The organism is Actinobacillus arthritidis (assembly GCF_029774155.1).
Lineage (GTDB): Bacteria > Pseudomonadota > Gammaproteobacteria > Enterobacterales > Pasteurellaceae > Actinobacillus > Actinobacillus arthritidis.
In genome coordinates, this window is record NZ_CP103833.1 from 807,402 (window position 1) to 865,072 (window position 57,671).

The window sequence follows — 57,671 nt, forward strand, 5'->3', positions numbered from 1 at the left end:
ATTAAAATACAAATACTTATTATGAATCAATTTACCCATATAAACACCAACGGCGAAGCCAATATGGTTGATGTTTCGATGAAACAAGAAACTGTCCGAGTGGCTCGTGCCGAAGCATTCGTTTCAATGAATAGCGAAACCTTACAAATGATCATTTCCGGTAATCATCACAAAGGCGATGTATTCGCAACCGCTCGAATTGCCGGTATTCAAGCGGCAAAAAGAACGTGGGAACTTATTCCGCTTTGCCATCCGTTGCTTCTCTCAAAAGTTGAAGTGCAACTTGAAGCCCTACCGGAAACCAACCAAGTACGCATCGAATCACTATGCAAACTAACCGGTAAAACCGGCGTAGAAATGGAAGCACTAACCGCGCCAGTGTGGTCGCCCTAACCATTTACGATATGTGCAAAGCGGTACAAAAAGATATGGTGATCGAAAATGTTCGTTTACTACACAAAAGTGGCGGTAAATCGGGCGAATTTAATGCGGAATAGGAATTAAATTTAGGGATAAATATGATTAACGTTTTATTTTTTGCACAGGTACGCGAATTGGTTGGCGTGGATGCTTTAACCGTTCCTGCTGAGTTTGAAACTGCCGAACAGCTACGTGAACATTTAAGCCAACAAGGTAAAAAATGGCAATTAGCGTTAGAAAAAGGCAAATTATTGGTAGCAATCAACCAAAGTATTTCCCCGTTGGAAAGCACAATCAAAGACGGCGATGAAGTAGCATTCTTCCCACCGGTAACAGGAGGCTAAATGCACGCTACGTTAATCAAAGTTCAACAAGAAACGTTTGATCAAAATGCGATTTACCACTGGCTAAGCGAACAGCATAGCGTGGGAGCAACCACGCTTTTTGTCGGCAAAGTACGAGAAATGAATTTAGGCGATAATGTATCCGGTTTATATTTGGAACATTACCCTGCAATGACCAAAAAAGCACTCCAAGAAATTGTAGATGAGGCACGTAGCCGTTGGGATTTACAACGTGTGGCAGTGATTCATCGTATTGGGCAACTTCATACTGGTGATGAAATTGTGTTGGTTGGGGTAAGTTCCGCTCACCGAGGCGATGCTTATCATTCTAACGAATTTATCATGGATTACCTTAAAACCCGTGCGCCGTTTTGGAAACGTGAAACCACACAAGACGGCGATCGCTGGATAGAAGGCAGAGAAAGCGACCAACTTGAAGCGGATAAATGGCAATAAATCACGCCCTTAGATTCACGGAATGTGTCGGAAGGTTTATAATATCTGACAACATTCCGTTTTTTATATATTGAGAATTTATGACAACACCAATTATTGATTTACAAATCGCTACTGAAAACAACGAAAATCTGCCGTCTTTAGACCAATTTACCCAATGGGTACAACGTGCGTTATCACACGAGGCACAAACTGAAGATTTTCCTGAAACGGAAATCACGATTCGTATCGTGGATGAAGCGGAAAGCCACGAATTAAACTTAACTTATCGTGGTAAAGACAAACCGACCAATGTGCTTTCATTTCCGTTTGAAGTACCGGAAGGCATTGAATTACCACTATTAGGTGATTTGATTATTTGCCGTCAAGTAGTGGAACAAGAAGCGCAAGAGCAACAAATCGCCTTAGAATCACATTGGGCGCACTTAGCGATTCACGGCACGTTACACTTACTCGGTTACGACCATATTGAAGATGCGGAAGCGGAAGAAATGGAAGGCTTAGAAACCGAGATTATGCAAAGTTTAGGTTTTGAAGATCCGTATATATCAGAAAAAGTGATTGAAGAATAATGCGTAAACTGGTGATTTTAGCTGAAATGCCTCCGCTTGACGGGGGCATTGTTATTCATAGTGGCAATATCTCCCAAGCTAAACAATATTTGGGGCAAGAACACCCCTATGCCATTTATGATATGCGCGCCGAAGACGGTGTATGTCTTAACTTAGATGCCTTAGCGATTATTGCCGGTACGATTCAGGCACAAGGCACGCTCTATCTCATTTGCCCGAATTGGGATTCACTGGAACAACAACTTGATTTTGACTCGCAACGTTGGAATAGTGGTAAGGCGATTGCTACACCGAATTTCTATCGCTACTTTAAAGTATTGGCACAAAAATTCGGCTTTCACTTTCAAACATTGGAAGAAACGGATTTTAGTTTGCCAACATCACAAAATCAAAGTTCAGTCACAGAACCTCTTACACCACAGCAACAAGAAATCTTTGAAAAATTACCGCTTGATACCTCCGCTATTCATTTGATCACCGCACCTCGCGGACGAGGCAAATCAACCCTCGCCGGGAAATTAGCCCAGCAGTTAGCCCAAACGGAATCGGTACTGATTACTGCAAGAAGTCACTCGGTCTTACCTAGTTTTTGGAAGTCTCTTGCGCAGAATATTCCTTTTTTTGCACCCGATCATCTATTACAAAAAATCGCGGCAAACCAAATTGCGGCAAATAGTTGGTTATTTATTGATGAATCGGCAAGTTTGCCGTTACCAATGTTACATCAACTCTGTGCTTACTTCGATAAAGTGGTGTTAACCACTACCACACATAATTATGAAGGCACTGGGAGAGGCTTCAGCCTGAAATTCCCCCAACAGCTCTCCAAGCCGTATCGAGAGTGGCAACTAGCCAAACCGCTACGTTGGGATGAAAATGATCCGTTGGAGCAATTTATTGATGAATTATTGATTATGTCGCCACCAAGCGAAACCAATCAATATGCTGAATTTTATCATTTACTGGCGGAAGCGCATTACAAAACGACACCGAGCGATTTACGCCGATTATTTGATGCACAAGATCAGTTACTACATTCTTTCTCCGAGCATCAGCGTTTAGTCGGCGGCATTTGGGCTGTACCTGAAGGTGGTTTAGTGTCTGAGTTAGCTGAAGCGATTTGGCGAGGGGAACGCCGTCCTCAAGGCAATTTAGTCGCACAATATCTTTGCTTCCAAGGCAACTTACTCGAAGCCTGTCAGCTACGTTCGATACGAATCTCACGTATTGCGGTACAACCTGAATTGCAACAGCAAGGGATTGGCAAGCGGTTAATTTCTGACTTTATTTTGCAAAAAATTCAGCAAAATCTACCGCTTGTAGACTATGTTTCGGTCAGCTTTGGGCTAACGGAACATCTGTTGAGTTTTTGGCAACAATGCGGTTTTCAGTTAGTGCAAATTACCCCGACTAAAGAAGCCAGTAGCGGCTATCACAGTGCGATGATGCTCTACCCGATTTCGGAGCAAGGTCAGCGATTTGTACAACAAGCTACCGCCCAATTTGAGCGAGATTTGGCACTACAGCCGTTTTATGCAGAATTGCAAAATATTTTGCTAATTCGACCGCTTGTGCAACTGCAAATGAACGAACAAGATTGGCGTAATATAGAAGGGTTTGCATTAGCGCGCGTTCGCTGGCGACAAGTTATGTCAGCCTAACACGCCTTTACTGGAAAGATCCTCGCAATCATGGTGTGTTAGCTAATCTCTGGCAACAATTTGAGCGTATTCAAGGTAAAAAAGAATGGTTGGATAACTTGCGTAGCCTAGTTTCCAACTACTTGCAATATGCACGCTAATTGGTTGCAAATCGCTATAAAAAAACCACCGCTTATTTGCGGTGGTTTTTCATTTACGAACCCATTATTTTTTACGTTCTAGCCATTTACCGTTAAGGTAATCGACAATCCATTTAGTCGCCTTGCCGTCTTTTTCAGAGGTCACATATTGACGTTTTTCTTTACGGCTAAAGCGAATAATCGCTTCATTCCCTTCCGGATCTTGCTGAGGTGCATCGGCAAGATATTGCAATTTCTCCGGTAAACGATCACGGTATTGTGCTAATTCGGCAACTTTTGGCGCACGTGTTTCACGTGATTTCGGGAAATTGTGTGCAGACATAAACACACCGCTTGCTCCATCACGTAATACGAAATACGCATCCGATTTTTCACATTTGAGTTCCGGGAAATGCGTCGGCTCTTCACGAGGTGGAGCTACTTCACCGTTTTTCAGAATCTTACGGGTATTATCGCAAGCGGTACAGCCCATATATTTACCGAAACGACCAAGTTTTAAGTGCATATCCGCACCGCATTTATCACACTCAACAATCGGGCCATCATAGCCTTTAATTTTGAATGTACCTTGTTCTAACACATATCCGTCACAATTCGGATTATTACCACAAATATGTAATTTACGTTGCGGATCAATCACATAGCTATCCATTGCCGAATCACATTTCGGACAACGCTTACGAGCTAACAAAGCTTTTGCTTCCGACTCTTCATCCAACACGTTGAGTAATTCCGCTTCCGGAATCAGATTCATTGTGGTTTTACAACGCTCTTTCGGTGGTAACGCATAACCGGTACAGCCTAAGAATACACCGGTAGAAGCGGTGCGAATTGCCATTTTTCTTGCGCAAGTCGGACAATCAATTTCCGTTGGCACAAGACTATTCGGCTTCATTCCGCCTTCCAGATCGTCTAATTCGGCTTTGGTGAGTCGCTCAGAGAAATCCTTGAAGAAATTATTGAGCGCCTCTTTCCAATTTTTATTACCTTCCGCAATTTGGTCGAGCGTTTCTTCCATATTGGCGGTAAAGTCGTAATTCATTAAATCGCTAAATGATTCATCTAAACGATCGGTGACGATTTCACCCATTTTTTCTGCATAGAAACGGCGATTTTCAGTACGCACGTAACCACGCTCTTGAATCGTTGAAATAATCGCCGCGTAAGTGGACGGACGGCCGATACCACGTTTTTCCAATTCTTTAACCAGTGCGGCCTCAGAGAAACGTGCTGGCGGTTTAGTAAAGTGCTGGCTAGGTAGCACTTCTTCTAACATTAATTTTTCATTGAGTGCGACTTCCGGTAACACTTGGTCTTCAGCGGTTTTGCCTTGTACCGGTAATGCTTTCGTCCAACCGTCAAAACGTAATACACGTCCTTTCGCTTTTAATTCATAATCGCCTGCTGTTACGGTAAGACTGGTTGAATCATAACGAGCCGGTGTCATCTGGCAAGCTAAGAAACGACGCCAGATAAGGTCGTACAGACGCTCGGCATCTTTTTCCATACCTTTTAAATCAGACATTTTTACGTTCACGTCTGACGGACGAATCGCTTCATGCGCTTCTTGCGCACCTTCTTTACTTGAATAGAAATTCGGTTTAGCCGGTAAATACTCGCTACCGAATTGCTCTTCAATATAACCACGCGCCATCGCTAATGCGTCTTGGCTTAAATTGGTTGAATCGGTACGCATATAAGTAATATAACCCGCTTCATATAAGCGCCGCGCCAACATCATGGTTTTTTTCACGCCAAAGCCCAAACGGGTACTCGCCGTTTGTTGCAATGTTGATGTAATAAATGGCGGGCTTGCTTTCGAAGAAGTCGGCTTTTTATCAATCTCCGAAACGATAAATTCACTACCTTGTAATGCTTTTACCGCTTCATCTGCTTGTTTTTGATTTTTTGCCGAGAATTTTTTACCTTTATAGCCGATTAAATCTAGCGGTAATTTCCCTTTAGTCGCTAGCGTATTGGCTAAGATCTCCCAATATTCTTCCGGTTGGAACGCTTTAATTTCTCGTTCACGTTCAACTAAAAGTTTAACCGCAACCGACTGTACACGCCCTGCAGATAAGCCTCGAGCCACTTTTTTCCACAGTAAAGGCGATACCATAAAGCCAACCACACGGTCTAAAAAGCGACGTGTTTGTTGCGCATTTACACGGTCTAAATTTAAATGATCCGGCTTCTCAAACGCTTTTTGAATAGCATTTTTGGTAATTTCATTGAACACCACTCGGCTAAAACGATCGTCATCACCACCGATAACTTCTCGCAAATGCCAAGCGATCGCTTCCCCTTCTCTATCCAAGTCGGTTGCGAGATAAATATGATCCGCTTTTTTAGCTAAAGATTTTAATTCGGATACAACTTTTTCTTTATCCGGTAGTACTTGATAATTCGCTTTCCAATCATGGTAAGGATCGATCCCCATACGTTTGACTAATGCGGCACGATCTTTTTCTGCTTTTAGTTTTGCTTTTTGTTCCGCAGTCATGCCTTTGGTGGAAATCGGTTTGGCTTTCTCGTTTTTTTCGCTTTCACTACCGCTTTTAGGTAAATCACGAATATGACCGACACTCGATTTAACAACATAATCGCTACCTAGATATTTATTGATTGTCTTAGCTTTCGCCGGCGACTCCACAATAACCAATGATTTTCCCATTAATAACTACCTAAAATGTAAATAATTCAAGAAATATATTATAGTTTATTTCTTTCTGGTTGATATTTGATACTAATTGACCCAAAATATGTCGACAATAGCAAGCCTAGTAATAAAAGACAATATCTAGAGAAAGAAATTATGGACAAACTCAACGCAATTAATCTTTTTTGCCGAGTGATTGAAACACAAAGTTTCACTCAAGCCGCTCAGCTTGAACAAATTTCGTTGGCAATGGCAAGTAAACTTATTGCTCAGCTTGAAGAACATCTTAATGTAAGATTACTTCACCGTACAACTCGTAAGATCACTCCGACAGAAGCGGGATTACTTTATTACCAGCGATGCCTGCCAATTCTTAACGAGTTAAAAGATGCGGAGAATAGTGTAAGCAATATTACCTCAACATTACAAGGGAAAATCACGATTTCTCTACCAATGGATTTTGGTTCGCGTTTTGTTGCACCTTATTTAGGCAATTTTATGGCTACTTATCCAAATATTCAGCTTAATATTGAATTTAGCGATCGCCGTGTTGATGTAGTGGCGGAAGGATATGATTTAGTCTTACGTATCGGTGCATTGCCGGATAGTTCTATTGTTGCAAAACGTATTGCACAATCCGAACTGGTTATGCTTGCATCACCGGATTATTTAGCTAAACACGGTACGCCTGAAAACCTCGACCAACTCAGTCAACATACTTGCCTACTGTATGAAAATCATCAGCAATGGCAATTTATGGAGGGCGATCAAAAGATAAAGTTGAAGCCAAATGCCCACGTCATTACCAATAACGGTTATGCGTTATTACAAATGACGAAAGCCGGACAAGGCATCGTCAATTTACCGCTCTTTTTAGCCAAAGAAGAAATGAGTGCCGGTAAGTTAGTTGAAATTTTGCCTCAATATACACAACATTCGATAGATATTAGCGTTCTGTATCCGCATCGCCGCTATTTATCGCCTAAAGTAAAAGTATTGATTGAGTTTTTGAGCAAACTTATGCAAGAAAAACAACAATATTTAATCAAGTAATCAGCGGTCAAATTTTATTTTTGATAAAACAGGAAGGGTACGAGAGAAAACTCTCGCACCTTCTATTAATGATAGATTCAAGCTCTTATGGATTAAGATCCAAAATCAAAATCTTCGACATTCGCTGATAATTGTAATGTTCCCGTTTCTCTTTCGGTAAATCTTCCGTACCGGATATCACAAAGCCACGTTCTTGGAACCATTGTGTTGTGCGAGTGGTTAATACAAATAATTTCTCGATCTGTAATTTATAAGCTCTACGTTTAATCGCTTCCAATAACACATCGCCTCGTGATGAATCTCGATAATCAGGATGCACCGCCACACACGCCATTTCCGCCATTTTTTCTTCCGGATAATGATTCAGTGCCGCACAGGCAATCACAATACCGTCACGTTCAATAATCGTATAATGACTAATCTCCATTTCCAGCTGTTCACGTGAACGTTTTACTAAAATACCCTGCTCTTCAAGCGGTCGAATCAGATTTAATAAACCGGGAATATCAAACGAAGTAGCCAAACGAATATTTTCCGAACTCTCTTCCGATAACTGCGTACCGATACCGTCACGAGAGAACAACTCTTGAAGTAATGAGCCGTCTTCTTTATAACTCAGCAAATGCGAACGTTTAATGCCGGCATGGCAAGCTTCAATGGTCGCCTGTAAAAAGCGTGCGACGGAATTGTGGTATTGCCCGGATTCAATAAATTGTGTTAAATAACGTTTTGCCTCACGAGGATGAAGATCTGATAACACATTACCGCTTTGATCCAAGATCCCTTGTTGATCACAAAAGCCAATTAACTTATCTGCTTTGAGTTTTATCGCAATTTGTGTTGCGATTTCCTCAAATGGCAAATTAAACATTTCACCAGTGACCGAAGGTGCGATCGGACCAATCACCACGATCGCATCCTGTGCTAATTGTTGCTGAATCCCTTCAATATTAATCCGGCGAATCTTACCGCTTAAGCCATAATCTACACCATCAATCACACCAAGCGGCTGTGCTAATACCGCATTGTCGCTAACCACATTCAGTACAGGCGAGTTCGGCAAACGCGCGACAAACGAGAAAAAATATCATAATGCAATCCACCCACCGCTTGCTTTACCACTTCCAGCGTTTTGCTATCGGTAATACGAATATTATTATGATAGTCAGAACTCATCTGATTTTTTGCCAATAGCTCATCAATTTGGCAACGAGCCCCAAATACGATGACTAACTTGATGCCTAAACTGTGTAGCAATCCAATATCGTTGGTAATATTAATAAAATTCGGATGAGCAATCGCATTACCGTCTAACATAATCACAAAGGTTTTCTCTCTGTGCATATTAACGTAAGGCGTGGATTGTCTAAACCACTGGACTAATTCTGTGTTACGCATAACTTCCTCATTATTCTTTGTTTTGGGTAAATGTATATCAAAATGAATATTTATGCAATTTAATTGAATTAAAATTTATATCTACCTATAAAAAAGCGGTTAAGTTTGCAAATTTTTTTACAAATTTAACCGCTTATTATTGCGCTATACTCTTTCCGACAACTTCTCAAATTCAGTGAAATAGGTCGGGAAGGTTTTTGCCGTGCATTTCGGATCTAAAATCGTCACTGGTGTATCGGACAATGCAATCAACGAGAAACACATCGCCATACGGTGATCATTATAAGTAGCAATGTCTGCGTGTTGGAATTGACTTAATGGCAAAGGTTGAATACGAATAAAATCTTCGCCTTCCTCAACTGTTGCACCTACTTTACGCAATTCAGTCGCCATCGCCGTTAGACGATCCGTTTCTTTGACACGCCAGTTATAAATATTGCGAATCACGGTTTCTCCTTCAGCGAATAATGCGGTAGTCGCAATCGTCATCGCGGCATCCGGAATATGATTCATATCCATATCCACACCTTTCAGTTCGCCCTGCTCTGCTTGGATAAAATCCTCACCCCAAGTAATTTTAGCCCCCATTGCTTCTAGCACATTGGCAAACAAGCGGTCGCCTTGGATCGAGTTTTTACCAATACCGGTCACTTTCACTTTACCTTTAATCGCACCGGCGCCTAAGAAATAAGAAGCGGATGAGGCATCGCCTTCCACCAAATATTTCTCCGGTGAAATGTAGCTTTGGTTACCTTTTACCACAAAGGTCTGATAATTTTGGTTCTCAACATTTACCCCAAAATCTTTCATCATTGCTAAGGTAATATCAATATAAGGTTTTGATACCAGTTCACCGATAATTTCAATTTCCATATTGCCTTCAGCAAGCGGTGCCGCCATTAGTAAAGCGGTTAAAAATTGACTAGAAATTGATCCGTCAATTTGTACTTTTCCGCCTTTTAGACCGCTATTGCGGATAGCTACCGGCGGATAACCTTCATTTTCCAAATATTGAACGCTTGCACCCGCTTGGCGAAGGGCATCAACCAAGTGTTTGATCGGGCGTTCTTTCATACGAGGCTCGCCGGTTAGAATCACTTCCGCTTCAGTTGCTCCTTTTAAACACAACGCGCGGTTAACGGACGCATTGCCGTACCTGCATTACCTAAAAATAACGATAACCCATTTTGCCAGTTAAATGCACCGCCAATACCTTCAACAGTACAAACGGTCTTATCTTCCGATAATGAATAATTCACGCCTAATGCTTTTAACGCATTGAGCATATGACGAATATCATCACTATCTAATAAATTGGTAACTTTAGTTGTCCCTTTCGCTAAAGCGACTAATAATAACGCTCGATTTGAAAGGCTTTTTGAGCCGGGTAAATTAATCTCGCCTTCAACACGGCTGATCGGTGCTAATGTAATTTTTTCCATCGGTATTCTCTTAAATTAGCCTAATACTTTTACTAATGCGACAAACAAGCGGTCATTTTCTTGCGGTAAACCGATACTGATCCGTAAATGATTCGGCATACCATAACCTGCAATCGGACGAACAATTACACCTTCACGTAATAAGGCTTCATAAATCGGTGTCGCCGGACGTTTGAAATCAATCGTAATAAAGTTACCTTTGGACGGAATATAGTCCAACCCTTGTGCTTGGCAGAATGCTTCATAACGTTGCATTTCTTGGCGATTATTCTCCGCGACTTTTTCTACAAAAGCATCGTCATTCATCACCGCAATCGCTGAAGCCAATGCAAGGCTATTACAGTTAAACGGCTGACGCACACGGTTGAGTAAATCGGCAATTTCTGCGTTAGATACGGCATAACCGATTCGTAATCCGGCAAGTCCATAGGCTTTTGAAAGTGAACGAGAAACAATTAAATTCGGATATTTTGCCAATAAACCAAATGAATCAACACGTTCGGAAGCCTCTGTAAATTCGGTATATGCTTCATCTAATACTACAATCACATTTGCCGGTACTTTCGCTAAGAAAGCATCAATTTCCGCTTCAGTTAAGAAATTACCAGTCGGATTATTCGGATTGGCAATAAAAATTAGTTTGGTTTTTTCATTGATAGCCGCAAGAAACGCCTCTAAATCATGTCCCCAATTTTTTGCCGGAATTTCACGTGCCACCGCATTAATTGCTTTAGTCACTAACGGATATACGATAAAGGCATATTGCGAATAGATGATTTCATCTTGTTCGCTGGCAAAAGTATGTGCAAATAACTCCAATAAATCATTTGAACCGTTACCTAAGGTAATTTGATTAGCTTGTACGCCGAATTTTTTTGAAATCGCTTCTTTTAATTCAAAGCCGTTTGCATCCGGATAACGAGTGAGATCATTTAATTGACTAATAATCGCTTGTTTGGCACTTTCCGGGAACCCGAACGGGTTTTCATTAGAAGCCAATTTAATGATATTGCTGATACCAAGTTCACGCTCTAACTCTTCAATCGGTTTGCCTGCTTGGTAAGGAGAAAGAGATTTCACGCCCTGATTGGCGATGTTGATAAATTGCATGTTTACCTCTGTAACATTATTTTTATTGAGTTATTGGATTGTATTAGAGAATTTTAATCTTTACCAGTAAAAAATACGTTACAACTGGAAAGAAATCAATACATGATTAATTGTTCAACTAGCTGGCGTAAAATCATATCCATATAAAAAAGGCTATCCCACTGGATAGCCTCAGTAATTTTTTTAAAGATTATGCATTTTCTTGTGCAAATTTATCCATAAATCGAATTAACGCTTCCACGCCTTCAATCGGCATTGCGTTATAAATTGAGGCACGCATACCCCCTAACACTTTGTGTCCTTTTAAGGCGTGTAACCCACAAGCGGTCGCTTCTGCCACAAATTTTGCATTTAATTCGTCATTATCGGTGGTAAACGTCACATTCATTACTGAACGATTTGCTTCCGCAATATAATTGCGATAGAAAGAACTGTTGTCCAAGTAGTTATAAAGCAATTCCGCTTTTGCCGCATTACGTTGTTCAACTGTCGCTAAACCGCCTTCTTTAATTAAATGCTTAAAGACTAATGAACATAAATACCAAGCAAATGTAGGCGGTGTATTGATCATTGAATCCGCATTCACTTGCGTTGCATAGTTCCAAATCGAAGGAGTTGCCGTGCGAGCTTTACCAATCAGATCTTCACGCACAATCACAATGGTAATGCCAGCTGGCCCTAGATTTTTTTGCGCACCTGCATAAATTAAGCCAAATTTACTGATATCTAATTTACGAGCAAGAATATTAGACGACATATCCGCGACTAATACCGCATTACCGACATTTGGAATCTCGTGGATTTCCACCCCGCTAATCGTTTCATTCGGGCAATAATGGACATAATCATATTGATCAGCAATATCACTAAAATCGGTACGCGTCACCGAAATAATACCGCTTTGATCTTTTTCAACGATATTAATCTCGTCAATCTCACAGAAGTTACGAGCCTCTTTTGCCGCTGTCGCAGACCAATGACCACTATTTAGATATAACGCTTTACCTTTTTCGCCTATTAGATTCATAGGAATTGCGGCAAATTGTCCTCTTGCTCCGCCTTGTAAGAACAAAATCTTATAGTTATCCGGAATATTATATACTTGACGTAAATCTTGCTCCGATTGAGTCGCCAATTCCATAAAGAATTTACCACGGTGGCTGACTTCCATCACCGAAGTCCCCTGATCTTGCCAATTCAATAATTCTTGTTGAGCTTGTTCCAAGACGGCTTTAGGCATCATTGCCGGGCCTGCACTGAAATTATAAACTTGTGTCATTGTGTTTGCCTCTTATGTGTTTTTAAAACAGATTTGACCATTCTAGCGAAAACATTCACTACTTTGAAAGCACTTTTTGCTAGAAAAAAATAAAGCGGTTAAATTTGCAAAAAATGTTACAAATTTAACCGCTTATAAGACTCAAATTATCGGCCGTGAACACGTTGTTCCAAAATCACATCCAACGTTTTTTGTTTTTGTTGAATAGATTTTTCCGGCTCTGCTTTCACTAACAACGCATAAATCAAATCAAGCACAAACAATTGTGCCATTTTAGTACCAATAGAATCGCCTTGCATATGCCCTTGGCGGTTACCATTGATTAATACATAATCAGCAACATTGGTAATCGGAGAACGTATATGATGGGTAATTGCCACCGTTTTTGCGTTGTTTTTACGTGCAATACGTAATGAACTAATCACTTCTTCGGAGTAACCTGAATGACTAATGCCAATCACTACATCGCCCTCACGCAATAATGAAGCTTGCATATACATAAAGTGGTTATTAGTGACCGCATCAGTTTGTAATCCAATCCGCATCAACTTATGCTTTGCATCTTCTGCCGTAAGACCGGAAGAACCCACCCCAAATAAAAAGATTCGTTCCGCTTTTTGTAATGTTTTTACTACTTTCTCAAGTTCTTGAAAATCAAGTAAATTTATGGTTTCAGCAATCACATTATTCAGACTACTTTGTAACTTGACTGCAATCTCTTTAGGTGTATCCGCTTCAGATACATCCGTATCAAATATTGAATTGCTATGTTTTTCCTGTGTTGCTAATTCGATTGCCAAATCCAGTTTAAAATCTGTGTACCCCTTAAATCCTAAGGTTCGACAAAATCGAATAAACGTGGCTTCTCCTACATCTAGCTGTTTAGCAACTTCGGAAAGTGAATTTTGGCTTAAAATTTCAGGTTGAGCCAAAATCGCTGAGGCAATTTTCTTTTCTGTTTTGGTTAAACTGGTTTGCAAAGCACCAATGGTATCTAAGATTTTTCCTCGAGCAGACATATTGCCTCCTATAGATAACTAACCGGCACTTTTACCACTAATTTTTTGAGCAATTTATTTTGACCTGCAACAGAATTGCCCGGTTTATGCGGTTCATACGGAAGGAAAATCGCAAACATATTAGGTTGTAACACTAACTCATTTTTATGCTCAATTTCTTTAGTTAATTGATAGTCATCTTCATCACGATATTCGTCAAATAGTGCTAAATTAGGCTGACTTAATCCGTATTCAATCATCTCCTCGCCAGCAATTAATAATTGAATATCAATAAACTTACGGTGCATTTCCGCTTGTTTTTCTTCCGCCGGACTGGTTTCAAATGCCATCACATTCATTCGTACCCCTTCCTCTAAATCTTGCCAACCTAAAGGAAGATTTGCTAGATCTAAAGACTTTAATTTCTCACATAAACGGGCAAAAACCGGAGGTAATGATTGTGCGTAATCAGCACGAGATAAGTCGCCTAATAACATAATAAAATCCTCATCTGAAATAATGATATAAATATAGATTGTTGCATCTGTTCAGCCAACGCTCCATAAATGAAGATATACTCCAATAAGAGTAGGTTAAAGATTTATGGAATAAATAACAAGCTGGAAAAGGAAAAAATGAGAACTAGATCAAATTTTTAGAAAAGAATAGGTATAAATTTCTACTTTATACCTATCTCGTTGAAATTACTTAATTTTTAATTGTAAGCCTAATGCGGATAAATATTTTTTTTCCTCTTCTAAATCAGCTAACACGAGCGGATTATGCGTAAGAAAATCTGCTTCAAACGTTAAGTACCAATCATTATTTTCTATTTCAAGAGATAATTTCTGAGGCATTACCGTCGCCTGACGAGAACGATTAAGTAATACAGACAATCGAAACACACGTAATAAAGTTAATAAGTCCCGATGTTGGTAGCGATTGGTACTACGAATATCACTGCGTTTAAAGCCTTTTAAATGATAACGCATCAGCATTGCCAATAAATTCTGTTGTTCTGAATCAAATCCCGGTAAATCACGGTGAGCAATGATATAAGCGGAATGTTTATGCACACCGTTATGATTAATCACGATACCGATTTCGTGCAACAAACTCGCCCATTTCAACATACTTGATAATTCACTCGTTTGGCGGCGGTTACGCCAATACTTCACTTGCTCAAATAATGCCAAGGCAGTTCGCTCTACTCGGTGTGCCTGTTGCTGATCAATATTGAACTGCTCTGCTAAAGCCTCAGCGGTACGTTGACGAATATCGCCGACTTGGAAACTTTTTTCCAATCCATACATTACGCCTTCTCGTAAAGCACCGTCTGAATAACGCATTGATTCGATACGGAAATTATGGAATAACGCTAACAAAATCGCCAAACCCGGGACTAATACGTCCGCTCGTTCTTCTAACAAGCCTTTCATTTGAATAGCATTGAGAGAATCAAAACGTAAGCACTCATCAATTAAGGTTTGTAAACGTTCTTCGGTAATTAATCCATCTCGATAACCATTGGCAATCAGCACTTTTTGGACGGTTTTAATCGTACCAGACGAACCTAAAACGTGTTGCCAACCTAACTGACGATATTCCCAAGCTAAATCCTCAATTTTTTCCATCGCTAATTGGTAAGCACTGTCAAATCGTTCAATCGTCAATTCGCCTTTTGCAAAAAAACGGTTGGCAAAACTGACGCATCCCATATGACGACTTTCCGCTCTTAACGGCGTAAAGTCATCACCAATCGTCATTTCGGTAGAACCGCCGCCAATATCAACTACGAATTTTCGTCCACTTTCCGGTTGAGTATGACTAACACCCGAATAAATTAAACGGGCTTCATCCGGTCCAGAAATAATTTGAATCGGAAATGGAAAGACTTCTGCGACCTGTTTTAGAAACTCATCATTGTTAATTGCTCGGCGTAAGGTATAAGTACCGACCACCTTTACATTTTCTACTGAGAAGCCTTGCAAACGATCCGCAAATAATGCCAAGCAATCTACACCTCTTTGAATTGCTTCTTGGCTTAAAATACGATGTTCATCTAAACCGTCCGCTAAACGTACTCGGCGTTTCAAGCGAGAAAGCACTTGAATCGAGCCATTCACAATTCTTGCTACAATCATATGAAAACTGTTCGATCCCAAATCGATCGCGACAAATTCTCTAGGTACTAATTGTTTAGGCTGTGTCATACAAAATAATCCTTTTAACCGAGCAATAAAATAACAAGATTTTATCACTTATCTTACGAATCAATCGAATAAATTTAATAAATTTGTTGGTTATTTCAACAAATAAACCGCTCTTAGCAAAACATTTTGACGAATAGAATGAAAAGGTCTAGGATTCATATTATTTTGACTTTCAATTTACTAACAGGGGTTTAAAATGGCTGATGTTAAAAAACAATCTTTCCAAGATATGTTGGATTATGTTCATCTTTACCGTTTAAAAAATAAATTACACCGTGAAACGGCGGATAACGATCGTAAAATCCGTGACAATCAAAAACGTGTTTTGTTATTGGATAACTTAAACCAATATATCAATGATTCAATGAGTGTAGAGGAAATCCGTGCGATCATTGCCAATATGCGTGATGACTACGAAAACCGTGTTGACGATTATATGATCCGTAATGCGGAACTTTCAAAACAACGTCGTGAAATTCGCCAAAAAATGGCAACTCATAAATCCGCAACACCGGCAAAAGACGATAAATAATTTCTTCGATTCTATTTCCCAAAACGACAAGATTTCATTAGATCCTGTCGTTTTTTTCTAATTATGTCCATTCCTTAATCACTTTCTTTGATTACAATAAATATTATTTGACACAACCATAATAAAAAGGTATTTCTATACTCGCTTTCCGTACTAGATATATGGAAAGAAGTAATGATTTTATCATTGCGGGAGAGGAGCAACACTCAGGCAGTTTAATCCGAGGCAACTAGGGCCGTTTGAGGATTAAATGATGGGAGTGATTGCCGAGGTGTGAATTCACTAGACTGGAATGAACATCGGCTGAGTCAGGTTGAATCCTATCAGCTGTCATTTAACACATGTTTAAATGGAGTGCTCTGATTAATTGGTTCTTAAATCAAACCGCCTAATCTACTCAAATTTCCTTTCGAATATCCACTACACAACATCATCTATTATTCTTTGATTTAGAGGAAATTCTTATTATGTCTCATCTTTCGGTTGCAAAATTCGGTGGAACCAGTGTAGCAAATTTTGATGCAATGACGTCTTGTGCCAATATCGTGACAACAGATGCAAACACACGTGTTGTGGTACTTTCTGCATCAGCTGGCGTAACTAATTATTTAGTAGAATTGGCAAACGGTTGCGAAAAAGAACGCCGTGACGAAATTTTAAATGCAGTGCGTACAATTCAATATAACATTATTGAAAAATTACAAAATCAAAGCGAAATTTCTGCTGAAATTGATGAATTATTACAACATATCAGCGCATTAGCCGAATCAGCAAGCCTTGCGACATCTAACGCATTAACCGATGAATTAATCTGTCACGGTGAAATGATGTCTACCAAAATTTTCACTCAACTTTTAAAAGAACGTAATTTTCCGGCAGTATGGGTGGATGTGCGTGACGTTGTAGCGACAAATAGCAATTATGGTAAAGCGGCACCAAATGATGAGAAAACACAACAACAATCGGATGCAGTAATCAAGCCGTTAATTGCGACAGGCAATGTCGTGATTACCCAAGGTTTTATCGGTAGAGATGATGAAGGCAAAACAACCACATTAGGGCGTGGCGGTTCAGACTACTCTGCCGCACTATTAGCCGAAGTATTAAATGCGAATGACGTATTAATTTGGACGGATGTACCGGGTATCTACACAACCGACCCGCGTGTTGTGCCGAACGCACAACGCATTGATACGATGGCATTTAACGAAGCGGCTGAAATGGCAACTTTCGGCGCTAAAGTATTACACCCTGCAACCTTATTACCGGCTGTACGTAGCAATATTCCTGTGTATGTAGGTTCAAGCAAAGCACCGGAACAAGGTGGCACTTGGGTAACTCGCGATCCACAACCGCGCCCGACTTTCCGTGCTATTGCGTTACGTCGTAACCAAACTTTATTAACGCTTTCCAGCCTTTCAATGCTACACGCACAAGGCTTTTTAGCTAACGTGTTTGCAATTCTTGCAAAACACAAAATTTCAGTAGACGTGATTACCACATCGGAAGTCAGCGTTGCATTAACCTTAGATAAAACCGGTTCGGCATCGTCAGGCGCAGATATGTTATCCAAAGAGCTACTGGATGAATTAAACGCTTATTGCCACGTACAAGTGGAAAACGATCTCGCGCTTGTTGCGATTATCGGTAACAACTTACATACCCAAGCTGGTGTGGCAAAACAGTTATTCCATACACTTGAAGGCTTCAATATTCGCTTAATTAGCTATGGTGCAAGTACAAACAACGTGTGTACCTTAGTGAAAAACGAAGAAGCAGATGAAGTGGTTCGCTCACTGCACGCAGGTTTATTCGAGTAATTACATCCGTAAATAAGCGGTCGAATTTGCAAAATTTTTTACAAATTCGACCGCATAATCACCTTATAAAAGGCTTGAATACTTATACTATTCAAGCCTATTTTTTAACTTAAAATTCGCCCATCTTTTAAAACTAAAGTACGATCGCAAAGATATTCCAAAGTTGCCAAATGATGTGTAATAAATAAAAAACTCATTTTAAACTCAGTCTGTAACTGTTTTAATAAACGTAAAATCTGCATTTGGTTAATGGTATCAAGGTTACTCAGTACCTCATCCAATATAATTAATGATGGCTGAGTAATTAATGCTCGACATAGACAGACACGTTGAGCTTGTCCACCAGAAAGCTGATGTGGAAGCGCATCTAATAAATCTAGCGATAACCCGACTTTGGGCAACCATCGCTTTGCTTCCGCTCTTAAATATTGTTGTTTACTGAGAATAACCAATGGCTCCGTAACCGCTTTCCAAACTGGAAAATAAGGATTCAATGAGGATAAATAATCCTGAAACACAACGCTAATATGTTGCTGGCGTACTTTGGTTTGTGCTATCGGTTGACCATTCAATAAAATACGTCCTTGATCCGCCTTTTCGACCCCACAAATAAGCCGTGCAAGCGTACTTTTGCCCGAACCGCTACCACCAATCAATCCTACACTTTCGCCCGGATAAAGTTTAAAACTGATATGCTGTAAAATCGCAGTATATTCTCTGGCAAATAAGCGGTGGGATTTGGGGTAAGATTTACAAATATCAGTAAGTTCTAAAAGCGGAACCGTTGTACTTATTACTTGATCCGTATGTCTGGTTACTTGTGTCAAACTTTCTGCATAATGCAATAATTCTTGGCTAATATGATGAGTTAAAACGGGTGTCTGCTCCGCTATATTCCGCCATTGTTCAACAATTTTCCCTTGCTCCAATACAGCAATTTCATCCGCTAATAAATGCACTAAATGCAAATCGTGACTGATAAAGAGCAATGATGATCGTTGTTTGAGCTTCAGAAAGAGTGGTATCAATGCTTGCTGTGTCGCAAAATCTAAAGAAGACGTTGGCTCATCTGCAATGATTAATTCCGGAGATAATGCCATCGTTAATGCAATAACCATACGCTGTAATTGACCACCGCTTAATTGGTTCGGATAACGGTAAAGTAATGTTTTCGGTAGTTCGACTTGCTCAACCATTTGTTCCGCTAACCGCATTCCACTCTCTTTATCCATTTGTAGGTGAAAATGAAAAGTTTCCTGAAACTGATGAATAAGTAGCATAAGCGGATCAAATGCTTGCATTGGATTTTGTACAATTAACCCGATTTTACGTCCCCGTAATTGCTTTAATATTTCAGGCGTTATTTCGCAATTTTTAAACGAAATTCGACCGCTTATTTGTAAGTTCTCCGGTAAAAGTCCTAAAATCGCTTTACTCAATAAACTTTTCCCTGCCCCACTAGGTCCTACTAGTGCTAAGCAATGTTGTTCTTGCAGAGAAAGACAAATATTCATAAGTAAGGGCTTACCGTTTACAGTATGGAGATTGAGATTATCGATCTGCAAAATACTCATCATCACCCTCGTTATTACGTCCAAAATAATCTCGTAAGAAATCACCAAAACTATTAAACGCCATTACTACGACAACAATCGATAACCCTGCCGGCGACATTTGTTCCGGATGCAATACCATAATATTTTTTGCATCCGCTAGCATATTTCCCCACTCAGGAATTGGCGGTTGAACACCCAAACCTAAAAATGACAAGGCTGAAATCATTAAAATTACACTACCGATATCCGCTGTACCTAAAATAACCAATTCAGCCAAAGTGACTGGTAAAAGATGCCGGATCAATAAATGTAAATAGGAAGATCCGACCGTTTTCGCAAATAACACATAATTCTTATGTGTATGCTGAAGTACGATCCCTCGGATCATCCTGGCATACCAAGCCCATTTCACACAGACTATTGCTAATAAAATATGATCAATACCTGCTCCTAATATGCCAACTAAGGCAAGAATCATCACTTCTGCCGGAAATGACAACATGATGTCACAAAGTCGCATCAAAACATTATCTACTTTCTGTCCTAATAACCCAGCAGACATTCCAACTACCGCACCAATAAGTAATGTCACAACCATCGCTATAACCGCATAAAAGACGGTTGTTCTGATACCAAATATCAACCTTGAAAATATATCACGTCCAAGGTTATCCGTACCTAACCAATGAAGCTGGCTTATTGCTTGATATTTTTCCCGTATATTAGTAACGGTAGGATCAAAAGCTGTAATCTGCTCTGCTAATAAGCCCATCATTCCGATTAGGCATAAAATAACGAAGCAACAAAATGCAAATTTATCTTGGTATAACCGCATTAGAAAACGCATTATTTCCATCCTCTCAAGCGAGGATCTAACCATTGGTATAACAGATCAATCAGAAAATTAAAGCTCAAAAATAATATTGCCATTAATAAAATATAGCCTTGAATTATCGGATAATCTCGGGAAAAGATCGCTTGAATACATAACCGCCCGACACCGTTAAGAGCAAAAATATTTTCAATAACGACAGATCCCGCCAATAATTTTGGAATCGACATACCCATTCCAGTCAATATGTTATGAAGTGAATTAGGTAAAATATGACGAAAAATCAACCGCTTGTAGGACAATCCTCTCGCTTTAATATAGTGAGCATACGGCTGTTTTAATTGATAAAGCATTGCACCCTGCATCAAACGGAAATAAGTCCCGATATAACCTAATGCAAGCGTAAATGCTGGTAAAATAATTCCGTTTGTTTGCTGTAAACCACTGACTGGAAACCATTTTAATTGTACTGCAAATCCCCAAATCAATAATAATGCCAACCAATAATTTGGTACAGCTGTGAATACGAATAACACGCCACGAATGAGCTTATCTTTCCATCTATGTAACATAAACATTGAAAGACAAGCCAAGCTGGTAGCCATAAAGATCACAATCATTAATGCAGTAACGGCTAAATAAAGTGTTGTTGGCAATGCATTACATATTTCCTCAATGACCGGCTGATGCGTAATAAACGAATTTCCCAAATCTAAATGTAAAATTCGCCAAAGCCACAGTATATAACGGTATAAAAAAGGCTGATCCAAGCCCAACTCGCTACGTGTTAATGCAATAACCTCTGGTGTTAATTCAATATCATTTATACGTAACACAACCACAGTTGGATCGCTTGGTGCTAAATGGAGTAAACAAAATGCCACAAACGTGATCAATAAGATAAGCGGTGGCATCCATAATAAACGGCGTAAAATCATTTTGAATTAAGGTTGAAAAGACATTTTCTCAAATGGAATTTCGTATTGGGATTGATTAAAAACGACACCCTGTAACCGTTTATTGAATAATGCTTTTGTACGCGAATAAGTTAACGGAATATAAACCGCCTGTTCCGCTAAAGTCGTATAGAGCCGCTGGTACAACGATTGGCGTTTACTTTCATCCGGTGTAATCAATAATTCCGAAATCATACGGTCGATGTCAGCCTTATTAGCTAAACCTTTCTGACCTTGATAATCTGCGTGAGCCGGAATCCGAAACGAAGATACGAATGAAGCCGGATCATAAGGCTTGCCCCATGAAAGTGAATATTGAATATCAAACTCTCCTGATTTTTGGCGATCTAAAAATGCTTGTTTTTCCTCGCCTAAAATCTGTAATTCCACACCGATTCGTTTAAAATCTGATTGGAGTAATTCAGCAATTTCTTTTTCAGCAACATTATTAATATTGTAAGACAACAGCAAAGATAAAGACTTGCCTGCTTTAGTTCGTATCGCCCCAGCTGTTGATTGTATCCAACCCGCTTCATCCAGTAATTGTTGTGCTTTCTGTAAATTGTATGGATAAGTCATCACATTAACATCGCTGTATGGTACATCTTTTGCCATTAATGTATCCGCCACCACTTCACTACCGTTAAAAATGCCTTCGGCAATCGCCGTTTTATCTACTGCATAAGAAAGTGCTTGGCGAACTTTTACATCTTTGGTGATTGCTCGACTTGAATTTAATACTAAAGTACGTGAAGCGATCGGATCACTCAGTAAATGCGTAAAATCTTGAGCGGATGCCAATGTTTGAAAACTTTCCATATCTAACATATCGCCGTCTGCACCAAAAATCAGCTGAACATCACCTTTTTGCAAGGCAAGTAACATCGTCTGGCGGTCCGGAATTACCTGCCATTGCACCGCCGATAAGCGAGGCTGTTCACCCCAGTAATGCGGATTATGCTCAAAACGAGCAAACTCATTTTTGCTATGTGTCTTTAAGATCCAAGGTCCAGTACCAACGTAACTGTTTACCCCATTCTTTGTTTTACCGTTCACAAAAGATTTAGGCGAAATAAAACGAAACGGACGTGTTAAGCCGAGTTCAATAAGCGTTGGGTAATAAGCATTTTTTAGTTTTAGTTCTAAAGTATATTCATCTAAAGCGGTCACTTTTTCGATTTCTTTTACCAATTCTAGCCAAGCATGACGCTGATAATTGTCCAATACCGCTTCAATATTTAATTTTGCCGCTTGTGCATTGAATGATTCGCCGTCACTAAACTTCACATTTTGACGTAACCTAAACGTATAAGTTTTACCGTCCGGTGAAATCTGCCAACTTTCCGCCAACCAAGGCTTTATCCCCTGTTCGGTATTTAGCACTAATGGTTCAAATACCATATTTTGTGCCGCCATTTCGCCGCTATATAGATGTGGATTTATATCTCTAATATCTTTGGTACTGGCATAATCCAAAGTATTATTTACTTGATTTGCCTGACCTAGAAGTGATACACACAACCCCAATCCTAAAAATAGCCCTTTTATTTTTTTCATTTTGTCTCCTTTTCTTATAAAAAATGATAAAAATCAGACCGCTTGTTATTTTTGTGCAACGATCATAAACATTGGTGTAGAAGCACCATTAATTTTTTCTTCTAAATTCCATACAATTTCACTAATCTGTGTATCGATCATTAATTGTCGAAAACCGAGATTTAGTAGTGTTTGAGCATCCCATTGTGGGCGGATAATTTGGCTTAATGGTAATTGACGAGCAATTTCATCCATTTTTTTAGTATTCGGATCAGCATAATGATCAACTACGGCATTTTTTACCGTATTTACTCGATCCTGCTCAAATCCCTTTTGAAATGCCTCATCAAATAAATGTAGATACCAATTAGCATCGAAATTAATTAATCTACCACCTGTTTTTAGTACCCGATACCAATCTTGATATGCTTGCTCCGGTGCATTTAAATTCCAAGTCACATTACGAGTGACAATCAGATCAAATTGCTCATTATCAAACGGAAGTTGATGAACATCGCCTTGTACAAAAGTAATCTCTACATTTGCTTGCTCAGCATTTGCTTGTGCTTTTTGTAACATATTGACTGTCGCATCAATCGCTGTAACTTGATGACCAGCTTGAGCCATTAAAATTGCGAAAAATCCGGGGCCTGTACCAATATCGAGTATTTTGAGGGGGGTATTCGTTTGCGGTGCGTGTGATAGAATCAGTTGTTGCCAAATTTGACTTTTAGAACTATTGAGTTCCGCCAAGTTTTCTTGGCTGTATGTTTCGGCACGATAATTCCAATAGTGTGTAATATCTTGAAGAAGGTGATGATTAAGAGAAAAATCCATTATAAAGTTAAACATTAGCTAAACAGTATGGATTATTATAAAATCTGAAGTTACTTTAGAGTCAAGATAGAATTTTGAGGGTAATAGTGCAAATACACAAGATAACAATGAAAATTGGCGAACTCGCTAAAGTGGTCGGATGTTCTGTTGAAGCAATTCGTTTTTATGAAAAGCAGGGATTAATTACCTCTCCGGCTCGTACGCAAGGCGGCTTTCGCCTCTACACGGAGAATCATTTACAGCAACTTTCTTTTATCTGTTACTGTCGCTCGTTGGATATGTCGCTAAAGGAAATCAAAATGTTATTAAATATTGATAAGCTTGAAGGAGAACAAACAATCGAAGTCCACGATCTTTTAGATCGCCATATCAAAGAAGTCGTAAAACGGATTCACGAACTCGATCATTTACGTTTACGTTTACTCTCACTTAAAAACGAGTTAAATCGCCACACAACTAATGAACATAACTTAATCAGTATGTTATTAGCTCACCGTAACCTACATTTTGTACCGATGAAATAAGACAAAAATGCCGCAAACATTATTGTGGCATTAGTATCATTCTCTAAGTTTTTCAATTTCTCGGCTAAATTCCTCAATATCATCGAAGCTAAGATACACCGAGGCAAAGCGAATATAAGCGACTTTATCTAACTGCTTCAACGCATCCATTGCAAGATTTCCGACTAGTTTACTCGGAACTTCTCGCTCGCCGGTGGATTGAAGCTGAATAATAATTTTACTGATAGCTTTTTCAACATCATCAGCACTCACCGGACGCTTTTCTAAAGCTCGATTTAAACTGATTCGCAATTTATTTGCATCAAACGGTACTCGATTACCGTTATTTTTCACAATATAAGGTACAACTAATTCAGCCGATTCAAAAGTCGTAAAACGCTCTTTACAGCTAGTACATTCACGGCGGCGACGAATTTGGTAACCGTCCGCCGCTAAACGTGAATCAACAACTTTTGTATCCTCTGTCGCACAAAACGGACAACGCATTACGCTTCTCCTTTCTTTTGTTCAAGAAATGTTTTTAATAAATTTTCTGGTGGCGGTGGCATTTGTAAAAAAAAGCCTTGTGTTTGAATCGCTTGCAAAACTTCTTCGTTTTTTGACCGCTTGAGTTGCTTTTCACCATTTAAATTAAATAGCATAACAAATTGCGGCTTACCAAACATTTGGCGTAATACCTCCGGAACGCTATCAAATTGATCTCGTTTTGCTACATAAAGAAACATTCCTTCTCTTTTTGGACTTTTATAAATTGCACAAAGATTAGTACTCATCGTCATAGGCTCCGCCTGTATAGTTATCAAATCTTGAATATTGACCTTGGAAAGTTAAACGCACACGACCAATCGGACCGTTACGCTGTTTACCGATAATAATTTCGGCAATCCCTTTTAAATCGGAATTATCGTTATACACTTCATCACGATAAATAAACATAATTAAGTCAGCATCTTGCTCAATAGAACCCGACTCACGTAAATCCGAGTTTACCGGACGTTTATCGGCACGTTGTTCAAGACTTCGGTTTAACTGAGAAAGAGCGACAACCGGGACCTCTAATTCTTTCGCCAACGCTTTAAGTGAACGGGAAATCTCAGCGATCTCAAGCGTTCGGTTATCAGAAAATGCAGGTGCACGCATTAACTGCAAATAATCCACCATAATCATACTTAATCCACCATTCTCACGATATACCCGTCTAGCTCGGGAGCGTAATTCGGTTGGCGTTAAACCTGAACTGTCATCAATATAAATATTGTTACGCTCTTGCAAAATCGCCATCGTACTAGATATTTTCGCCCAATCTTCATCATCGTGAATCTGACCAGTTCGAATCTTGGTTTGATCCACACGAGAAAGCGAAGCTAACATACGCATCATAATTTGATCCGCTGGCATTTCAAGACTGAAAATTAGCACCGGTTTAGCCGGTTTCTTACGAGGGTTACCGTATTCATCCAGATCATTCGGATCTTCCACATCAACCAGCGAGGCATTTTCGCATAAGTTCATCGCAAAAGTGGTTTTCCCCATTGACGGACGAGCCGCCACAATCACTAGATCTGATGGCTGTAACCCCGCCGTTTTCTTATTCAAATCAATAAAACCAGTTGAAACACCCGTTACGCCACCGTTATTACGGTTTTTTGACAACATTTCAATACGAGCAAGTGTCGTCATTAAAATATCGTCAATTTTTTGTGGTCCTTCATTACCCGCGTTACGCTTTTCCGCAATTTCAAAGACAATACGCTCTGCTTCATCTAAAACTTCTTTTGCATTTCGGCCTTTCGTATGATATGCCATTTCTGTAATTTGATTACCGGCAGTAATCACGCCACGTAAATCCGAACGATCACGTACAATATCCGCATACGCAAGAATATTCGCGGCACTTGGAGTATTTTTAGAAAGCTCGGCTAAATAAGCAAATCCCCCAACATCTTGTAATACGCCTTTATCTTTTAACGCCTGATCGAGTGTAATAATATCAATCGGCTGATTCTGTCGTACCAATTCCACCATTTGTTCGAAAATAGTACGGTGTGCATAGTTATAAAAATCACTTGCCTGAATACGTTCCGCAACATTATCCCAATGATCATTGCTTAACATAATCCCACCCAAAACTGCTTGTTCCGCCTCAATCGAGTGAGGAGAAACAGCAATTTGTTCCACTTGTTTATCTCTCGTGTTTTCTTTATTTGTTGAGTTGTATTCAGGCATATCCATACTCTTTTTTATTCGCTATAACAAGCGGTTAGTTTAACGGAATTTTTTACAAATTGAAATTTGCAAATTTTAAGCAAAAACCAACCGCCTAAATTTTTCTTTACATTATTAAAAATCTGAATAAAATTATTGGGAATCATTTTCATTACATATAAATCTAAAGGAATGAATATTATGTTAAAAAAAGCATTATTCAGCTTAACGCTTGCGGCGGCGCTCACAACTTCCGTATTGGCGAAAGAAGTGACGATTCCAACCGTTCGTGGTGATGTAACCTTTACCCAAACACCGACAAAATTAGCGGTATTTGATGCTGTTGCGATTGATATTTTATCCCACTTAAATGTACCCGTCGCAGGTAGCCCGGATGTAGCAAAAACATTACCTTATTTAAAACCTGCTGTTGAAAAAGCCACAAATATCGGCACGCTATTCGAACCGAATTTAGAAGCATTAAATATGTTAAAGCCGGATTTGATTATTGTTGCAACCCGTTCGGCGACGAAATTAGATGATGTCAAGACTGTGGCAAATGCTATTGATTTAAGTATTCCTACCGATTTAAATACATTACAAGCCGGTTTACGAGAAATTGACTACTTAGGTAAACTATTTGATAAAGAAACGGAAGCCACTAAATTAAAAACTGAAATCGAAGCCTTAATTAAAGAAACCAAAGCGGCAGTAAAAGATAAAGGCAACGGTTTAATTATTATCGTCAATGGTGGCAAAATGTCTGCCTTTGGTAATAAAGGTCGTTTAGGCTGGATTCACTCAGAACTTGAAATTCCAATGGCAATTACTGATGTCGGTAAAAAAGGTACAAGCCACGGTCAACCGGTTTCATTTGAGTTATTACAGAAAGTTAATCCAGATTGGCTATTTGTCGTAGACCGTACAGCAAAGCAATCGGTGAAGAAGGCAAAACGGCAAAAGAAGTATTGGATAATGCCCTTGTTCACCAAACTAAAGCATGGAAAAACAATCAAATTATCTATTTAAGTAGTTCTGCTTATTTAGGCGCCGGTGGTATAACACAAATGCGTGAAGATCTTTCAAATATCAAAAAAGCATTTTCAAAATAATTTATCCTTGTAATTTTAGCTCTTATAAAATGGCACATATTCCATAATATGTGCCATCGTTAATTCAAAACGCCTGCAAAAATAATGCAAAAACTAACCGCTTTAAATTTCACTTTCCTGATTATTCTTTCTCTACTGAGCATTTCAGTAGGTATTGCTGATTTTAATTGGCTGGATATTTTTACACACGCCGATCAAACACAGCTACTTTTTATTAGCCGTTTGCCTAGAACTTTGGCGGTTATTTTAGTGGGAGCAACGCTTGGAATTGCTGGAATGGTACTTCAAATTGTATTGAAAAACCGCTTCATTGAGCCAAGTATGATTGGTGCAAGCCAAAGTGCGGCGGTCGGTATTTTGATCGCCAGCCTTGTTTTTCCTTCGATACCACTTATCGCCAAAATGTCATTAGCAACCGTGAGTGCTTTAATCGGTATGAGCATTTTTATGTTATTGCTACGTAACTTACCGCCACATCAAAAATTAATGGTACCGCTGATTGGTATTGTATTTGGTAATATTATTGAAGCAATAACCACTTTTATTGCCTACGAAACGGAATCACTTCAACTACTTTCTGTTTGGTTTTCCGGTGACTTTTCCGGTGTATTAGCAGGACGTTACGAATTATTATGGCTAACCGCAGGATTAGCTGTACTCATTTATATTATGGCGGATAAACTGAGTATTGCAGGGCTTGGGCAAAATATTAGCACCGGATTAGGCATTAACTACCGCCAAATGACATGGTTTGCTTTAATTGTGGTCGCAATGATTACTGCGGTCGTCGTTGTCACTATCGGACAAATTCCTTTTATCGGCTTAGTCGTCCCAAACATTATTTCTCGCCTTGCCGGCGATAGATTACGTCAAAATTTACCTTCTGTTGCCTTATTGGGGGCTAATTTAGTGTTACTTTGCGATATTATCGGACGCACAATAAATATACCTTATGAAGTGCCGATTTCTACTATTTTCGGTATCTGTGGTACGGTTGTATTTCTTTATTTACTCTTTAGAGGAAAAAATTAATGCGTACCGCTAAAATTTTAATAATATTGGCTCTACTCTTATGTGTAAGCGGTCTGTTTTTTATGACTTTTAACGCTAATGGGAATTGGGATTTTGTATTACCCTTCAGAGGAAAAAAACTGGCATTATTACTAACCATTGCCTATACAATCGGGATATCAACCTTACTCTTTCAAACATTAACGAATAATCCAATTCTAACACCCAGTATTTTAGGTTTTGATTCTTTATATTTATTAACGCAAACTATCTTAGTATTTGTTTTAGGTGGTGTCGGATTTACACAACTGGATACGACCAGTAAATTTAGCATTGAAACTTTACTTATGCTAATCGGTTCTTTGCTACTATTCCGAACGATAAATAAAAACCACAATGATCTCGCTAAAATGATTTTAACTGGTGTGATCTTCGGCGTATTATTTAGAAGTTTAAATAATCTTTTGCAACGAATGATCGATCCTGAAGAATTTGCTGTTGCCCAAAGTGCTTCATTTGCAAGTTTTAATACCGTTAAGCCGACGTTACTGTGGATCAGTATTGTGATCACACTTCTCAGTGCTGTTTGGATTTGGCAACAACGACATAAACTTGACGTACTATTACTCGGTAAAGATCGTGCTATTAGTTTAGGATTAAACTATGTTCAATTTACTCGCCAACTGCTAATTTGTTGTGCATTGCTAGTCGCAATTTCTACTGCTCTAGTCGGTCCGATCTTATTCCTCGGGTTATTAGTTTGTGCGTTGGCAAATGCAATCAGTCCAGTAATAGGACACCATATTCGTATTCCAATAACCTTCTTACTGGCGGCTATTACATTAATTTTAGGACAAGCTATTTTTGAACAATTACTTGGAATGCAAGGTGTACTCAGTGTCGTTATTGAGTTTGTCGGCGGTATTGCGTTTATTTACTTAATCTTAAAACAGAAAAAATAAAATGATCGAAATTCAAAATGTTTCTCATAAAATTGGTTCAGCAACTATTTTAAATAATATTAATTTACATATCCCAAACGGCGGAATTACCGCATTAGTTGGGGCAAATGGTGCTGGAAAATCAACATTACTCTCGCTGATAGCACGCTTACAAACCATTCAAAGCGGTCAAATTTTGGTAAATAATCACAATGTTACCCATACTGATTCTCGAATCATTGCACAAAACCTAGCAATCTTGACTCAAGATAATGTGATTCACAGCCGAATTACAGTCAACGATCTGCTGATGTTTGGACGTTATCCTCATCACCAAGGTAAAATTCGAGCAGAAGATAGAAATATTGTTGAAGAAGCGTTACAACGTTTCGAACTTGAAGATTTAAAACATCGTTTTTTAAATGAATTGTCTGGTGGACAACGCCAACGCGCATTAATTGCCATGACCTTTTGTCAACAAACTAAATATGTTTTATTAGACGAACCGTTAAATAATTTAGATATGTTCCATGCTCGTGAACTAATGCGTCTTTTACGTAAATTAACCGATGAACTGCAATTAACAACAGTCATGGTTGTACACGATATTAATATGGCGGCGTCTTATGCTGATACAATAATCGCTATGAAAAACGGTAGTATCGTGATGAGTGGAACACCAACAGACATTATTACTCAAGAAAATTTAAAAAGTATCTTTAATCTTGATGCTGAAGTTCTCACATTGCATGGAAAACCTCTCGTTATTCATCATATCTAAATCCTCCCCTTTATAAAAAATAATAGCGGTTTCTTTTGACAATTTTTTAGCAAATGGGCCGCTTATTTTTACAATTTTTCATTGCCCATAGTGATATTTCTATTCATATAAAGTAAAATAGATAGGATTTTGTCTGATAGATAAAATCGAGTAAATTTTATTCACAACGGAGATATTTTATGGCAATGAATAACATTTTTGGTTTATTCGCACAATCGCCACTCACTCCACTACAAAAACTTGCTTTTAAAGTAACTGAATGTAGTGAATTACTTGAACCGTTCTTCGAAGCGACTTTTGATAATGATTGGGATAAAGCCGCGGATGTAAGAACACAGATTATTGATTTAGAACGCCGGGCGGATACTTTAAAACGAGAAATTCGTTTAAAACTTCCACGCGGTTTATTTTTACCGGTTGAACGTGGTGATTTATTAGAAATTGTAACTCAACTGGACAAATTAGCTAACTATTCTCGCGATATTTCTGGACGTATTATTGGTCGTCAGTTAGTGATTCCCGAAATAATGCAACCAGCTTTCCGCCAATTCCTTTTCCGTAGTCTTGACTCAACTCGTCAAGTGAGAAAAGTTTTAGATGAAATGGATGAATTACTTGAAACTGGTTTCCGTGGTCGTGAACGCCATTTTGTTAACGATATGATCCTAGAATTAGATCAAATTGAAGATGATACTGATCAACTTCAAGTCAGTTTACGCCGTACATTATTAGGTTTAGAAAAAGAACTTGATCCGATCGATGTTATGTTCTTATATAAATGTATTGAGCGTATTAGTATTTTAGCTGACCAAGCACAACGTGTCGGCTCACGTATTGAACTTATGTTGGCTAGAGCATAAGAAGTAGGAGAATTAACTTAATGGAAATCATTCAACAGCATGGTTCATTATTAATCATTATTACTGCCATATTTGGATTCTTTATGGCTTTTGGTATTGGTGCCAACGATGTATCAAATGCTATGGGAACATCTGTTGGTTCAAGAACAATAACAGCTAAACAAGCGATTTTAATTGCTATGGTATTTGAATTTGCTGGTGCTTATCTAGCAGGAGGAGAAGTAACCGAAACAATTAAGAGCGGAATTATTGATGTATCTCTCTTCAAAGATAAACCGGATTTACTTGTATTAGGTATGATGTCAGCACTTTTTGTCGCTGGCGTATGGTTACTCGTAGCATCTAAAATGGGATGGCCGGTATCAACTACTCATGCGATTATTGGTGCGATTATTGGCTTTGGCTGTCTCACTGTAGGTTCAGAAGCCGTTCACTGGGAAGAATTAGCTGGCATTGTAGGCAGTTGGTTTATTACTCCTGTTATTGCAGGCTTTGTTGCATATTGGATTTTCATCAGCACACAAAAACTTATTTTTGATACCGCTGAACCAATGAAAAATGCCCAAAGATTCGGACCTTTTTATATGGCATTAACTACATTTATTTTAAGTGTAGTGACTATGACTAAAGGTTTGAAACATGTTGGCTTAGATTTAACGACAAATCAAGTGATGTCTATCGCTTGTGGGATTTCTGCCGTAGCAGTAATTAGTTGCTATTTTTATTTCCGTAGTGAAGCATTCGCTAAACGTGCTCAGGGAGCGGCATTTGGTGGTGTTGAAAAAGTATTTAGTATTCTAATGCTTCTTACTGCCTGCTCGATGGCTTTCGCCCATGGTTCAAATGACGTAGCCAATGCGGTTGGTCCTTTATCTGCTGTAGTATCAGTTATTGAAAGTGGTGGATTAATTCAAGAAAAAGCGACTTTAGCACCTTGGATTCTTCCTCTTGGAGCCGCAGGTATTGCGGCGGGTATGCTTATTATGGGTTATAAAGTAATGGGTACTATGGGTACAGGCATTACAGACTTAACACCAAGCCGAGGCTTCTCTGCAGAATTTGCTTGTGCAACTACAGTAGTAATTGCGTCAGGTACAGGATTACCTATTTCAACCACTCAAACTATCGTGGGTGCGATTTTGGGCGTAGGCTTTGCTCGTGGCATTGCGGCATTAAATTTAGGTATTATTCGTAATATTATAGCTTCTTGGGTTATTACTCTACCTGCAGGTGCATTTATCTCTATCATTATTTACGAAATTTTATTAATGATTTTTTATTAATTTTTGAGGAAAAGTATGACTATTCAGCATACTTTTCTTTTATTTTTAGAAAGGACACTACTTATGCTAAAACGAAAGTCAGCTCTATTCGTTTGTTTATTACTTGGCTCAAGTTTACCTGCATTTTCTGCAGACTATATTACCGAAAACCTTAGTACTTATATGCGTAAAGGAGCAGGCGATCAATATAAAATTTCCGGTGCAATTCAAGCCGGAGAAAAAATTACGGTGCTTGATCGTAAAGATCGCTTCGTACTTATTCGTGATAGCAGAAATCGTGAGGGTTGGGTTCTCGCAACAGAAGTTTCTCAAACCGCTAGTCCTAAAGATCTTATTCCTCAATTACAGCAACAAGTTCAAGATTTAAGTACAAAATTAGGCAAAATTGATGCCGATTGGCAACAACGTACTGTTGAAATGCAACGCCGTAGCCAACAGGCAGAACAGCAAAGTAGCCAATTACTTGATCAAAACGCTCAATTAAAGCGTGAACTTGAAATCCTAAAGAATAAAAACCGTGATTTAGAAACAATGCATGATTCAGAAAAACGTGAAATTGTGATTCAGTGGTTTATTTACGGTGGTTCCGTACTGGCGACAGGCTTAATTCTTGGCTTACTGATTCCTTTTATTCTTCCTCGCCGTAAAAGAAGTAGCGGTTGGTCTTAAGCTAATAATAAAGCGGTCACTTTTGCTAGATTTTCAACAAATTTGACCGCTTATATATCTATCCTCCAGCTAATTTTACTTTATAGCCTTTTTGTTCCAAAATTTGTTTCAGTAATTCTCGATTGTCTCCTTGAATTTCAATCATCCCATCTTTTATTGAACCGCCTACTCCACTACGTTTCTTTAATTCAGTCGCCAGTAATTTTAATTCGGTATCATCTAGATCTAAGCCACCAATTACACAAACACCTTTCCCTTTTCTACCACTTGTTTGGCGTTGTATTCTGACAATACCATCCCCCTTCGGGCGCTCTGTCTTTACTTTCTCCGGAACAATTCTGCCCGTTTCTGTTGAATATACTAATGTCATTACAAAAAACCTTAAAAATTAACCGCTTAAATGAAAAAGGTGGGATAACTACCCACCTTATATATTTCTTATTTAATTAACGAATAGAGTCATTAATTGATTTTAACACTGCTAGCGGATCTTGAGCCTGAGTAATCGGACGACCAATTACTAAGAAATCAGATCCTGTTGTAATCGCTTGTTTTGGTGTCATTACACGGCGTTGATCACCAAAATCCGAACCTTCCGGACGAATACCCGGTGTGACTAATTTAAAGTCTTTACCACAATGCGTACGAAGCACTTCCACTTCCTGTGGTGAGCATACTACACCATCTAAACCAGCTCGTTGAGCTAAATGAGCTAAACGAATAACCTGTTCCATCGGTGACGCATTAATTCCAATTTGTAGTAAATCCAAATCTTCCATACTCGTTAGTACGGTCACTGCAATCAATAAAGGAGCATCTTTGCCATATGGCTCAAGAATTTTTTTCGCCGCTTCCATCATTGTTAAACCACCAGAAGCATGAAGATCTACCATCCATACACCTAAATCTGTTGCTGAACGGACTGCTCGTGCTACAGTATTCGGAATATCGTGATATTTTAAATCAAGGAAAACATCAAATTTACGTTCATGCAATTGTTTAACAAAATTTGTGCCTAATGTTGTAAACATCTCTTTGCCCACTTTTACTCGACAAAGTGACGGATCAACTTGATCTACAAAACTTAGTGCTTCATATTCCGTTTCGTAGTCTAAAGCAACAATAACTTTATTATCCATAAGGACTCCTCAATTTTAGTTTATTAATTAATCGATGCTGTGTATCGGCTTAATCTGTTCCCAGTGACGGCATGATGGACAATACCAATTTAATCGGTAGCTTTGATAACCACAATTTAAGCAACGATACTGAAAACCTTTCTTCAAACGAGAACCGACCATATTGTACAATAATACTAAGCTGTCTTTGCCTCGACCTTCTTCTGCCTCATCCACCTGATATTGAATAAAACGATGAAATGTTATCATACTCGGATATTGACTAAGCTGTTGATATAGCTTCGTATGAGTCGCCACCTTCCCGTCTTTCTGCTCAATATATTCGGTTAGTGCTAAATCAATACTACTATTATGCTTAATCTGATTAGCCTTTATAAGAAATAACTCATAATTTACCGGGTCATCTAAGGCTATATAACAGGCTTTTATTTTATATATAACTTCACCAATAAAATCCGGATCTTGCTGTAAAACATTCTCAAAATGAGTTAACGCATTTTGGAATTGATATTGTTCTAAATAATAATCGCCTAATAAAATAGACGCTCTAGCACATAAAGGAGAATATTCTAATGCCTTATGCAAAGCCTCCAAATGCCCACTAATATCGTCATTCTTTATCATTTGGGCATATTCACAATAACAATGCGAAAGCGGAATCCTATCCGTAGCTGGTTCTATCCGTAGTAATTTTTCTGCCACATTAATCGCTTTTTTCCACTCTTTAGTCTTTTGATAAATAATCATCAACTGAGTTAACGAATTAACTGCAAATTCAGGCTCATCAAGTAATAAAATGTAATAATTTTCTGCACGATCATAAAAACCTGCCGCCATAAAATCTTTAGCAAGTTGTTGTTTAGCTAATAATTTTTGTTCTATAGAATAATGAGGACTAATATCTAAAGCCTGATGAATACGTAATGCTCTATCAACCTCACCTCGAGAACGAAATAAGTTACCTAAGGTTAACTCTGCTTCAAATTGAGATTCTGTCGCTATTTGATTCTCAGACTCTTGTTTCTGTAGCATAGACAGAAAAAGATCGACTGCTTTTTCTTGTTGATTGGATAAAAGGAAATTTAGTCCCGTGACATAATCACGGGAAAATTTATTATTGATTGTGTCTTGATCCTTTTTAGCACTACGTTGCCCCATATACCAACCATAGAGGGTCGCAATTGGTAGCAAAAGGAACAGTAATTCTAACATTACTCAGCCTTTGGCGATGACGTAGTCGTTAACTCAGAAATTTGCTGAGCTTGGCGTTTCACACGGCGATTTAGAGCAATGTTTTGCCATTTAAGGCGTAAATAAAATATACCTGTAATTAACCAGCCTAAAATGAGACCGAATCCGAATAAAATAGCAACGAGTGTGGATAAACGCAGTTCGCTTTGTGCAATGACATAATTGAATGTTATTAATTGATCGTTATTTGCACCAATAGTAATTGCAACAATCACCACTGCAATAGTAATTAAGATACCAAAAATATATTTCATCGCTATTCTCCCGAGTTAATAAAAAACGACACAATGTGTCGCTTTATTAAATTCTATACTAAGTCAACACGCTCTTTTAAATCTTTTCCGGCTTTAAAATGCGGAACATATTTTGCGTCCAACTTTACACTCTCACCTGTCTTAGGATTACGCCCAACTCGAGGCTGACGATAATGCAAAGAAAAGCTACCGAATCCTCTTACTTCTACACGATCACCTTGTTCTAAAGACAACATAATTTGTTCTAACAGTTCTTTAACACCATCTTCTACTGATTTAATCTGCAAAGACGGATTAAGTGATACTAAATTGTCAATAAGCTCAGATTTAGTCATAATTTCCTCCATTATCAATTAAAGCGGATATGCTCTTGCATACCCGCTTAATAAGAAGACTCTAATTATTCGCCTTTAGTCGCTTTGAAAGCTTCTGCCATAGCGTTTGGAATTGCAACATCTTCTTTGTTTACTTGTGCGATTGCTTGCTGATTCTTCAGCTTCATCTTTTGCACGCACAGATAAGTTTACAATACGTGCTTTACGATCTACACCTGTATATTTTGCTTCGATTGCATCACCAACAGAAATAACAGATGTAATATCTTCAACACGATCACGAGTTGCTTCGTTAGCACGGATAAACGCTTCAACGCCACCTTCTAACTCAACTTTAACGCCTTTAGCATCAACTTCTACAACTTTACCCGTTAAGATTGCACCTTTTTTAGTGCTTTCTACGAAGTTAGTAAACGGATCAGATTCTAATTGTTTGATACCTAAAGAAATACGCTCTTTAACTGCATCAACTTGCAATACAACAGCTTCTACTTCGTCACCTTTTTTGTAGTTACGAACAGCTTCTTCACCTGTCACATTCCAAGAAATGTCAGATAAGTGAACTAAACCATCGATACCACCTTCAAGACCGATGAAGATACCGAAATCAGTGATAGATTTGATTTTACCTGTCACTTTATCGTTTTTATTGTGAGTTGTTGCGAAGTGTTCCCAAGGATTTGCTTTACATTGTTTTAAACCTAATGAGATACGACGACGTTCTTCATCAACTTCAAGCACCATTACTTCAACTACATCACCTACGCTAACAACTTTAGATGGATGAATGTTTTTGTTTGTCCAATCCATTTCTGAAACGTGAACTAAACCTTCAACACCGTCTAAAATTTCAACGAAACAACCGTAGTCTGTTAAGTTAGTTACTTTACCGGTTAATTTGCTATTTACAGGGTGGTTTTGAGCAATTGCGACCCATGGATCTTGACCTAATTGTTTTAAGCCTAATGATACACGAGTTTTCTCTTTATCAAATTTAAGGACTTTAACAGTTACTTCTTGACCTACAGCAACTACTTCACTTGGATGTTTAACACGTTTCCATGCCATATCTGTGATATGTAATAAACCGTCAACACCACCTAAATCAACGAATGCACCGTAATCAGTTAAGTTTTTAACCGTACCAGTTACAACTGAACCTTCAACTAAGTTCGCTAATACTTCATCACGATCTTGGTTGCTTTCAGATTCAATTACCGCACGACGAGAAACAACTACGTTATTACGTTTTTGGTCAAGTTTGATAACTTTAAATTCTAATTCTTTACCTTCTAGGTTTAACGAATCGCGAACTGGACGAGTATCAACTAATGAACCAGGTAAGAATGCACGAACACCGTTTAATTCAACAGTGAAACCGCCTTTTACTTTACCGTTAACGAAACCGATAACTGTAGCTTGTTCTTCGAATGCTTTTTCTAAAGCAATCCAAGCTTCGTTACGTTTTGCATCACCACGAGAAACAACTGTTTCACCAAAGCCGTCTTCAACTGCTTTAAGAACAACATCTACTTGATCGCCAACTTGAACTTCTAATTCACCTTGAGCGTTCATAAATTCTTCAGCAGGGATTGATGATTCAGATTTGAAACCTGTATCAACAATTACATAACCTTTTTGAATAGCAACAACAGTTCCTTTAACCACATCACCTAAACGCGGAGTTGCGACAAAAGATTCTTCTAGTAGTTGAGCAAACGATAATTCTGACATAATTTTCTTCTTAAATAAAAATGAACATCCATCCAACATCCTGTCAAACGGGGTTAGTAATAATTACTAAACACATCCTGTGTTCAGCAAAACAAAATTAAATTGTTCTGAATTTAGCAACATGCTCTAATGCTTGAGCAATTACCTCTTCAATCGACATATTAGTCGAGTCTAACAATAACGCATCTTTAGCCGGAACTAACGGCGCAACAGCCCGATTTCTATCTCGAAAATCACGTTCTTTAATCTCGGCTAAAATCTCGTCAAAGTTAGCATTAAATCCTTTATCTTGCAACTGTTTTACACGTCTTTTTGTACGTTCTTCAGCACTAGCGTCAAGAAATAATTTTACTTGTGCATCAGGAAAGACAACTGTTCCCATATCACGCCCATCGGCGATAAGACCTTTAGACGAACTAAAATCTCTTTGGCGTTGTAGTAATGCTTCTCTCACCTTAGGGAAAACAGCTACTTTTGAAGCATTTTGCCCTGCTTCTGCGGTACGAATCTGATCACCAACATTTTCCCCATTTAGGATAACATTAATTTCACCATTTTCAGGTACAAACTTCACATCTAAATGACGACCAACATCTGCTAATTTAGCTTCATCATCTAACGCAACGCCTAATTTAATCGTCGCCAAAGCCGTAATACGATAAATTGCACCGGAATCCAAAAAATCAAAACCTAATTTTTCCGCTAAAGCATGACATAATGTCCCTTTGCCCGCACCACTTGGGCCATCCACCGTAATCACAAAATTACTCATAAAACACCTTAAACTTTATTTATTCTAAATTTATAACTCCGGAAATTCTCCAATAATGACATTAACTGTAAAGACTTTGCCATTACGTAAAACTTGAACCTTCACTTTTGTTCCCGGCTTAATATTTGCTAAAACATCCATCATTTGGGTTGGAGATACAGCCTCAACCGAACCTACTGCTAATATCCGGTCCCCCTCTTCAATTCCTGCTCGTGCAACAGGCCCATTAACAGCAATACCTGTAATTAAAACACCTTTCTGTTCATTATCATCAGACAAAGAAGAGTATAAGGAACTGTTTACGCCAAAATATCCTCGAATTACGCGTCCATCTTTAATAATCTTTTCCATAATTTGTTTCGCTAAATTGATAGGAATTGAGAAATTTAATCCTTCTGCCAATTCATCACTGGTTTTCCCTAAACTTAACGTATTAATACCGACCAATTCGCCTGCTGTATTAACTAATGCCCCACCAGAATTACCTTTATTGATTGATGCATCAGTCTGAATAAAATTTTGGCGTACCGCCGTCTGTTAAGGCATTTCGTCCTGTTGCACTGATAATGCCTTGTGTAATACTTTGTCCTAAATTAAGCGGATTACCGATTGCAAGCACAATATCACCGACACGAACCGGACGGTTATTATTTTGAGGAATCGTTGGTAAATGTTCAGCTTCTATTTTTAACACTGCCAAATCGGTCAATGTGTCATCTCCCACCAATTTAGCATCAAAAATTTGACCTGTTTGTAGTGCTACTGTAATTTGTGTCGCATTCTGAATAACATGCTTATTTGTCAGAATATAACCATTTTCTGTCATTATCACCCCTGAACCAAGATTTTTTATTTCAAGGGAATCTCCAGATTGATTAATTGACTCATTATAAACATTCACAACAGCAGGAGAAGCTAATCTGACCGCTTCATGATAACTTAGGATATTATTGGAATTATAGGCTTTTACAATAAAAGGTGAGCGAACTAAAGGTGCGACCACAAGAATCAGAAATGCACAAAATAAGCCAAATATAACCGCTTGTATGATCTTCTTTAGCATATTATGTTCCTTATAATTTCTTACAGATTCTGAAAATAATGACTCAAAGAGATAGATTAACTTATTAAAACTGCATATAACGAAAAAGGCGATTTCCTGAGGGAAAATCGCCTTTTATATAATTGGTGCTCTGGGCGAGACTCGAACTCGCACATCCTATGGACACTACCCCCTCAAGATAGCGTGTCTACCAATTCCACCACCAGAGCTTAATCTTTCCAAAATTATTGAGGAATATCGTTATTTTGGTTTTCTGTTTTTGGTTGTTCAACTTTTTGTTGAACGCCACTTAAATCTTCAAACTGACTTTTTGGTGCTACTTGATGCGAATTTAAATTGCCGATAAGTAAGCTAATACCAAAAAAGATAATGGCTAAAACCGCTGTTGTTCTTGATAAGAAATTAGCTGAACCAGCTGAACCGAATACGGTTCCTGACGCACCGCCACCAAATGAGGCACCTGCATCAGCTCCTTTACCTTGTTGCATTAAAACAAAACCAATTAATGCAATTGCAACAACGAGATAAATAATTGTTAGTACGTTTAACATTTAAACTCTCTATTATTTTGTCCGCGATAAATTTCAGATTTTACAATTAAAATCTACTTGCGATGGCGTGCATAATATAGATTTCACATTCGCCTTGCAAGCTATTTTTTTATTTCAATTAGGCATTTGCCTTATTTTTCAGCAACTTGTGAATTTTTCTTAAAACTTGACCGCTTACGATAGGATACAGGTGGTTGAATTTGACTTAAATTCTGTAAGTTCTGCCTATCTGTATGCAATAATTCCGGTAACTTACTAGTTAAAGTAGCCATAAATTGCTGATAACTCGCTTGTTTTTTACTAATGTCCGTTAATTGCATTTCCCAATGTGCAGTCATATCTGGCTGAGTCGCTTCATCCGGCAATGCACTAATTAAAATCCGTCCTGCTTCCGTGCTATGGATATTCCGTCCTTTTTTAACTAAAAATCCTCGTTTGAATAACAATTCTATAATACCGGCACGCGTTGCTTCTGTCCCTAAACCATCTGTTTCACGCAATACCTTTTTAAGCTGTTTATCTTGCACAAAACGCGCAATACCAGTCATTGCAGACAATAAACTTGCATCGGTAAAATGACGAGGAGGCTGGGTTTTCTTACTAACAATCTCTCCCTGTTCACAATATAACTGTCGCCCTTTCTTCACAACCGGTAACAACGGTTCTAACACTTCATCACTGTCTTCTTTACCTAGTAATGCTTTCCAACCGGCAACAATCAAGTTTCGAGCTTGCGCATTAAAAACGCCACCGACGATATCCAATACGATTTTACCTTTGCGATATTCCGCATCCGGACAAAATTGCATTAAGTATTGGCGAGCAATCAGTTGATAAATACGCTTTTCGTTTTCAGTTAGTTGTATCGAACCTTGGCGAGCAGTTGGAATAATGGCGTGGTGCGCTTCCACCTTTTTATCATTCCAACAGCGATTACGAATTTCCGGATTAACCACCTCAGGCTTTTCTTTATATTCATCTAGGTGATGAGCGATTGCCGCCATCACTTTAAAACGATCAGCATAATGCTCATTCGGTAAATAACGGTTATCCGAACGGGGATAAGTAATTAACTTATGCGTTTCGTATAGCTTCTGACAAATATCCAACACTGCCTGTGCCGACAAACCGTAACGACGTGCCGCATCAATTTGTAACACCGATAATGAATAAGGTAGCGGTGCGGTTTCGGTTTCAATTTTATCTTGATAGTCCGTGACCAATGCTTGCTTGGTCGGTAATGCGTTTAACCACATTTTCCGCCAAACTTCTGGATAACACACGACCGTCTTCATCTTGATAATCTTCGCACGCCTTACTCGGTTGCCATTGTGCGGTAAAGCGTTCTTGAGTTTCTGGCACCACAATATGCGCTAATACTTCAAAATAGTCTTTCGGTACGAAATGTTCAATTTCCAAATCTCGGCGTACAATTAAGCCTAACACAGGAGTTTGCACACGCCCTACTGATAATACACCTTGATAGCCTGCCCAACGTCCTTGTAAGGTATAAGCACGTGTCATATTAATGCCATATAACCAATCTGCCCTTGCACGTGCTAATGCCGAGGTGGCAAGCGGTATAAAATCACGATTATTTTGCAATTTATCAATCGCCTTTTTGACTGCACTCGGATTGAGATCGCTCACTAAACAACGCTGAATCTGATTACGCTTTTCTGCCGGCACATTTAGATAACTGAACACTTCATCAACGAGTAGCTGTCCCTCTCTGTCCGGGTCACCAGCATTGACCAATACATCCGCTTTTTTTACTAATTTTTCGACCGCTTTCAGTTGCTTTAATGTCTCTTTTTTAGGCACTAACTGCCATTGTTGTGGAATAATCGGCAAATGTTCCATACGCCACATTTTAAAACGTTCATCATAAACATCCGGCTCTGCTTGTTCCAATAAATGACCGATACACCAAGTGACCACATCATGTTCACCGCATTGGATATACCCCTCTCCTCGAGTATGAGGTTTAGGTAATACATCTGCAATTGCTCTCGCTAAACTTGGTTTTTCCGCTAAAAATACTCTCAATGCGATTATTCCTAATATAATTCTGCTTATCTTGCTAAAAATTGTCGGATGTTTCTCAATAAAAAGCAATATTCATTTTTGATGCTAAACAAACTAAAAAGGCTGAATCCGATATTTACCAGATTCAGCCTTTGAAGATCAATATACTCAATTAGATTGAATAATTACGCGTTACCGCCAGTGATTTTAGCAACTTCTGTCGCGAAATCTTCTTCAACTTTCTCGATACCTTCACCAACTTCTAAACGAATGAAGTTAGTTACTTTAGTATTGACAGATTTTAAGTAGTCGCCTACTGATTGTGAAGGATCCATTACAAATGCTTGACCTGTTAATGAAACTTCACCAGTGAATTTCTTCATACGACCTTCAACCATTTTCTCTGCGATTTCTTTTGGTTTACCAGAGTTGATTGCAATGTCGATTTGGATTTGACGTTCATGTTCAACAACTTCTGCTGAAACATCTTCAGGGTTTACAAATTCAGGGCGACTTTTTCGCAACGTGCATTGCAACTTTTTTCAATTCTTCCTCTGAACCTTCACCTGCTACTAACACACCGATTTTTGCACCGTGTAAGTATTGAGCGATAACTTGACCATCTAAGTATTGAACACGACGAATGTTCATGTTTTCACCGATTTTAGCCACTAATGTCGCACGTTTTTCTTCAAATTGTCTTGCTAATGTTTCAATCGTTGTATCTTTGTTTGCTAATGCGAAATCAGCAACTTCGTTTGCTAAACCTAAGAAACCTGCATCTTTTGCTACGAAGTCAGTTTCACAGTTCATTTCTACTAATACACCGAAGCCTGCACCGATACGTGCTAAAATAACGCCTTCTGCCGCTACACGACCTGCTTTTTTAGCCGCTTTAGCTTGACCAGATTTACGCATGTTGTCGATTGCTAATTCGATATCACCGTTTGCTTCAACTAACGCTTTTTTACATTCCATCATACCTGCGCCAGTACGTTCACGAAGTTCTTTTACGAGTGATGCTGTGATTTCAGCCATTTTGTATTCCTCTAAGGTTGAATTAGATAAGAAAAGCAGGGGGATAAAAATCGCCCCTGCTCCAAAGTGATTTAAGGGCTATGCCTTAATAACGATTATTCAGCTGTTGCTTCTAACTCAGCTTCAACGTTTGAACCACGACCTTCTTTAACTGCTTGCTGATCTTGCATCTAAGTAAAGTTGGATTGCACGTGTTGCGTCATCGTTACCCGGGATGATGTAGTTAACACCGTCTGGTGTAGAGTTTGTATCAACGATAGCAAATACTGGAATACCTAAGTTGTTTGCTTCTTTGATTGCGATATGCTCGTGGTCAGCACCGATGACGAAAATTGCATCCGGAAGACCAGCCATATCTTTGATACCGCCTAAGCTTAACTCTAATTTTTCTAACTCACGAGTACGCATTAACGCTTCTTTTTTAGTGATTTTGTCAAAAGTACCGTCTTGAGTTTGAGCTTCTAAATCTTTTAAACGTTTGATTGATTGACGTACTGTTTTCCAGTTAGTCAACATACCACCTAACCAACGATGGTTTACGTAGAATTGTTGGCAATCTACTGCTGCCGCTTTAACTGCTTCAGACGTCGCACGTTTTGTACCAACGAATAAAATTTTACCATTGTTGCTTGAAATGCGAGTTAATTCTGCTAAAGCTTCGTTGAATAAAGGTAAAGTTTTTTCTAAGTTGATTACGTGAACACCGTTACGCGCACCGAAAATGAATGGTTTCATTTTTGGGTTCCAGTAACGAGTTTGGTGACCATAGTGAACGCCCGCGTTAAGCATATCGCGCATAGAAACTTGTGCCATAAGAATTTTCCTTAAATGTTGTTTGCTTTGTCACTTATGCAAGACAAAGCGGGGTTTAGCCTCCACATATCCTAATAAATCAACCACTTACGTAGCACCCCAATCATTAGCTTTTGATATGTGTGTGTTTTAGTGTTAAAAAATAAATGTGAATGTTTCTCGCCCAAAATTATTCAGACAAAAAACGGGGCGAATTATGCCAAAAAACAAACAAAATTGCCAGTAATTTTTTACAAAAATGGCAATAAGGTTGACCGCTTGTTATTTAACAACAGCCCATACAACAATAACTTTCTCGCTCGCTTAAATTGATTTGTTTATTATGAAATTGCTGTAAGGTACAACGATGTCCCACACTAATAATAATGCTGTTCGGCAATCGGTTTCGAATTGTTCGATATAAGATCGCTTCAGTTGGTTCGTCTAATGCCGAGGTGGTTTCATCCAAGAAAATCAATTCCGGTTTTGCCAACAAAATCCGTACAAAAGCAATACGTTGTAATTCGCCCGGCGAAAGCGTGGCTTGCCAATCGGTATCAAAATCGAGTGAATCCATATATTTATCTAGACAACACTCTTGCATTGTCGCTTTTAGCTGTTCGTCAGTCACGGATAAACTCGGATAACAGATTGCATCACGTAAACTGCCTTGCGGTACATAAGGACGTTGTGGCAAGAATAACGGTTGTTCTAAACAAGCACGCTCCGCCACACCAAACGTTTCAAACGGGTAAATTCCTGCCAATGCCTTTAATAACGTAGTTTTACCCGTACCGGAAGCCCCCTGAATCAGTAATGAATCACCAGTATGTAGTTCTATATTGATATTTTTCAGCAAAATTTGACCGCTTGCATCTTTAATACCGAAATCCTTCAAGACAAATCCTCGAGAACAAGGATAAGGAATATGTATCGGCATCCGATCAAGTTTATTAAGCGTCGTGAAAAATCCGTATAAACGGTTTAAACGGGCTTGATATAGCGTAAACTCTTCATAAAACAAGCGAAAAAACGACAATGCACGCATCAAGCGATTAAATGATTGTACCGTTTGATGCATATCGCCTAAAGTTGCTTGTCCGGCAAAAAAACGAGGAGCTTGTAACATCAAAGGTAAAATCATTGCTACTTGTGTGACACCGGTATTAAAACCATCTAATCCCAACATCTTGCGAACAATCTTCCAACGATTGGCAATGATATAATCGAATTTAGCGGTTAAATTACGCTGTTCTCGAGATTCTCCCGAATAAAAGGCGATACTTTCCGCATTATCCCGTACACGAATTAACGAATAACGATAATCGCCTTGTAATTTTTCTTTATTAAAATTTAAACGAATCAGCGGTCGTCCAATCCAAACCGATAAAACAGTCGCAAAAATAATAAACAGATAAATAAAGAACACTACGCCCTTTGGAATATCTACACCGAATAGCGTCAATAGTCCCGACAAGCCCCATAAGATAATAGTAAACTCAATGGTGGCAACAATCGAATTAATCACACCTCGAGTAACTTCCACCGTTCCCGAAACAAAAGCGGTTGCGTCCTGTTCGATACGTTGATCAATATTATCTGGCAAATGCTTTTCATACTGCAAAAGGTAGTAATTTTTATTCTGCAACCAACGATGTAACATTTCGCTATTCAGTTTTTCCAACCATTTAATTTCAAACGACTGTGTCAGGAAATAGTTGATGATCGAATGAATAATCTTGACGATAACTAACAACGCATTAATGCCAGCAAAAAACCAAAATGCTTCGATCTCTTTGTCTTGTAATGATTTATATAACCCGTTGTAGAAAAAGGTGTTTAAGACGCTGATACGTACTTCCAGTAAGATCAAAAAGATCAGCAATAAAAGTAAGCCTATTGTTTTGCCTTTGTGACTTTTTTGCCAACATGGTCGGGTAATATGCCAAAAGCGGTGTCCGAACTCAGTTTGTTTGAGTAACCAACTCGTCACTAAAAGTCCGATGGATACGCAACAAAGTGTACTTATCAACCATAAAAAACTATTATTTAATTCTGTTTGCCAATTCATGTAAAAATATATAAAAATCACGTTTCCGAATAAAAAAACAAGCGGTCGGAATTGGCAAATTTTTTGCAAAATCCGACCGCTTGCCAAATGGCTATTTAAAATGAATATTCCATATTAGCCCAGTAAGTACGAGGCATACCTAACACGGCAAAACTGCGGTCATATTGACCACGTTGTACTTGCCAATAGTGCTTATTAAAGGCATTTTCTACTCCAGCCCGTAAAGTCAACGTCTGTTTATCCGCGACTTTCACCACATATTTTGCTCCGAAATCCACTGTGGTATAGGACGGCAAACGATAATTCGCCTTCGTATCCTGATAAGATTTACCATAATATTGTAGTGCGGCATTTAACGTTAAGTTAGCCACAAACGGCGTATCCCATTCCACATTCGCCTTTGCCATCCAACGAGGGCTGGTTACTTGCACGCCGTCGGTAATCACATCGGAATAAGTCGGGAAATCAAAGACTTTCGCTTGGTTATAAGTTAACCCTAATGACGGACGTAACGTATTATTTAACAAACTTGCATAGGTATTCAATTCAATCCCACGATTACGTTCTTTTCCATGTTCTTTTCCTGCAAGTGCTTTTAACGTTTCTTTATTACCACGAATAATCCCCGGACGGCGAATTTCATAAGCACTTAGTGTCGTAGTAAGCCAATTATCCCAGTTTTTACGCACGCCGACCTCGATTTGCTTGCTGACACGCGGGCTATTCATTTCACCGGTTTCCGCATCAACATTACCCGGTTCTAAATCTTCTAAATAGTTACCGTAAAACACTAAATCCGGATTCAGCACATAAGCAAGTGTTACCATCGGGCTAAAACGATCTGCTCTCACTTCAGTATTATCCGATTTATTCTGTTGCTTAATCCACTGAAAACGACCACCTAAAGTTAGACGAACACTATTTTCAATCAAACCTAAGGTATCCGCAAAGGCAAGACTATTGGCACTCAGTTTTGAATCCACGCCTTGGGTATTTGCAGTTAAATCAAAGTTTTTTAACGGTGCAAAGCTTGGTGCATAGATTGTACCACCTTTAATTCTTCCGTTAGTTTTACTGCTTTGGTCATGATCTCGTTGACGTACTACTGAATCAAAGGCTAAATTCCAATTATGTGAAACTGCCCCTGTTTCAAAATCACCCTGTAATTTCAAATTACCGCTGGTAGTACGAGAACGGAAGTCCATACCACGAATACCGCTTACTTCAAACTCACCGTTTTGTTCAGGTTTGGTAATCTGTCCGAATGCACCTGAATAGCGAGATTCCATATGACCCAAACCACCCGATAACATCATTCCGTAAGGGAGATCATATTCAAATGTCCCCATAACCGTTTCATCTTCGGTAGTCTGTCCTAACCAATGCGGATTTAAGTTAGTTTTACCATTAGGGGCAGACGGAACGGTATAAACTAGATTTTGTAGATCTTGCAGACGAGCACGCCCGCCATCAGTATCACGCTTACTATACATATAATCCAAGCCTACCCGTAATTTCTCGCCTTGGTAATCAGCACCGATTGCCAATTCTTTATTCATTTCATCGTAATCGTTACGTGCAGTATTACCGTCACGATATTTACCGCTCACACGCACACCCCATTCGTTATTCGCACCAAAACGGCGACCGAAATCGAAGGTTTCTTGTAAACGATTATTACTATACCAACCGAAGCCTATTTTATTAATGTCTTCATCAGTTGCTCGTTTAGTTTCGATATTCATTGAAGCACCGGCAGAACCTTCCGGATCCATACCGGTAGTTGCCGTGGAAGCCCCTTTGATTAATTGTGCCGAAGCAACTGCTGTTGTAGGAGAGTTATAAGCGGAATATAGACCAGCTAAACCATTAACACTCACTTGACGCATATCTAATTGTAAATTACGTACATACACACCGGATAACGTATTACTTTCGCCACCAAAATTCATCACTGAAGCATCGGTTTTCGCAATGGCATCAACTACGTTACGTGGTGCTTTATCCTCAAAGGCTTTCTCATCATAATTCACCACTGAAATCGGCGAAGTAAACGCAGTCTGTCTACCAAGTAGACTTAAATTCACAATTTCTTTCTGTTTATCACCGGCGACTTTTGCTTTTTCAAATTGGGCTGTCACATCAATATGCTCTAATGTTGTTGCTTCCTCTGCCAATGCCATTGTCGGTAAGACAAATAATGCCGTATAAATTACGCTATGCTTAAACTTCATAAGACGCTTCCATAAAATAATTAATTAAGAAATACAAAAATTAATAGATTTAATTTATTGAAAATCATTATCAATAATAGTTACAAATCATACAGACTTCCAAAATAAAAATCTCTCTCATCTAGCATTATTTATTTTTCTTTACAAAGTAATTGCACAAAGCAACAAGCAGTCCTTTTTAACTCAAGTCTTGTAAGGACATGAGTTAAAACAACCGCTTATCATCAATATTAAATAGAATTAAAACTATCGTGTCGTTTTCATTAGCCAACCAAATAAACCAATAATTAACATCATCACAATAATTAAGGTTGAACCGTATGCTACTGCTAATCCATATGCACCGTCTTCAACTCGATTCAGAATATAAGATGTCGCAACTCTGGTGCTCGGCGATACTAAAAATACAATTGCACTAATCGTCGTCATTGAACGAACAAAGCTAGTGACCAATGCTGATAAAAATGCTGGTTTTAACAATGGCAAGGTTACAAATAGTAAAGTTTTCAACGAACTTACTCTTAATGAAAACGAGGCTTCATCGAGTGATTTATCCAATTGCCGCAATGCCGCCATACAAGCTCGCATACCAATCGGCATATTACGTGTTACCATCGACAACACAATAATTACTGCCGTGCCGGTGAGATAAAACGGCGAATGATTAAACGCCACCACATAAGACACGCCGGCAACCGTCCCCGGTACGGCAAAACAAAGCAAGGTAATAAATTCCAAACTTTGTTTGCCGACAAAGTTACGACGAGTCAGTAAATAAGCGATTAATAACCCCAATATCGCACTAATCGGAGCGGCAATCAGTGAGTACAATACCGTTTGAATCAATGACGGAAAACCGCCCTGATCTAAACCTTGCCCAAATAATTTACGATAATTTTCTAAGGTAAAGCTATGATCCACACCCCAATTTACGGTAAAGTCGCCGTAAAAAATCGAGCCGTACAGTAAAACGGTAAAACCAACCCAAGCGACGAGTATGCAAAAAATTAGGCTTTTTAGACCGCTTGGTAACGGTTGGAATGCTCCTCGATACCCTTTTCCGGAAACCGTGACGTAAGATCCTTTACCAATCCACCAATATTGAATCAGAAAAAATAGCAAGGAAAAGCCGAGTAAAATCGCACCTAAACCGCTTGCCGCATAATCCAATTGTGTGCCGACAAGGTAAAAATAAATTTGGCTCGCCAATACATCGAAATTACCGCCCAACACAAACGGTGTACTAAAATCGGCAAGTGATTGTACGGTAATCACTAAAAACGAATTGGCTAATGCCGGTTTAAGCAACGGTAATAATACAAAGCGGAAAGTTTGCCAACTGTTTGCTCGTAACGTATAACTCGCCTCTTCCAGCACCACGTTAGATGACTTTAACGCACCTTCTAAAATCATAAACGCCATCGGTGTAAGTGCTAAGGTGTGTGAAAGCGCAATCCCTGTAAAGCCATACAGCCAATTTGCACGAAAGCCGAAATATTCCACCAAAAAGTCAGTAATATAGCCGGAACGTCCAAGCATTAACACTATGCCCAAACTCACCACAAAAGGCGGTGTGACCATCGGCAAAACCGAAAAAAATTTACTGAGCAAGCGAGTGCGTTTGCTGGCCATTCGCGTGGTATAAAGTGCAAAACATAAACCGAGAACAGTTGATAGCACGCCTACAGTTGCTGATACACTTAACGAGTTCCAAATAATGCGTAAAAGATAGCTTTGCTCTAGGATCACAAGCGCATTGCCTTCGCTGAACATCGTGCTAAAAATTGTGGTGATCGGATATAAAATAAAAAGCACTATCGTTAATACCACCACTAACAGGCTCACAATCATAAAGCGATCCGCTTGTAGCACCTTCAAATTCGCCAATGCATTACTACTGATTGCTAATAGTGCTAAAGCAAGAAAAATAATCGCATAACCGAAACGATAATTAAGATAAACGGCGGAAGATAACAGAAAAAATATGAGAAACAACGCCAAACCCAATTCGATTCGGTCAGCGTAAAGTGAGATCTTTGATGTAACGAAACACTGGAAAAATCAGTAAACCGCCAAACCAAAGCCAACTTATATTCGGATTGTTCCAGCCCATTGCCGCAACGAGTTCACTTTCAGTTGCACCAAATAACCCGTAATGTAGCGCTTGCGAGGGCAAACAAGCAAAGGCAAGCAATGCTAATAAGATCCAAAAATAAGAATGAGAAAAACGTTGTAACATAAAAGATTTGTCGTGTTTAAAAAATAGTAGGGGCGAACAGTGTTCGCCCACATTATTTTCACAGCTAATTATTTCGCTAATTTAATTTCAGTAAGCCATTTATCAATTAAACGCTTACCTTCTTCACTCGAACCGAATTTATCAAAATCGAAATCCAATAAGTCGAGTTTTTTCGGATCTACCGAGCTTGGTGAAGCCTTCGCATTCACATTGGTCGGAATCTGATATACACCATGTTCTCGCCACGGTAATTCTTGTGATTCGGCACTTAACACGTAATCCATAAATAATTTAGCATTTTCTAAATTACGTGCGTTCTTAATAATACTCGCTCCGCCCAACGCATAACCGACTTTACCTGCCGGAATCACTGTTTCAACTGGCGCACCTTTTTCTTTTTCAGTCGCATACGCATGTACAAAACCGATACTTGCCGCACTTCACCACGGGCAAGATTTGCTGTGACTAAATTACTTTTTACATATTGTGATACGTTTTCATTTAATTTCTTAAGATACTCGAACGCTTTTTCTTCACCCAATTTCTGAATAAGTGTTGCCATAATCGTGTAAGTCGTCCCTGAAGATCTGGGATCCGGCAACTGAATCTCACCTTTAAATGCCGGATTCAACAAATCATCCCAGCTTTGCGGCGCTTTCACGCCCAATTTCTGTAACTTCTCACTATTTACCCCAAAACCCAACACTAACATATAGATAATCGAGGTTTTATCGCCACGTTTTTCCATTAGTGATTTAAATTGCGGCAGAATCTCCGCTTGTTTTGGCGAACGATAACTTTCTAATAAGCCAAGTTCTCCGGCTTGGAAATGCGGTTCAATCGTACCACCGACCCAAATATCCGCCTGTGGATTGTCTTTTTCCGCTTTAATTTTGCCGAAAATCGTACCGGTACCGCCGTGGATAAACTGCGTTTCAACCTGATATTGCTTCGCAAACTTTTGAGTTAAATTTTCACACACCTCATTTTGCGCCGTACAATAAACAGTTAAACACCCCTCCGCCTGAGCCGTGTTCGCACTTAATAATGCCGATGTTGTACTTGCGATTAGAGCCAACGTTTTTAGTTTTGCTTTCATTATGCTTATCCTTTTTTATTTGCCGAAAATAGTGCGTCATTCTCAAGATAAACAGACATGATTTAAAGAGTCAGAAATTAATATTTTAACAGGGTCAGATTTACTAATAATGCTAATAAAATAACAAGCGGTCGTTTTGCAAAAAATTTCACAAAAACGACCGCTTGTAGGAATCAAGATCACTGTAAAACAACAATTACTTAGTAATTGCGCCTAAGATGCCACGCATGATTTGTTTAGAAACTTGGTTAGTCAGCTTTTTCGCTACCGATTTAGTCACTTCACTCACCACTTGCTCAGCAACGGTTTGATCTTTTTCTTTTTCGTGCCGAAAATCGAAGCGATCATACCACCAAAGAAATCGCTTTCCTCTTCCGCCTTTTCCGCTTCGGCTTGTTGCTGGGCGGCTTGTGCCTGTGCAACCTGAGCATTTAGCAATTCATATGCAGATTCGTTATCCACATACTGGCTGTAATAAGTATACAGATCATCTTGTTTCACTAACGCATCACGCTCCGCCACCGATAACGGGGTTAATTGGCTTTTTGGTGGGTAAATATATGCCACTTCGACTGGCGTTGGCATACCTTTTTCGTCTAGCACAGAAATTAACGCTTCACCCACACCAAGTTGGGTAATTGCTTCAACCACGTCCACACCTTTATTGGCACGGAAGGTTTCTGCCGCCGATTTTACCGCTTTTTGATCACGTGGCGTGAAGGCACGTAAAGCGTGCTGTACACGGTTACCTAACTGACCTAATACCGAGTCTGGTAAATCTAACGGGTTCTGCGTCACAAAATACACGCCAACCCCTTTCGAACGAATTAAACGCACCACTTGTTCGATTTTATCCACTAATACTTTTGGTGCACCGTCAAACAATAAATGAGCTTCATCAAAAAACAGTACAAATTTCGGTTTCTCCGGATCACCGACTTCTGGTAGAGTTTCGAATAATTCTGCCAAAAACCATAATAAAAACGCACCATACATACGAGGCGAATTAATTAACTTCTCTGAATTGAGTACATTAATCACGCCTTTACCATCACGGGTTTGCATCCAATCTTGCAGATTTAACGCTGGCTCACCGAATAAATTAGTCGCACCTTCATTTTCAAGTGCCAATAATGCACGTTGAATCGCACCGACACTCGCCGAAACATTACCATATTCCACTTGAAATTCTTTCGCATTTTCCGCTACAAATTTAAGTAACGCACGTAAATCTTTTAAATCGATAAGCAATAAACCACGATCGTCCGCCACACGGAAAACCAAGTTTAATAAACCTTCTTGGGTGTCATTTAAATTTAATAAACGAGAAAGCAACATTGGTCCCATTTCAGAAATCGTGGTGCGAAGTGGAATCCCCGTTTCACCGAATACATCCCAATAGGAAACCGGATAACCACTTAAATAGCTCTCACCACCTAATTGGAATTGTTCGACACGCTCTGCAATTTTACCGGATAAACTGCCCGCTTGTGCAAGCCCTGAAAGGTCACCTTTTACATCGACCAAGAAAACCGGCACACCGTCATCACTGAAGGCTTCTGCGAATTTACGTAATGTTACCGTTTTTCCCGTCCCCGTTGCACCGGCAATTAAGCCGTGACGGTTTGCCATTTTTGAATTTAATGAAATAATTTGCCCTGTTTTCGTTTGGGCGAGTGCGTATTGTGCCATATGGATACTCTTAAATAATGACGTTTATCATAAAATTGAACCGTATCATTTTATGCTTTTTTCTTACTAACTTTAAAGCCTTTTTAGTAATTTCTTAGAAGGAGTAACTTTCTATTAACAGGATATAAGATCAAAAAAGCGGTTAAAATTTGCTTATTCTCAGCAAATTCCAACCGCTTATTCAAATTAAGCTATAAAAGTCAAATTAACGTTTTTTTGCTTTTGCGTTTGGTAAGTCGGTAATAGAACCTTCAAACACTTCCGCCGCTAAGCCTACAGATTCGTGTAATGTAGGGTGAGCGTGGATAGTTAAAGCGATATCTTCCGCATCACAACCCATTTCGATTGCAAGCCCGATTTCACCTAATAATTCGCCACCGTTGCTACCTACGATTGCACCACCAAGTAAACGGTGTGTATCTTTATCGAAGATAAGTTTTGTCATACCTTCTGAACACTCAGAAGCGATCGCACGACCTGAAGCGACCCATGGGAATTTCGCTACTTCAAAGTTTAAGCCTTCTTGACGACATTCTTTTTCTGTTTTACCAACCCAAGCCACTTCCGGCTCAGTATAAGCGATTGATGGAATCACTTTCGGATCGAAATAGTGTTTTTGACCTGCAATCACTTCTGCCGCAACGTGACCTTCGTGAACACCTTTGTGAGCTAACATTGGTTGTCCAACGATATCACCGATAGCGAAGATGTGTGGTACGTTAGTACGCATTTGTTTGTCAACTGCGATAAAACCACGATCATCAACGTTTACGCCAGCTTTACCAGCATCGATTAATTTACCATTTGGCACACGACCGATAGCCACTAATACTGCATCATAACGTTTAGTATCGTTACATGCTTTACCTTCCATTGAAACGTAGATACCGTCATCTTTTGCATCAACTGCCGTTACTTTCGTTTCAAGCATTAGCTTGAATTTTTTCTCGATTTGTTTAGTGTAGATCGCAACAATATCTTTATCTGCTTGCAGGAATAACTTGGTCAAACATTTCAACCACTTCAACTTCTGCACCTAACGCATGATATACAGTACCCATTTCTAAACCGATAATACCACCACCCATTACGAGTAATTTTTTCGGTACTTCTTTTAATTTAAGTGCATCTGTTGAATCCCAAATACGAGGATCTTCGTGTGGGATAAACGGAAGCTGAATTGGACGAGAACCTGCGGCAATAATTGCGTTATCGAATTTAATTGTTGTCGGATTACCGTCACGATCACGAGCCACTAAAGTATTCGGATCAGTAAATGTTGCTAAACCTTCTACTACCGTTACTTTTCGTGCTTTAGCCATACCCGCTAAACCACCAGTTAATTTAGACACAACTGCTTCTTTACCCGCACGTACTTTATCTAAATCGATTGTCGGCTCACCAAATGTAATACCATTTTTCTCTGCGTGTTTCGCTTCTTCAATCACTTTTGCAACGTGTAGTAATGCTTTAGATGGGATACAACCTACATTTAAGCACACACCACCTAAAGTTGAATAACGTTCAACGATGACTGTTTCTAAACCTAAATCCGCACAACGGAATGCTTGCTGAGTAACCGGCAGGACCAGCACCAAGCACCACAACTTGCGTTTTAATTTCTTTGCTCATAATTATTCCTTTGTTGTAGGGACGTAACACTTACGTCCTTAAACACACATCGTATGTTCCTACGATACAAGCGGTTAATTTTGCAAATATTTCTACAAAGTCAACCGCTTACCTATTACATTACTAAGCGACGAATGTCTGCTAATACGCCATTGATGTAAGTTAAGAATCTTGCACCATCCGCACCGTCAATTACACGGTGGTCAAATGATAATGCTAATGGAAGCATTAAGCGTGGTTCAAATTCTTTACCGTTCCATACTGGAGCCATTTCAGACTTAGATACACCTAAAATTGCAACTTCTGGTGCATTTACGATCGGAGTAAAGTGTGTTGTACCTAAACCACCGATACTTGAAATCGTAAAGCAACCACCTTGCATATCTGATGCGGTTAATTTACCGTCACGTGCTTTTTTAGATACTTCCATTAACTCGCGTGAAAGTTCAACGATACCTTTTTTGTTCACATTTTTGAATACTGGAACAACTAAACCATTCGGTGTATCTACTGCAACGCCGATGTTAATATATTTTTTCAAGGTTAAGCGTTGTGCATCTTCAGAGATTGAGCTATTGAAACGTGGGAACGCTTCTAATGCTTTTGCAACCGCTTTCATAATGAATACTACTGGTGTAATCTTCACGTCTAATTTTTGTTTTTCCGCAAGTTTGTTTTGCTCTTTACGGAATGCTTCTAACTCAGTGATATCTGTACGATCGAAGTGTGTAACGTGAGGAATCATTACCCAGTTACGGTGTAAGTTTGCACCAGAAATCTTATTGATACGGCTTAATTCTACTTCTTCAATTTCACCGAATTTGCTGAAGTCTACTTTCGGCCATGGTAATAAACCTAAACCTGCACCGTTTGCAACACCATTACCTGCCGCCGCAACAGTACCTGTTTCAAACGCTTTAACTGCTGTTTTAACGTATGCTTGAATATCTTCTCTCACGATACGATCTTTACGACCTGTACCTTTAACTTTATCTAAGTTTACGCCAAATTCACGTGCTAAACGACGAACAACTGGTGTTGCGTGTGCATAAGCACCTGCCGCTACTACTGCATCTTGGCTTAAGCCAGAAACGTTGCCGCTTTGAGCTGGTTGCGCCGCTGGTGCTGGTGCAGCTGCTTGTGCCGCAGGAGCAGGAGCTGCCGCCGGTGCCGCACCCTGAACTTCAAATTTCATGATTAATGAACCGGTTGACACTTTATCACCAGATTTCACTAAAATTTCTTTCACAACACCTGCAAATGGTGCCGGAACTTCCATTGAAGCTTTGTCACCTTCAACAGTAATTAAAGATTGCTCTTCAGATACTGTATCACCAACATTTACCATGATTTCAGTTACGTTTACTTCATCACCGCCGATATCAGGTACGTTCACTTCTTTAATTGCTGAAGCTGTTGCAACCGGTGCAGTAGCTTGAGCCGGTGCTTCCACTGCAACAGGTGCTTGCTGAAGCTGTTTCAAATTTCATAATTAATTTGCCGGTTGTTACTTTATCGCCAACGTTGATTAAGATTTCTTTTACTACGCCAGCGATTGGTGCCGGAACTTCCATTGAAGCTTTATCACCTTCTACATTGATGATTGATTGATCAACTTCAACCGTATCACCCACTTTAACCATGATTTCGGTTACGTTTACTTCGTCTGAACCAATATCCGGTACATTCACTTCAACAACCGCTGATGCAGTTGCTACTGGTGCCGCAGCTTGAGCCGGCGCTTCTACTGCTGGAGCAGAAGCCGCTTCTGCCGCTTCTAATACTAACATTGGTGAACCAGTTGTTACTTTGTCGCCCACTTTAACTAAAACTTCTTTTACCACGCCGGCTTCCGGTGCAGGAACTTCCATTGAAGCTTTGTCACCTTCTACGTTGATGATTGATTGATCTACTGTAATAGTATCGCCTACTTTAACCATTACTTCGGTTACTGATACTTCATCCGAACCGATGTCTGGTACATTAATTTGTTTTGACATTTTGGTAATCCTTCTTATATAAGCGGTCAACTTTACAACAAATTTAACTGCTCTTTTAAAACCCAATCATAATGGACGCACGCAGTACGTCCCTACAATCGTTTGTCTAATTTTTAATTATGCGTATAACGGGTTAATACGATCTACGTTTAAGCCGAATTTAGCGATTGCATCAGCAACAACTTTAGTTTCCACTGTGCCTTCTTTCGCTAATTGTGATAACGCCGCCACAACAACATAACGTGCATCTACTTCAAAATGTTCACGTAAGTTTGCACGGCTGTCTGAACGACCAAAACCATCTGTACCTAATACATGATAGTGTTTGCTTGGTACGAACGCACGGATTTGATCCGCATATTGTTTCACATAGTCAGTTGATGCAACGGTCGGTAAATCCGCTAATACTTGTGCAACATAAGGAACACGTTGTTCTGCTGTTGGGTGTAATAAGTTCCAACGTACCGCATCGTTACCTTCACGCGCTAATTCGTTGAATGACGGCGCAGAGAATACGTCTGAAGTTACGCCATAGTCATTCGCAAGG

General features: G+C 39.1%; 37 protein-coding genes, 1 tRNA gene, 15 pseudogenes and 1 riboswitch (1 of these 54 only partly in view). Of the genes and pseudogenes, 16 read left to right on the forward strand and 37 right to left on the reverse strand.

Features of this window, described 5'->3' with window-relative positions:
• The first annotated feature begins 21 nt into the window (after window positions 1-21).
• The 5 genes and pseudogenes from moaC (at window position 22) to NYR89_RS03815 (ending at window position 3,593) form a co-directional block, all read left to right on the forward strand.
• A pseudogene (gene moaC, locus NYR89_RS03795) lies at window positions 22-497 on the forward strand (cyclic pyranopterin monophosphate synthase MoaC).
• 21 nt (window positions 498-518) lie between these two features.
• Window positions 519-764, forward strand: coding sequence for a molybdopterin synthase sulfur carrier subunit (gene moaD / locus NYR89_RS03800; protein WP_279446406.1), 246 nt, complete (start codon window positions 519-521; stop codon window positions 762-764).
• Window positions 765-1,220 (forward strand): molybdopterin synthase catalytic subunit MoaE, encoded by a 456-nt coding sequence (moaE, locus tag NYR89_RS03805; protein ID WP_279446407.1) that lies wholly within the window; start codon window positions 765-767, stop codon window positions 1,218-1,220.
• Window positions 1,221-1,300: 80 nt separating this feature from the next.
• Entirely contained in the window at window positions 1,301-1,792 is a 492-nt protein-coding gene (gene ybeY / locus NYR89_RS03810) for an rRNA maturation RNase YbeY (RefSeq protein ID WP_279446408.1), read from the forward strand.
• Window positions 1,792-3,593 (forward strand): annotated as a pseudogene (locus tag NYR89_RS03815) (tRNA(Met) cytidine acetyltransferase TmcA domain-containing protein). Before ybeY ends, NYR89_RS03815 begins: the two are co-directional and overlap by 1 nt.
• 64 nt (window positions 3,594-3,657) lie before the next feature.
• Here the strand turns inward: NYR89_RS03815 and topA are convergent.
• On the reverse strand, window positions 3,658-6,267 hold the full coding sequence (gene topA, locus NYR89_RS03820) for a type I DNA topoisomerase (protein ID WP_279446409.1): 2,610 nt from the start codon (window positions 6,265-6,267) through the stop codon (window positions 3,658-3,660).
• A gap of 141 nt (window positions 6,268-6,408) precedes the next feature.
• Between topA and NYR89_RS03825 the strand changes: the two genes are divergently transcribed.
• The gene (locus tag NYR89_RS03825) at window positions 6,409-7,305 is read left to right on the forward strand and encodes a LysR family transcriptional regulator (protein ID WP_279446410.1); all 897 of its coding nucleotides are present in this window, start codon (window positions 6,409-6,411) and stop codon (window positions 7,303-7,305) included.
• An 85-nt stretch (window positions 7,306-7,390) separates the two neighbouring features.
• Here the strand turns inward: NYR89_RS03825 and argA are convergent.
• From argA to ppx, 7 genes and pseudogenes are all read right to left on the reverse strand, one after another.
• Window positions 7,391-8,703: pseudogene (argA, locus tag NYR89_RS03830) on the reverse strand (amino-acid N-acetyltransferase).
• A 144-nt stretch (window positions 8,704-8,847) separates the two neighbouring features.
• Window positions 8,848-10,145 (reverse strand): annotated as a pseudogene (gene aroA / locus NYR89_RS03835) (3-phosphoshikimate 1-carboxyvinyltransferase).
• Window positions 10,146-10,160: 15 nt separating this feature from the next.
• Complete coding sequence (gene hisC, locus NYR89_RS03840; RefSeq protein ID WP_279446411.1) at window positions 10,161-11,255, reverse strand: histidinol-phosphate transaminase; 1,095 nt, start codon at window positions 11,253-11,255, stop codon at window positions 10,161-10,163.
• Window positions 11,256-11,445: 190 nt separating this feature from the next.
• A complete protein-coding gene (gene serC / locus NYR89_RS03845) occupies window positions 11,446-12,534 on the reverse strand; it encodes a 3-phosphoserine/phosphohydroxythreonine transaminase (RefSeq protein ID WP_279446412.1) in 1,089 nt (362 codons plus the stop codon).
• A 146-nt stretch (window positions 12,535-12,680) separates the two neighbouring features.
• Entirely contained in the window at window positions 12,681-13,553 is an 873-nt protein-coding gene (locus NYR89_RS03850; RefSeq protein WP_279446413.1) for a MurR/RpiR family transcriptional regulator, read from the reverse strand.
• 8 nt (window positions 13,554-13,561) lie between these two features.
• Window positions 13,562-14,029: an N-acetylneuraminate anomerase gene (gene nanQ / locus NYR89_RS03855; RefSeq protein WP_279446414.1), complete on the reverse strand. Its 468-nt coding sequence runs from the start codon at window positions 14,027-14,029 to the stop codon at window positions 13,562-13,564.
• Between the two features lie 207 nt (window positions 14,030-14,236).
• Window positions 14,237-15,745: an exopolyphosphatase gene (gene ppx, locus NYR89_RS03860; protein ID WP_279446415.1), complete on the reverse strand. Its 1,509-nt coding sequence runs from the start codon at window positions 15,743-15,745 to the stop codon at window positions 14,237-14,239.
• A gap of 196 nt (window positions 15,746-15,941) precedes the next feature.
• Here ppx and NYR89_RS03865 point away from each other — a divergent pair, with 196 nt between their 5' ends.
• Window positions 15,942-16,277: a DUF496 family protein gene (locus tag NYR89_RS03865; protein WP_279446416.1), complete on the forward strand. Its 336-nt coding sequence runs from the start codon at window positions 15,942-15,944 to the stop codon at window positions 16,275-16,277.
• Window positions 16,278-16,461: 184 nt separating this feature from the next.
• A riboswitch (Lysine riboswitch) is annotated at window positions 16,462-16,645 on the forward strand.
• Between the two features lie 99 nt (window positions 16,646-16,744).
• Window positions 16,745-18,097, forward strand: coding sequence for a lysine-sensitive aspartokinase 3 (gene lysC, locus NYR89_RS03870; RefSeq protein ID WP_279446417.1), 1,353 nt, complete (start codon window positions 16,745-16,747; stop codon window positions 18,095-18,097).
• A 104-nt stretch (window positions 18,098-18,201) separates the two neighbouring features.
• Here the strand turns inward: lysC and NYR89_RS03875 are convergent, their stop codons facing one another.
• Genes NYR89_RS03875 through NYR89_RS03895 form a run of 5 tightly spaced genes read right to left on the reverse strand, consistent with a single transcriptional unit; the run spans window position 18,202 to window position 23,814 of the window.
• Window positions 18,202-19,611, reverse strand: a complete 1,410-nt coding sequence (locus NYR89_RS03875) for an ABC transporter ATP-binding protein (RefSeq protein WP_279446418.1) — start codon at window positions 19,609-19,611, stop codon at window positions 18,202-18,204.
• Window positions 19,612-19,648: 37 nt separating this feature from the next.
• Window positions 19,649-20,500, reverse strand: a complete 852-nt coding sequence (locus NYR89_RS03880; RefSeq protein WP_279446419.1) for an ABC transporter permease subunit — start codon at window positions 20,498-20,500, stop codon at window positions 19,649-19,651.
• Window positions 20,500-21,423 (reverse strand): nickel/cobalt ABC transporter permease, encoded by a 924-nt coding sequence (opp1B, locus tag NYR89_RS03885; protein ID WP_279446420.1) that lies wholly within the window; start codon window positions 21,421-21,423, stop codon window positions 20,500-20,502. Before opp1B ends, NYR89_RS03880 begins: the two co-directional genes overlap by 1 nt.
• A 6-nt stretch (window positions 21,424-21,429) precedes the next feature.
• Window positions 21,430-22,998, reverse strand: a complete 1,569-nt coding sequence (gene nikA / locus NYR89_RS03890) for a nickel ABC transporter substrate-binding protein (protein ID WP_279446421.1) — start codon at window positions 22,996-22,998, stop codon at window positions 21,430-21,432.
• A 45-nt stretch (window positions 22,999-23,043) separates the two neighbouring features.
• Window positions 23,044-23,814, reverse strand: a complete 771-nt coding sequence (locus tag NYR89_RS03895) for a class I SAM-dependent methyltransferase (RefSeq protein ID WP_279446422.1) — start codon at window positions 23,812-23,814, stop codon at window positions 23,044-23,046.
• A gap of 107 nt (window positions 23,815-23,921) precedes the next feature.
• Between NYR89_RS03895 and NYR89_RS03900 the strand changes: the two genes are divergently transcribed.
• Window positions 23,922-24,338 (forward strand): MerR family transcriptional regulator, encoded by a 417-nt coding sequence (locus NYR89_RS03900; protein ID WP_279446423.1) that lies wholly within the window; start codon window positions 23,922-23,924, stop codon window positions 24,336-24,338.
• 36 nt (window positions 24,339-24,374) lie between these two features.
• Here NYR89_RS03900 and nrdR read toward each other — a convergent pair whose 3' ends face one another.
• Genes nrdR through NYR89_RS03915 form a run of 3 tightly spaced genes read right to left on the reverse strand, consistent with a single transcriptional unit; the run spans window position 24,375 to window position 26,564 of the window.
• Window positions 24,375-24,824, reverse strand: a complete 450-nt coding sequence (gene nrdR, locus NYR89_RS03905) for a transcriptional regulator NrdR (protein WP_279446424.1) — start codon at window positions 24,822-24,824, stop codon at window positions 24,375-24,377.
• Window positions 24,824-25,111 carry a YcgL domain-containing protein gene (locus NYR89_RS03910; RefSeq protein ID WP_279446637.1) on the reverse strand — a complete coding sequence of 96 codons (288 nt, stop codon included), beginning with the start codon at window positions 25,109-25,111 and terminating at the stop codon, window positions 24,824-24,826. Before NYR89_RS03910 ends, nrdR begins: the two co-directional genes overlap by 1 nt.
• Entirely contained in the window at window positions 25,101-26,564 is a 1,464-nt protein-coding gene (locus NYR89_RS03915; RefSeq protein WP_279446425.1) for a replicative DNA helicase, read from the reverse strand. Before NYR89_RS03915 ends, NYR89_RS03910 begins: the two co-directional genes overlap by 11 nt.
• Window positions 26,565-26,744: 180 nt before the next feature.
• Between NYR89_RS03915 and NYR89_RS03920 the strand changes: the two are divergent.
• The 7 genes and pseudogenes from NYR89_RS03920 (at window position 26,745) to NYR89_RS03950 (ending at window position 33,200) form a co-directional block, all read left to right on the forward strand.
• Window positions 26,745-27,655 (forward strand): annotated as a pseudogene (locus NYR89_RS03920) (siderophore ABC transporter substrate-binding protein).
• A gap of 84 nt (window positions 27,656-27,739) precedes the next feature.
• The gene (locus NYR89_RS03925; RefSeq protein ID WP_279446426.1) at window positions 27,740-28,687 is read left to right on the forward strand and encodes an ABC transporter permease; all 948 of its coding nucleotides are present in this window, start codon (window positions 27,740-27,742) and stop codon (window positions 28,685-28,687) included.
• Window positions 28,687-29,628: an iron chelate uptake ABC transporter family permease subunit gene (locus NYR89_RS03930; RefSeq protein WP_279446427.1), complete on the forward strand. Its 942-nt coding sequence runs from the start codon at window positions 28,687-28,689 to the stop codon at window positions 29,626-29,628. The genes NYR89_RS03925 and NYR89_RS03930 overlap by 1 nt, the downstream gene beginning before the upstream one ends.
• Before the next feature lies 1 nt (window position 29,629).
• Window positions 29,630-30,388: an iron ABC transporter ATP-binding protein gene (locus NYR89_RS03935; RefSeq protein ID WP_279446428.1), complete on the forward strand. Its 759-nt coding sequence runs from the start codon at window positions 29,630-29,632 to the stop codon at window positions 30,386-30,388.
• Between the two features lie 179 nt (window positions 30,389-30,567).
• Window positions 30,568-31,248 (forward strand): TIGR00153 family protein, encoded by a 681-nt coding sequence (locus NYR89_RS03940; protein WP_279446429.1) that lies wholly within the window; start codon window positions 30,568-30,570, stop codon window positions 31,246-31,248.
• A 20-nt stretch (window positions 31,249-31,268) separates the two neighbouring features.
• Window positions 31,269-32,531 carry an inorganic phosphate transporter gene (locus NYR89_RS03945; protein ID WP_279446430.1) on the forward strand — a complete coding sequence of 421 codons (1,263 nt, stop codon included), beginning with the start codon at window positions 31,269-31,271 and terminating at the stop codon, window positions 32,529-32,531.
• A gap of 63 nt (window positions 32,532-32,594) precedes the next feature.
• Window positions 32,595-33,200: a TIGR04211 family SH3 domain-containing protein gene (locus NYR89_RS03950; RefSeq protein ID WP_279446432.1), complete on the forward strand. Its 606-nt coding sequence runs from the start codon at window positions 32,595-32,597 to the stop codon at window positions 33,198-33,200.
• Window positions 33,201-33,258: 58 nt separating this feature from the next.
• Here NYR89_RS03950 and yciH read toward each other — a convergent pair whose 3' ends face one another.
• The 21 genes and pseudogenes from yciH to aceE form a co-directional block, all read right to left on the reverse strand.
• Window positions 33,259-33,570 carry a stress response translation initiation inhibitor YciH gene (gene yciH, locus NYR89_RS03955; protein ID WP_279446433.1) on the reverse strand — a complete coding sequence of 104 codons (312 nt, stop codon included), beginning with the start codon at window positions 33,568-33,570 and terminating at the stop codon, window positions 33,259-33,261.
• Between the two features lie 76 nt (window positions 33,571-33,646).
• Complete coding sequence (gene pyrF, locus NYR89_RS03960; protein WP_279446434.1) at window positions 33,647-34,339, reverse strand: orotidine-5'-phosphate decarboxylase; 693 nt, start codon at window positions 34,337-34,339, stop codon at window positions 33,647-33,649.
• 27 nt (window positions 34,340-34,366) lie between these two features.
• On the reverse strand, window positions 34,367-35,551 hold the full coding sequence (gene lapB, locus NYR89_RS03965; RefSeq protein ID WP_279446435.1) for a lipopolysaccharide assembly protein LapB: 1,185 nt from the start codon (window positions 35,549-35,551) through the stop codon (window positions 34,367-34,369).
• Entirely contained in the window at window positions 35,551-35,844 is a 294-nt protein-coding gene (locus tag NYR89_RS03970) for a LapA family protein (RefSeq protein ID WP_279446436.1), read from the reverse strand. The genes lapB and NYR89_RS03970 overlap by 1 nt, the downstream gene beginning before the upstream one ends.
• Window positions 35,845-35,897: 53 nt before the next feature.
• Window positions 35,898-36,179: an integration host factor subunit beta gene (locus NYR89_RS03975; RefSeq protein ID WP_279446438.1), complete on the reverse strand. Its 282-nt coding sequence runs from the start codon at window positions 36,177-36,179 to the stop codon at window positions 35,898-35,900.
• Between the two features lie 65 nt (window positions 36,180-36,244).
• Window positions 36,245-37,913: pseudogene (gene rpsA / locus NYR89_RS03980) on the reverse strand (30S ribosomal protein S1).
• 97 nt (window positions 37,914-38,010) lie between these two features.
• The gene (cmk, locus tag NYR89_RS03985) at window positions 38,011-38,685 is read right to left on the reverse strand and encodes a (d)CMP kinase (protein WP_279446439.1); all 675 of its coding nucleotides are present in this window, start codon (window positions 38,683-38,685) and stop codon (window positions 38,011-38,013) included.
• A 30-nt stretch (window positions 38,686-38,715) separates the two neighbouring features.
• A pseudogene (gene degS, locus NYR89_RS03990) lies at window positions 38,716-39,748 on the reverse strand (outer membrane-stress sensor serine endopeptidase DegS).
• Between the two features lie 123 nt (window positions 39,749-39,871).
• Window positions 39,872-39,957 (reverse strand) — tRNA-Leu (locus NYR89_RS03995).
• A gap of 15 nt (window positions 39,958-39,972) precedes the next feature.
• Window positions 39,973-40,299, reverse strand: coding sequence for a preprotein translocase subunit SecG (secG, locus tag NYR89_RS04000; protein ID WP_279446440.1), 327 nt, complete (start codon window positions 40,297-40,299; stop codon window positions 39,973-39,975).
• Window positions 40,300-40,430: 131 nt separating this feature from the next.
• Window positions 40,431-42,348 (reverse strand): annotated as a pseudogene (locus NYR89_RS04005) (DNA topoisomerase III).
• A 164-nt stretch (window positions 42,349-42,512) separates the two neighbouring features.
• A pseudogene (gene tsf / locus NYR89_RS04010) lies at window positions 42,513-43,365 on the reverse strand (translation elongation factor Ts).
• 95 nt (window positions 43,366-43,460) lie between these two features.
• Window positions 43,461-44,178: pseudogene (gene rpsB, locus NYR89_RS04015) on the reverse strand (30S ribosomal protein S2).
• 265 nt (window positions 44,179-44,443) lie between these two features.
• A complete protein-coding gene (locus tag NYR89_RS04020) occupies window positions 44,444-46,228 on the reverse strand; it encodes an ABC transporter ATP-binding protein/permease (RefSeq protein ID WP_279446441.1) in 1,785 nt (594 codons plus the stop codon).
• A 95-nt stretch (window positions 46,229-46,323) separates the two neighbouring features.
• Window positions 46,324-48,462 carry a TonB-dependent siderophore receptor gene (locus tag NYR89_RS04025; RefSeq protein WP_279446442.1) on the reverse strand — a complete coding sequence of 713 codons (2,139 nt, stop codon included), beginning with the start codon at window positions 48,460-48,462 and terminating at the stop codon, window positions 46,324-46,326.
• A gap of 246 nt (window positions 48,463-48,708) precedes the next feature.
• Window positions 48,709-50,701, reverse strand: a pseudogene (locus NYR89_RS04030) (ABC transporter permease).
• A gap of 68 nt (window positions 50,702-50,769) precedes the next feature.
• Window positions 50,770-51,800: pseudogene (locus NYR89_RS04035) on the reverse strand (ABC transporter substrate-binding protein).
• Window positions 51,801-51,996: 196 nt separating this feature from the next.
• Window positions 51,997-53,492, reverse strand: a pseudogene (locus tag NYR89_RS04040) (helicase HerA-like domain-containing protein).
• A 205-nt stretch (window positions 53,493-53,697) separates the two neighbouring features.
• Window positions 53,698-55,124 (reverse strand): annotated as a pseudogene (lpdA, locus tag NYR89_RS04045) (dihydrolipoyl dehydrogenase).
• A gap of 115 nt (window positions 55,125-55,239) precedes the next feature.
• A pseudogene (aceF, locus tag NYR89_RS04050) lies at window positions 55,240-57,124 on the reverse strand (pyruvate dehydrogenase complex dihydrolipoyllysine-residue acetyltransferase).
• 117 nt (window positions 57,125-57,241) lie between these two features.
• Window positions 57,242-57,671: the 3' portion of a pyruvate dehydrogenase (acetyl-transferring), homodimeric type gene (aceE, locus tag NYR89_RS04055; RefSeq protein WP_279446443.1), read on the reverse strand. 2,222 nt of this gene lie beyond the right edge of the window; only the last 430 of its 2,652 coding nucleotides appear in the window; its start codon lies off the right edge, out of view; its stop codon occupies window positions 57,242-57,244.

What these genes read in the sequence shown, in the direction of transcription:
- nikA (WP_279446421.1), bottom strand. Translation starts at nt 22,998, where the DNA reads ATGAAAAAAATAAAAGGGCTATTTTTAGGATTGGGGTTGTGTGTATCA.
- NYR89_RS03915 (WP_279446425.1), bottom strand. Translation starts at nt 26,564, where the DNA reads ATGCCTGAATACAACTCAACAAATAAAGAAAACACGAGAGATAAACAA.
- NYR89_RS03850 (WP_279446413.1), bottom strand. Translation starts at nt 13,553, where the DNA reads ATGTCTGCTCGAGGAAAAATCTTAGATACCATTGGTGCTTTGCAAACC.
- NYR89_RS03875 (WP_279446418.1), bottom strand. Translation starts at nt 19,611, where the DNA reads ATGAATATTTGTCTTTCTCTGCAAGAACAACATTGCTTAGCACTAGTA.
- lysC (WP_279446417.1), top strand. Translation starts at nt 16,745, where the DNA reads ATGTCTCATCTTTCGGTTGCAAAATTCGGTGGAACCAGTGTAGCAAAT.
- NYR89_RS03970 (WP_279446436.1), bottom strand. Translation starts at nt 35,844, where the DNA reads ATGAAATATATTTTTGGTATCTTAATTACTATTGCAGTGGTGATTGTT.
- ybeY (WP_279446408.1), top strand. Translation starts at nt 1,301, where the DNA reads ATGACAACACCAATTATTGATTTACAAATCGCTACTGAAAACAACGAA.
- secG (WP_279446440.1), bottom strand. Translation starts at nt 40,299, where the DNA reads ATGTTAAACGTACTAACAATTATTTATCTCGTTGTTGCAATTGCATTA.
- cmk (WP_279446439.1), bottom strand. Translation starts at nt 38,685, where the DNA reads ATGAGTAATTTTGTGATTACGGTGGATGGCCCAAGTGGTGCGGGCAAA.
- NYR89_RS03935 (WP_279446428.1), top strand. Translation starts at nt 29,630, where the DNA reads ATGATCGAAATTCAAAATGTTTCTCATAAAATTGGTTCAGCAACTATT.
- pyrF (WP_279446434.1), bottom strand. Translation starts at nt 34,339, where the DNA reads ATGGATAATAAAGTTATTGTTGCTTTAGACTACGAAACGGAATATGAA.
- yciH (WP_279446433.1), bottom strand. Translation starts at nt 33,570, where the DNA reads ATGACATTAGTATATTCAACAGAAACGGGCAGAATTGTTCCGGAGAAA.
- moaD (WP_279446406.1), top strand. Translation starts at nt 519, where the DNA reads ATGATTAACGTTTTATTTTTTGCACAGGTACGCGAATTGGTTGGCGTG.
- NYR89_RS03945 (WP_279446430.1), top strand. Translation starts at nt 31,269, where the DNA reads ATGGAAATCATTCAACAGCATGGTTCATTATTAATCATTATTACTGCC.
- serC (WP_279446412.1), bottom strand. Translation starts at nt 12,534, where the DNA reads ATGACACAAGTTTATAATTTCAGTGCAGGCCCGGCAATGATGCCTAAA.
- NYR89_RS03950 (WP_279446432.1), top strand. Translation starts at nt 32,595, where the DNA reads ATGCTAAAACGAAAGTCAGCTCTATTCGTTTGTTTATTACTTGGCTCA.
- NYR89_RS03940 (WP_279446429.1), top strand. Translation starts at nt 30,568, where the DNA reads ATGGCAATGAATAACATTTTTGGTTTATTCGCACAATCGCCACTCACT.
- hisC (WP_279446411.1), bottom strand. Translation starts at nt 11,255, where the DNA reads ATGCAATTTATCAACATCGCCAATCAGGGCGTGAAATCTCTTTCTCCT.
- topA (WP_279446409.1), bottom strand. Translation starts at nt 6,267, where the DNA reads ATGGGAAAATCATTGGTTATTGTGGAGTCGCCGGCGAAAGCTAAGACA.
- NYR89_RS03910 (WP_279446637.1), bottom strand. Translation starts at nt 25,111, where the DNA reads ATGAGTACTAATCTTTGTGCAATTTATAAAAGTCCAAAAAGAGAAGGA.
- NYR89_RS03930 (WP_279446427.1), top strand. Translation starts at nt 28,687, where the DNA reads ATGCGTACCGCTAAAATTTTAATAATATTGGCTCTACTCTTATGTGTA.
- nrdR (WP_279446424.1), bottom strand. Translation starts at nt 24,824, where the DNA reads ATGCGTTGTCCGTTTTGTGCGACAGAGGATACAAAAGTTGTTGATTCA.
- nanQ (WP_279446414.1), bottom strand. Translation starts at nt 14,029, where the DNA reads ATGTTATTAGGCGACTTATCTCGTGCTGATTACGCACAATCATTACCT.
- NYR89_RS03895 (WP_279446422.1), bottom strand. Translation starts at nt 23,814, where the DNA reads ATGGATTTTTCTCTTAATCATCACCTTCTTCAAGATATTACACACTAT.
- NYR89_RS03900 (WP_279446423.1), top strand. Translation starts at nt 23,922, where the DNA reads ATGAAAATTGGCGAACTCGCTAAAGTGGTCGGATGTTCTGTTGAAGCA.
- NYR89_RS03925 (WP_279446426.1), top strand. Translation starts at nt 27,740, where the DNA reads ATGCAAAAACTAACCGCTTTAAATTTCACTTTCCTGATTATTCTTTCT.
- NYR89_RS03825 (WP_279446410.1), top strand. Translation starts at nt 6,409, where the DNA reads ATGGACAAACTCAACGCAATTAATCTTTTTTGCCGAGTGATTGAAACA.
- moaE (WP_279446407.1), top strand. Translation starts at nt 765, where the DNA reads ATGCACGCTACGTTAATCAAAGTTCAACAAGAAACGTTTGATCAAAAT.
- lapB (WP_279446435.1), bottom strand. Translation starts at nt 35,551, where the DNA reads ATGTTAGAATTACTGTTCCTTTTGCTACCAATTGCGACCCTCTATGGT.
- NYR89_RS03880 (WP_279446419.1), bottom strand. Translation starts at nt 20,500, where the DNA reads ATGCGTTTTCTAATGCGGTTATACCAAGATAAATTTGCATTTTGTTGC.
- ppx (WP_279446415.1), bottom strand. Translation starts at nt 15,745, where the DNA reads ATGACACAGCCTAAACAATTAGTACCTAGAGAATTTGTCGCGATCGAT.
- NYR89_RS03865 (WP_279446416.1), top strand. Translation starts at nt 15,942, where the DNA reads ATGGCTGATGTTAAAAAACAATCTTTCCAAGATATGTTGGATTATGTT.
- NYR89_RS04025 (WP_279446442.1), bottom strand. Translation starts at nt 48,462, where the DNA reads ATGAAGTTTAAGCATAGCGTAATTTATACGGCATTATTTGTCTTACCG.
- NYR89_RS03975 (WP_279446438.1), bottom strand. Translation starts at nt 36,179, where the DNA reads ATGACTAAATCTGAGCTTATTGACAATTTAGTATCACTTAATCCGTCT.
- opp1B (WP_279446420.1), bottom strand. Translation starts at nt 21,423, where the DNA reads ATGATTTTACGCCGTTTATTATGGATGCCACCGCTTATCTTATTGATC.
- NYR89_RS04020 (WP_279446441.1), bottom strand. Translation starts at nt 46,228, where the DNA reads ATGAATTGGCAAACAGAATTAAATAATAGTTTTTTATGGTTGATAAGT.